Raw genomic sequence first — 54078 nt, 5'->3', positions numbered from 1 at the left:
CCGTCTTGGCGGCAGCTTTTTTCGGATCGTCGATGACAGTCGATTTCGTGGGCACGGTTTTCACTTTCGTTGCGGCTGCCGATTTGGACGCGGCGGCACCCGACTTAGTTGCCGGCATAGCGCCAGCTTTCAACGGTTTTTCTGAGACAGACTTTGGGGCGGCGCCTTTGGCGAGGGAAGGAGCAGGCTTCTTTGAACTGGGCATACGACCTCGTTACAGCAAGATGGACCAAGCGAAATCACAGGCGCACCGCCACATAGGCAGCGCCACCACAGCCCGCGCACAGGCACGGGCAATACTCAAAGCCCGCGCACAGGCACGGACAAAACAATTGGGAAAGAGGAAGAAAATTCCTCGTCAGGCAAGATGTCGGGCGAACATTTGGTGTGCAGTCCTTGCGGTAAGTGACCCTTTCCGTCGGATGTTTTCCGTTGGAGTGCGTTGCGCTAGGGGTCGGCCCGGAGGTGCTGCTGTCGCTCTTGCCTAATTTCGCCAGTTGCGAAGCCTTACATTATAGCCTACTGCGCAAATTTCAAGCAGTTTTATGACCCTGACGACTTGAGGCGGGCGCGCAATTCGAGTCTTCGCGCCTCCAGCGCCTTGTAGCGCTCCAGGGCCTTGGGGTCCGAGCCCACGGCGGCTATGGCCTCGCTCTGCTGAGCCTTGAGGAGGTCATCGAGCATGAAGTCGAGCACGCTCGAAAGCTCCTTGGCGGCGTCGCTCAGATGCTGCGCTTCCTCGCCTTCGGCGGGCGGGGCGCTCTCCGAGACAGCCATGAGGCGCTCCGCCAGCGGTTCGAAATCGAGCCCGCGCATGCCTTCGCGCAGCGCCGCCCAGGGCTGCACGCCATGCTCGTGCAGTTGGCTGTCGAGCCAGGTAAAAAGCGCCCCGTGCGCACCGGGCAGGTCGCATAACATGACGTGAAGCTCGTGCGACAGGGCGTCCCACTGCGCCATGTTGGACAGCAGGAGCCGCACCGCCACGTCGGGCCGGCTCGGCGGCTTGCCACGACCGCGCAGCGGCTCGATGGGCGCCTCGAACTTGCCGCCCCAGCGCTTGCCTTTGGTGAACTTGCCCCGTGGCTTGCTATCGTTTTCGTAGCGCGGCTGTTCGTATTCCGACGGCGGCGGCATGTCGGAGTAGTCGAACGGGTCGCCCGGCTCATTGCCATGGCGCGGCGAAGGCGCCGCTGCGGCCTTGCGCGGGCCGGGCGTGGCGGCCCAGAGCTCCGACAAGGCGGCCGCGTCGAGCTGCACCAGCGTGGCGATCTCGCTCAGCATCTGCCGCTTGAGCGCGCCGTCGGGCATGGCGCTCCAGAGCGGCCGGGCATTGCTGCTCATGTGGGCGCGGCCTTCGGCGGCGGTGAGGTCGCAGCCTTCGCGCGCGGCCTCGATCATGAAGCGCGAGAGCGGGGTGGCTTCCTGCACGAAGCGGGCGAAAGCGTCGGCGCCGAATTCGCGGATGAAGCTGTCGGGGTCGTGCTCGGCCGGCAGGAACAAGAACTTGATGCTGCGCACGTCGGTGGCATAGGGCAGGGCGCCATCGAGAGCCTTGCGCGCGGCGCGCCGGCCGGCCGCATCGCCGTCAAAGCTGAACACCACCGACTCGGTGAAGCGGAAGAGCTTTTGCACGTGCTCGGTGGTACAGGCCGTGCCTAAGGTGGCCACCGCGTTCGGGAACCCGAGCTGGGCCAGCGCCACCACGTCCATGTAGCCCTCGGTCACCAGCGCATAGCCGCGCTCGCGGAAGGCGGCGCGCGCCTCGTACAGGCCGTAGAGTTCCCGGCCCTTGCTGAACACCGGGGTTTCGGGCGAATTGAGGTATTTGGGCTTTTCGTCGCCGAGCACCCGGCCGCCGAAGCCGATGCATTCGCCCTTCACGTTGCGGATCGGGAACATCACGCGGTCGCGGAAGCGGTCGTAACGCTTGGCGTCTTCGGCGCCGTCCTCGGTGTTGACGATCACCAGCCCGCTTTCGGCGAGCAAGGGGTCGTCGTAGTCGGGAAACACGCTGGCCAGGGTGCGCCAGCCCGCGGGCGCATAGCCGATGCCGAACTGTTTGGCCACTTCGCCGGAGACACCCCGGCCCTTCAGGTATTCGATGGCGCCTGGCGCCTGCCGCAAGGCCTTGCGGTAGGCCTCGCCGGCTTTTTCGAGCACGTCGGTCAGCGTGGCCTGCTTCTGGCGCTGGTTCGCTGCGCGCGCACGTTCGGCGGGGGAGGCATCGTCTTCGGGCACCTGCAGGCCGTATTGGCCGGCGAGGTCGTGCACCGCCTCGACAAAACCCATGCCGGCGTGCTCCATGAGAAAGCCGATGGCGTTGCCATGCACACCGCAGCCGAAGCAGTGATAGAACTGCTTGGTCGGGCTGACCGAGAAAGAGGGCGATTTTTCGCCATGGAACGGGCACAGCCCCATGAAATTGGCGCCGGCCTTCTTGAGCTGCACGTAACGCCCGACGATTTCCACCACATCGGCGCGGGCGATGAGTTCCTGGATGAAAGAGGCGGGGATGGTCATGTAGGCGAAGAGCGGCAAATCATACGCAAGCGGCCGAACGCCCGCGCGCGGGCGCCATACTCGGAGTGACCCGGAGTCCACGGATGACGACGCCCAAACCATTGCACCACGCCGCACCGCTGTTGCTGCGCCATCCCTTGAATTTTGTCTGGGATGCACTCAAGGCCTTCCGCGCCAACCAGGGCCTGCTGCTCGCGGGCGCGGTGGCCTACTACGCGCTGCTGTCCATCGTGCCGCTTTTGATCGTGAGCGTCATTGCGATGTCGCACCTGATCGAGCAGGCCGAACTGCTGCGCACCATCGGCAGGTATCTGGAATGGCTGCTGCCGGGCCAGTCGAAGGCGATTGTCACGGAGCTGTCGAACTTTCTCGACCATCGCGACGTGATGGGCCCCGTACTGCTGGTGACAATGATTTTCTTCAGCTCGCTGGCCTTCAGCGTGCTCGAAAGCGCCATGGCGGTGATCTTTCACCACCGCAAGGCCGACCACCGGCGGCATTTTCTGGTTTCCGCCGTCATGCCGTACCTGTACATCCTGTTCCTGTGCGTGGGCCTGGTGCTGATGACGCTGGTGTCGGGCGCACTGCAGCTGGTCGGGCAGGAAAGCGTCGACCTGTTCGGGCGCGACTGGTCGCTGTCGGGTGTGTCGGGGATGCTGCTCTACCTGCTGGGGCTCGGCGGCGAGATTTTCATGCTGACCTCGCTCTACCTCGTGATGCCGGCGGGCCGCATGTCGCTGCGCCACGCGCTGCTCGGCGGCGCGACGGCCGCGCTCCTATGGGAGGGCACGCGGCATGTGCTGATCTGGTACTTCTCGACGCTTTCGCAGGTCAACGTGGTCTACGGCTCGCTCACAACGGCCATCGTGGTGCTGCTGAGTCTGGAGATTGCCGCCACGCTCGTGCTGCTGGGCGCCCAGGTCATCGCCCAGTACGAGCGCCTGGACCGCACCGGCAGCACGGCGGTTCCGCCGATTACCGGGGCGGAAGTCGAATCGCTCCGTCGAGACGAATCACCTCCCCGTTGAGCATGTCGTTCTCGATGATGTGCTTCGCGAGCTTGGCATAGTCCTCGGGCGTGCCCAGGCGGGAGGGGAAGGGCACGCTGGCGGCCAATGCGTCCTGCACTTCCTGCGGCATGCCAAAGAGCATGGGCGTGCCGAAGATGCCGGGGGCGATGGTCATGTTGCGTATGCCGTTGCGGGCCAGGTCGCGCGCGATGGGCAGCGTCATGCCGACCACGCCGCCCTTGGAAGCGCTGTAGGCCGCCTGACCCATCTGGCCGTCGTAGGCCGCCACCGAGGCGGTCGAGATCAGCACGCCGCGCTCGCCGGTGGCTTCGGGCTCGTTCTTGCTCATGGCCTCGGCCGCGAGGCGGATCATGTTGAAGCTGCCGATCAGGTTGACCGTAACGGTCTTGCTGAACACCGCCAGCGCGTGCGCGCCGTTCTTGCCGACGGTTTTCTCGGCCGGGGCGATGCCCGCGCAATTGACCAGGCCCACCAGCTTGCCGAGCTTCTGCGCCGCGGCAACCGCCGTCTGGCCATCGGCCTCCTGGCTCACGTCGCACTTGACGAACACGCCGCCGATGCCCTGGGCGACGGCTTCGCCCTTTTCAGCCTGCATGTCGGCCACGACCACCTTGCCGCCATTCGCCGCCAACATGCGCGCCGTGCCTTCGCCAAGGCCCGAAGCGCCACCGGTCACGATAAAAACCTTGCCGTCGATCTGCATTGAGAGTCTCCTGAAATGAGACTTGCATTATCCAAGCCAGAAACACCGAGGAACCGGCTTTGCCGGGCCTCTGTGTTGCCCCCGGTAGGGGGAGGGAGAAGCGACACGAAGTGCGCGCAGCCTGGGGGGCGAGCAAAAGTGCTCAAAAAAAAGGCCTCATCCGAGGATGAGGCCTGAATTGGATCCGTGAGGACCCAAGGAGACAACTTGTGTAGCGGGCGGCTTAGCGCTTGCGCGTGGTGGTCGCGGTCTTGGCGGCGGCAACAGCTTGCGACGACACGGCGTTGAAGTTGGCTTCAGCGACGTCGGAAGCTTGCTTGACAGCCTTCTGGACCGATTCGAAAGCGTTGTTGGCGGCAGCCACGGCGCTCTTCAGCACGGCGACGGCGGTTTCCGAGCCGGCGGGTGCGTTCTTGGAAGCGCTGTCGACCAGGCCGACGAAGGTTTGCTGGGCTTCAGCAGCCTTGGTTTCGAAAGCCTTGGTGAATTCGGCGCCGGTGCCTTGGGCGATGTCATACAGATGACGGCTGTAGGCGGCGGTCTTTTCGGCCAGGGGCTGGAACAGGCTGGCTTGCAGCGTCAGCAGTTCTTGCGCGTCCTTGACGTTCAGGGCGGCTTGAGCGGTGCCAGCGGCCTCGACCAGCGCAGCCTTGGAAGCCGTCACGTTCAGTTCGACGAGCTTCTCCACGCCTTCGAAAGCCTTGGTGGTCAGGCCGAACAGGGTTTCGAGGTTTGCTTTTTGGGCGGCGAGGATTTGGTCAGCGGTCAGGGCCATTTGAAAACTCCAGAAAGATGGGTGGTCGGTTCACGATTGCGCTGCCCCTCGTCGTCTATGTTGCGGTGCAGCATGGCCTCAAGTATAGGCAGCACAGATTTCCAATCAAGGGGGTTTTGCTGCTTTGCAGCAATTTAGAACACACTTTCTAAATTCGCGCGGCGCCCCAGAATGCAGGCCATGCGCGCCTTCTATTCCGGCCAGTTCGTGCTGCCCCTGCCCCCCGGCCACCGGTTCCCCATGTCCCGTTATGCCTTGCTGCGCGACCGATTGCTGGAGCACCTGCCGGCTGTGGAGATGGAACAGGCGCCCCGCGCCAGCGATGGCGAGCTGGCGCTGGCCCACACGCCGCAGTGGATCGCCGCCATCAGCGACGGCAGCGTGAGCCCGCAGGCCATGCGGGAGATCGGCTTTCCCTGGAGCGAGGCGATGGTCGAGCGTTCGCGCCGTTCCACCGGGGCGACCATTGCCGCCTGCCGCGCCGCGTTTGCCGGCGGGGTGGCGGCCAACATGGCGGGCGGCACGCACCATGCCTACGCCGACAAGGGAGGGGGATTCTGCGTTTTCAACGATGCCGCCGTGGCCGCGCGGCTGATGCAGGCGGAGCATGGCCGCAGCGGCCGACAGCTGCGCATTGCGGTGATCGACCTGGACGTGCACCAGGGCAATGGCACGGCCAGCATCTTCCGCAATGACCCGAGCGTCTTCACGCTCTCCCTGCACGGGCAGAAGAACTTCCCCTTTCGCAAGGAGGCGAGCGACCTGGACGTGGAGTTGCCCGACGGCTGCGGCGATGCCGAATACCTCACCGCGCTCGAGCATGCGCTGGACGAGCTCGACCGGCGCTTTTCGCCCGGACTGGTGATCTACCTGGCGGGCGCCGACCCCTTCGAGCGCGACCGGCTCGGCCGGCTCAAGCTGAGCTTCGACGGCCTGGAGGCGCGCGACCGGCGCGTGTTCGACTGGGCCTGGCAGCGCCGCATTCCGCTGGCCTTTGCGATGGCCGGCGGCTACGCGACCGATATTGCCGAAACGGTGCAGGTGCAGCTCGGCACCTTCAGGGTGGCCTTCGACTATTGGCGCCGCTGGCAAAATGCCGCGTGATGAGCTCCGCCAACAAACCCACGCCGAACGCCAGAAGCAGCTACCGCGCATTTCGCAGCATCCCCACGCGGTGGGCCGACAACGACATGTACGGCCACGTCAACAACGTCGTCTACTACAGCTGGTTCGACACGGCGGTGAACGCGCTGCTGATCGAGCGCGGCGCGCTCGACATCCACCAGGGGCAGATCATTGGCTTCGTGGTCGAAACGCAGTGCAACTATTTCGCTCCCATCGCGTTTCCACAGACGGTCGAAGCAGGGATCAGGGTGGCCCAGGCGGGCCGCTCGAGCGTGCGTTACGAGATCGCTCTCTTTGCGGAGGGCGCCGACACGGCGGCCGCACAGGGCCATTTCGTGCACGTGTACGTGGACCGTGCCACGCAGCGGCCAGTGCCTTTGCCCGAGGCGCTGCAGCGGGTGGTCGACTCGCTAAAGGCCTGATTTAAAGACAAACGGCGCCCTCGGGCGCCGTTGTCTCTTGCCACGCAGCCGCTCGGGCCACGGGGGTTCTTACATGGACTTCTTCATGGCCTTGATGTCGGCCTTGCCTTGCGATTCGTCGGCCTTGGCCTGCTTCACGCAGGCTGCCTTGGCATCGCCGGCCTGGTCGTCGCACTTTTCCTTGGCGACTTCGTAATTGGCCTTCACCTTCTCTTCAGCCACCTTGCGGGCATGGGCGTCGCTCGGCTTGTATTGCTGTTCGAGTTCGGCCTTCGCCACGTTTTCCTTGCCCTTGGCTTCCTTCTGGCAGACGTCCTTCGCGTTGTCCTTCAGCGCGTCGCACTGGGCCTTGGCGGCCTTGTAGTCGGCCTCGATCTTTTCCTTGCCGGCCTTGTACTCGTCCTTGGTCATCGCTCCGGCCTGGGTGGCCATGAAGCAGGTCGAGGCAAGCGCGAGCATGAGCAGATGTTTTTTCATTGGTTTTTCCTTGTGGTTGAGTGGATCAATACTTTTCGTACCAGAGGGTTTCCGGCGTGCGGCCGTCTCGCGTTTCCCAGTCCTTGACCTGTTTTTCGGCCTCGTCGCGGCTGATGCCGTGGCGTTCCTGAATGCGGCCGAGCAGCTGGTCGCGCTTGCCCGCAATCACGTCGAAGTCATCGTCGGTCAACTTGCCCCATTGCTCCTTGACCTTGCCCTTGAGCTGTTTCCAGTTGCCTTCGATGGTGTCCTTGTTCATGCGAATCTCCTTGTAAGGTTGATTCGGCGAGCCCATGGCCGCCGTGAACACACTGTCGCGGGGCCTATTCACCCTGACGGTAGGACGCCCAGTGCTGGCTCCGTAGGCACAAGCCGACGCTGCCCGTGATAATCGGACGCACGCCGAAAAAGCCCGGGACAACGCGCGCCGCAACAGCACCATGATCATTCACAGCCTGCTCGACACTGACCTCTACAAGTTCACCATGATGCAGGTCGTCCTGCATCACTTCCCCGGGGCCCAGGTCGAGTACCGGTTCAAGTGCCGCAACCCGGGCATCGACCTGGCCCAGTTCGCAGGCCAGATCCGCGAAGAGGTGCGAAGCCTTTGCTCACTGCAGTTTCGCGACGCCGAACTCACCTACTTGCGCTCGATGCGCTTCATCAAGAGCGACTTCGTCGACTTCCTGGGCCTGTTCCGGCTCAATGAGAAATACATCAGCATCACGCCCCAGCCCTCGGGCGAGCTCGAGATCCGCATCAAGGGACCGTGGCTGCACACCATCCTTTTCGAGATCCCGGTGCTCGCGATCGTGAACGAGGTCTACTTTCGCAATACGCAGAAGAAGCCCGATTTCGCAGAAGGCCGCCGGCGCCTTGAAACCAAGATCGGGGAACTGCAGGATGCAGGCCTGGCCGATCTCAAGATTGCCGACTACGGCACACGCCGCCGCTTCTCCAAGGACTGGCACGAAGAGGTTCTGCGGACGCTGAACAACAGGCTCGGCGCCGTCACCTCGCCGCCGGTGCTGGCCCAGCCCGGCGCGCGGCTGCCCCAGCTTGCGGGCACCAGCAACGTGCTCTATGCCATGAAGCTCGGGCTCATTCCGCTCGGCACCATGGCGCACGAATATTTGCAAGCCTGCCAGGGCCTCGGCCCGCGGCTGCGCGACAGCCAGATCTTCGGCTTCGAGAGCTGGGCTCGCGAATACCGCGGCGACCTGGGCATTGCGCTGTCCGACGTCTACGGCATGAGCGCCTTCCTGCGCGACTTTGATCTTTACTTCTGCAAGCTGTTCGATGGCGCGCGCCACGACAGCGGGGATCCGTTCCAGTGGGGCGAGCGCATGCTGGCCCACTACATCGCGAACCGGGTCGATCCGCGCACCAAGACGCTGATCTTCAGCGACAGCCTCACCGTGCCGCGCACCATCGAGCTCTACCAGCAGTTCCGCGGCCGCTGCCAACTGGCGTTCGGCATCGGCACCAACCTCACCAACGACCTTGGCTACGAGCCGCTGCAGATCGTCATCAAGATGATCACCTGCAACGGCCAGCCGGTGGCCAAGCTGTCGGACACTCCGTCCAAGAACATGTGCGAGGACGAGAAATACCTGGCCTACCTGCGCCAGGTGTTCGAGATCGAACAGCCGCCCGCCTGATGCCCGTCTGGTACGGCACGGCTCCAATGAAAAAAACAGTTCGCCTGGCGGCAGCCGCGGTGCTGCCGATGATGTTTCCGGCGCTTGCCATGGCCGCCGACCTCGACGGCAGCAAGCTGTCGGCGATCTGGGGCATTCCGTTCGCAGGCCTGCTGCTGTCCATTGCGCTGATGCCGCTGCTCGCCCCTTCGGTCTGGCATCACCACTACGGCAAGATCTCGGCCGCCTGGGCGCTGGCGTTCCTGCTTCCCTTTGCCGCAATCCACGGCGCGCCGCTGGCTGGTTCCCAGCTGGTGCACGCGCTGGTCGAGGAATACATCCCCTTCATCATCTTGCTCACCGCGCTGTTCACGGTGGCAGGTGGCATCCACATCCGGGGCAACCTGCACGGCGCGCCCGGGCTCAACACGGCCATCCTCGCCATTGGCGCGGTGCTCGCGAGCCTGATGGGGACGACGGGCGCCTCGATGCTGCTGATCCGGCCGCTGATCCGCGCCAACGACAACCGCTTGAGCAAGGCGCACGTGGTGGTGTTCTTCATCTTCATCGTGTCGAATGCGGGCGGCTCGCTCACGCCACTGGGCGATCCGCCGCTGTTCCTCGGCTTTCTGAAGGGCGTCGACTTTTTCTGGACGGCGCAAAACATCCTGCCTGAAACGCTGTTTCTCGTCGGCCTGCTGCTCGCGCTGTTCTACGTGATCGACCGCCACTACTACCGCAAGCAGGGCGTGCTGCCGATCGACCCGACGCCGGACACCCGCCGCATCGGCTTCGACGGCGCCGCCAATTTCTGGCTGCTGGGCGGAGTGGTCTTCCTGGTGTTGCTCTCCGGCATCTGGAAATCACCCGTCGGCTTCGACGTGTTCGGCACGCACGTCGGCCTACCGGGGCTGGTGCGCGACGTCGGGCTCATCGCCATCACGCTGCTCTCGTTCAAGACCACTTCGGCCAAGGTGCATGCCGACAACCAGTTCGAATGGGGCCCGATGGCCGAGGTGGCCAAACTGTTCGCGGGCATCTTCCTCACCATCGTCCCGGTGATCGCAATGCTCAAGGCCGGCGCGAACGGGCCGTTCGCAGCGGTGATTGCGGCCGTGACAAAGCCCGACGGCCAGCCTGATCCGGCCATGTATTTCTGGGCTTCAGGCATCCTGAGCTCGTTTCTCGACAACGCGCCCACCTACCTGGTGTTCTTCAACACCGCGGGCGGCGATGCGGCCACGCTCATGACCACCTACGCCACCACGCTGGCCGCCATTTCTGCCGGCTCGGTATTCATGGGCGCCAACAGCTACATCGGCAACGCACCCAACCTCATGGTCAAGGCCATTGCCGAGAGCCGCGGCGTGCGCATGCCGAGCTTCTTCGGCTACATGGGCTGGTCCGTGGCCGTCCTCATTCCGTTGTTCGTTCTTTCCACCTTCATCTTCTTCCGTTGAGTGCAAACATCATGAGCAAGCCCAAGATCCTGGTCGCCCGCGCGATCTTTCCGGAAACCATCGAGCGCCTCTCGCAGCATTTCGAAGTCGAGTCGAACCAGGCCGACGAGAGCTGGAGCAAAGAGCAACTGATCGCCAAGCTCAAAGGCAAGCAGGGCGCCTTCACCACCGGCAGCGAGCGCATCGACGCCGCGGTGCTCGACGCCTGTCCTGACCTGAAGATCTGCGCCAACATGGCCGTGGGCTACAACAACTTCGACGTCGACGCGATGGCCGCGCACGGCGTGCTCGGCACTAATGCGCCCGACGTGCTCACCGAAACGACGGCCGACTTCGGCTTTGCACTGCTGATGGCCACGGCCCGGCGCATCACCGAAAGCGAACACTTCCTGCGCGCGGGCAAGTGGCAAAAGTGGAGCTTCGACATGTTCGCCGGCTCCGACATCCACGGCTCGACGCTCGGCATCATCGGCATGGGCCGCATCGGGCAGGGCATTGCCAAGCGCGGCGCGCACGGCTTCGGCATGAAGGTGGTCTATCACAACCGCTCGCGCCTAGACGTCGCGCTGGAGGCCGAATGCAAGGCCAGCTACGTGAGCAAGGAAGAGCTCCTTAAGACCGCCGACCACGTGGTGTTGGTGGTCCCCTATTCGCCGGCGTCGCACCACACCATCGGCGCGGCCGAGCTCGCGCTGATGAAGCCGACTGCCACGCTGGTGAACATTGCGCGCGGCGGCATCGTCGACGACGCGGCGCTGGCCGTGGCCTTGCGCGAGAAGCGCATTTCGGCGGCGGGTCTCGACGTATTCGAAGGCGAGCCCAAGGTCCACCCCGACCTGCTGACCGTGCCCAACGTGGTGCTGACGCCGCACATCGCGAGTGCCACCGTGCCCACGCGCCGCGCCATGGCCGATCTTGCGGCGGACAATCTCATCGCCTGGTTCAGCGGCAAGGGAGCGCTGACGCCCGTCACGCCCGTTCCGCCGGCCGGCAAATAAACAAGCGGCGAGCAGCGACGCAATTCGACCTTGGAACTTCCTGACTTGATTCTTCTTCTGCTGGCGGCGCTCGCCGTCGTGCAGCTCGCGCTGCTGGTCTGGCTGCTCGCGCGGCGGCCGCCCAGGCCCGACCACAGCGAGATGCTGACGGTGCTGGCCGCCATGGGCGCAGCCAACGAACGCACCGAGCGCGAACTGCGCCATGAGATTGGCGAAAGCTCGCGTGGCGCGCGGCAGGAAACCGCGCAGGCCTTCGCCACTTTTCAGCAAGCGCTGGTGCAGCAGGGCGCGGAGGCCACGCGCACGCAGAACGCGCAGCTGGACGCTTTTTCGCTGCAGCTCGCGGCCTTGCAGAAGATCCTCGCCGACACGCTCAATACCCAGCTGCAAGGCCTGAGCGAGTCGAACGCACGCCGCCTGGCCGAAGTGCGCACGACCATGGAAACGCAGCTCGCGCAGCTGCAGCAGAGCAACACCGCCAAGCTCGACGAAATGCGCAAGACGGTCGACGAGAAGCTGCAGAGCACGCTCGAAGCCCGCCTGGGCGAAAGCTTCAAGCAGGTGGCCGACCGGCTCGAACAGGTGCACAAGGGCTTGGGCGAAATGCAGACCCTGGCGGTGGGCGTCGGCAGCCTGCAGCGCGTGCTGACCAACGTGAAGACGCGCGGCGTGTTCGGCGAGGTTCAGCTCGAGGCGCTGCTCGAGCAGGTGCTCACGCCCGACCAGTACGCCAAGCAGGTCGAGACCAAGCCGCGCAGCGGCCAGCGCGTCGACTTTGCCATCCGGTTCCCGGGCCGGGGCGGCGACGGTGCCCCGGTGTGGCTGCCCATCGATGCCAAGTTTCCGCGCGACGACTATGAACGCCTGATCGATGCGCACGAGCGCGCCGACGCCGTCGCTGCCGAGCTTGCGGCCAAGGCGCTCGAAGCGCGCATACGCAGCGAGGCCAGGTCGATTGCCGAGAACTACCTTGCCGCGCCGCACACCACGGATTTCGCCATCCTGTTCCTGCCCGTCGAAAGCCTCTACGCCGAAGTGCTGCGCCGGCCGGGCCTGATGGACGCCATCCAGCGCCAGCACCGCGTGACACTGGCAGGACCGACCACCTTGCTCGCCATGCTCAACAGCCTGCACATGGGCTTTCGCACGCTGGCGCTGGAGCATCAGGCCTCCGAAGTCTGGAAGGTGCTGGGCGCGGTCAAAACCGAGTTCGAGCGCTATGGCGAATGGGTGTCGCGCATCAAGGAGCAGGTGGCCAAGGCGTCCGACACGCTCGACAAGGCGGATACGCGCGCCAAGCAGATGCGACTTGCGCTGCGCAAGGTCGAGGCGCTGCCCGAGGCGCAGTCGCAGGCGCTGTTGCCTTCCACGGCTGAAGCAACCGACAGCGAGGGCGACGACACCCCGTGAAAGGCTCCGAACTGCTGCGCGTCATCGGCGCCCAGGTCTGCCTGCACGCCACCATGGCCGGCATGCGGCTCGCAACTCCGCTGCTGGCGCTGCAACAGGGATACAGCGCGGCAGCGGTCGGCGTGCTGATTGCACTGTTCGCGCTCACGCAGGTTTTCCTTGCCCTTCCGGCGGGACGCTTTGCCGACCGTTATGGCTTCAAGCGGCCGCTGTGGCTTTCGGTCATCGCGGCTTCGGCCGGCGCGGGCCTCGCGCTCGTCTTTCCAACCTTCCCGGTCATGTGCGTTGCAGCGCTGCTCACGGGCGGGGCCACGGGCGCGACCGTGATCGCGCTGCAGCGCCACGTGGGCCGCTCCGCCACCAATGCCAATCAGCTCAAGCGGGTGTTCAGCTGGCTGGCGATTGCGCCCGCCGCTGCCAACTTTGTCGGTCCGTTCCTCGCCGGCCTCTTGATCGACCATGCCGGGCGCGCGCCGGCGGACATGCTGGCCTTCCGGGTCTGCTTCGCGGTCATGGCGGCACTGCCGATCGCCTGCTGGCTGCTTGCGCGCGGCGCGCACGAGCCGCCGCGCATTGCGCCCGTCGCAGGGGCTGCGCCCACGCGGGCCTGGGACCTGCTGCGCGAGCCGATGTTCCGCCGCCTGCTGTTCGTGAACTGGCTGCAATCGTCGAGCTGGGACGTGCACGCCTTCGTGCTGCCGGTGCTGGGGCATGACCGCGGCATCAGCGCTTCGGTGATTGGCTCGATCCTCGGGGCTTTCGCCATCGCCGCGGCCGTGATCCGGGTGGTGCTGCCCCTGATTGCGTCTCGCGCCTCGGAGCGCAGCGTGATCCTGAGCTCCACCATCGTCACGGCCGCGGTGTTTGCGGTCTATCCGCTGCTCGACTCGGCCTTGACCATGGGGCTGTGCTCGGTGATCCTGGGCTTTGCGCTTGGCGCGGTCCAGCCGATGGTGATGAGCATGCTGCACCAGATCACGCCGCACGCACGCCACGGCGAAGCGCTGGGCCTGCGCCTCATGACCATCAATGCCTCCAGCGTGGCGATGCCGATGTTGTTCGGATCGATTGGTGCGCTGATCGGGATCGCGGGCGTTTTCTGGGTAGTGGGCGGTGTCATCGCGCTGGGAGCGCGCGCCACCTGGGGTTTGAAGGCGCCCTTATAGTTTGTAGAAGCGCTTGATCGCGTCCCAGGCGTCATCCGCCGCGTCGACGTACTCGAACAGATTCACGTCGGTCGGCGAGATCACGCCTTCTTCGATCAAGAAATCGAAGTCGATCAGCTTCTTCCAGTAGGCCGAGCCGAACAGCACGATCGGCACCGGCTTGGACTTCTTGGTCTGTACCAGCGTGATCACCTCGAACAGCTCATCGAGCGTGCCGAAGCCGCCTGGAAACGCCACCAGCGCCTTCGCACGCATCATGAAGTGCATCTTGCGGATGGCGAAGTAATGGAACTTGAAGCTCAGCGCCGGCGTGACGTAGGGGTTGGCTTCTTCCTCCATGGGGAGCGCGATGGCCAGGCCAACCGAAATTCCGCCGCCTTCGTGCGCGCCGCGGTTGGCAGCCTGCATGATGCCGGGGCCGCCGCCGGTGCAGACGAAAAGCTTGTCCTCGGGCTCCTTGTCGCTGCTGTACTGCGCAACCAGCTTGCCGAAGGCGCGCGCCTTCTCGTAGTAGTGCGAGCTGCGCGCGAGGCGCCGCCAGCGCTCGGCTGCCACGGCGTCTCCGGCGGCATCGGCCTGCGCGACCAGCGCGGCTGCCTCTTCCTCGCTGCGGAAGCGCGCACTGCCGAAGACCACCACGGTGTTCTCGATGCCGTGGGCGCGCTGCTCCAGGTCGGGCTTCATCAGCTCCAGCTGCATGCGGATGCCGCGGGTTTCACGGCGCAGCAGGAATTCCGGATCGGCGAAGGCGAGGCGCGAAGGATCGAGATCGAGCGGGAGGCCTTTTTCCGAGTGCGCCTTGAGGGTGGCCCAGGCGTCCGCGAGGCGCTTGTCGTGAAGGTCGTGCGTGTTGTTCATGAAGAAATCAGACAGGAAGATTCGCTGCATTGTGCAGCGTTGCGGCCGCCATGCCCCGCGGATCAGGCTCAGCAAGTGCCATGCCGGCCCGCGCCGCGAATGAAGCGCTCGGCGCCCGCCGCGCCTTCGGCCGCCACCATGGGGACGCCGAGCCGGCCTTCCTGCCGCAGCGCATCGGCCAACGGCAAATTCCACTGGGCGTAGGCTGAATGGCGGTCCGCGCGCATGCACTGCTGGGGGAACGACGCGATCTCACGCGCGAGCGCTTCGGCCGCGTGGCGGGATTGGCCGCGGGGCACCACGCGGTTGACCAGGCCCATGGCGCTCGCCTCTGCGGCATCAACGGGCCGGCCGGTCAGGATGAGGTCGAGCGCGCGGCCCATGCCGACGATGCGCGGCAGCCGCACCGTGCCGCCGTCGATCAGCGGCACGCCCCAGCGCCGGCAGAACACGCCGAGCACGGCGTCTTCCTCGGTCACGCGCAGATCGGCCAGCAGCGCGAGTTCCAGCCCGCCGGCCACGGCATGGCCGCTGATGGCGGCGATCAGTGGTTTTGAAAGCGCCATGCGCGTGGGGCCCATCGGGCCCGAGCCGCCGCCTTCCGGATCGAGTTCGTTGCGCCGTGCCGGATCGCTCACGGCACCCAGGTCGGCACCCGCGCAGAAGGTACCGTGCTCGCCCCAAAGCACGGCGACAAGCTGGCTTTCGTCGGCCTCGAAGCGTTCGAAGGCATCGCGCAGCGCATCGGCCATGGGCCGATCGACGGCATTGCGCTGCCTGGGGCGGTTCATGACGATGGTGCTGACCGGCCCATCGATCTCGGTGCGGACGCTGGCGGACGTGTTCATGGGCACAAGGGTAAGCCCATCAACGAAAAAAGGCTCCTTGCGGAGCCTTTTGTCATGCGCCGGCCAGGCGGCCGGAAGCGTTCAGACGCGCTTGCGGTATTCGCCGGTGCGGGTGTCGATTTCGATCTTGTCGCCTTGCGCAACGAAGAGCGGCACCGGCACTTCAAAGCCGGTGGCGATCTTGGCGGGCTTCATGACCTTGCCCGAAGTGTCGCCCTTGACGGCCGGCTCGGTCCAGGTGATTTCGCGTTCGACGCTGGTCGGCAGTTCGACCGAGATGGCCTTGCCGTCGTAGAACACCACTTCGACAGCCATGCCGTCCTCGAGGTAGTTGAGGGCGTCGCCCATGTTCTCGGCTTCGACTTCGTACTGGTTGTACTCGGTGTCCATGCAGACGTACATTGGGTCGGCGAAGTAGGAGTAGGTGCACTCCTTCTTGTCGAGCACGATCTGGTCGATCTTGTCGTCCGCCTTGAAGACCACTTCGGTGTTGAAGTTGGCGATCAGGCTCTTGAGCTTCATGCGCACGGTAGCGGAGTTGCGGCCGCCGCGGCTGTATTCGGTCTTGAGGACGACCATCGGGTCCTTGCCGTGCATGATGACGTTGCCGGCGCGGATTTCTTGAGCGATTTTCATATCAGGTTCTCTGGATGTTGGCCGCTCGGTGCGCGGGGCCGTCGGCGACGTTTGCAATGTTGCGATGCAACGTCTTGCCGGCGTCATTGGCCCCGCGGTACATGTCCCGCGGCAGGTTTGGCGGAGTGCATCTCGGATCCTGTTAGATCCGGGCCGAAATCCGCAAAGCCCGCTATTTTAGCTTTTTCCGGCGACCAGATGCCGCAGCTGCGAGACCAAGTCCTCCTGGCGGCCCAGCTTTTCGCGCGCGGCCTGCACGGTTTCGCGCCAAGGGCCTTCGGTTTCCAGTGGGGGGAGGGTGCTGTCCGCGAAGCCGTTCCAGGCGTGGTGAAACTGCCGGACGGACGGCGGGGCGCCGAGCCAGTCCAGCCAGGCGCCAAGCTTGACGTGGTGCGCGTCGTCGTCCTGCGGGTAGATCTGCCAGACCAGTGGGGCGCCGGCCCAGAGGGCGCGCACGAGCGAATCTTCGCCGCGCACGAAATTCAGGTCGCAGGCCCACAGGAGATGGTCGAAATCCGGCTGCGTCAGGTAGGGAAGGTAGGAAATCGACAGCGCACCGAAGCCTTGCGAAGACCTGCCGGGCGGATGCTTAGGGCTGGAGAAAAAGGCCGTGACCGCGTGCGCCGCACGGCCGGAAGTCACCAGAAGCCGCGTGGGTTCGATGTCGGCGGCCAGCTGTTCGAGCAATTGGGCCAGCGCGGGAGGCTCATAGCAGAAGAGCGAGACGAGGCGCTCGTCCTCCCGCCAAGGAATCTCATGCGCCGCCAGCCATTGCGCGCGGTCGAAATGCGCTCGCCGCTCCGGCAGGCCGGGCTCCCGCAGCAGCCCTCCCGTGCCGGGCGTGAAGCCCGGATAGAAAAAGCGTTTCGTCAGCCCCGCGCCCGGTCCTTTGAACACCGGCGAAGGCAGGCCGTGCAGCCGCTCGACATAAGGTTCCGCCGACAGGTATTCGAGATTGATCCAGGCCCGGGCGGGCGCTCCGGCATTGGGCGGCTCGGCAAAGCGCGCGATCAGCTCGGGTGCCGGGTCGCATCCGAAGGCTTCGATCAGCACGTCGGGCGTCGGGGCCGCCGCGGCCTTGTGCACAGCGGCAGGGTCGAGCCAGTCGACCACCTCCACGCCGTCGCAGCCCGCGGGCGCCATCCAGTGCAGCGCCGTGGCGTCGTCGATCCACAGGCGTACGCGCTCGCCGAGCGCCGCCAGCTGGCAGGCCAGACGCCAGCACACGCCCAGGTCGCCGTGGTTGTCGATGACTCTGCAGAAGATGTCCCATTGCATGGGGCAAGTGTGCCCGTCTTCGGCGGATCGGGGCAGCGTGGCTGCTTGGTATGCTGGCCGCCACCACAACATTCCGGAGCGAGAAACCATGCGCATGAAGACCCGTCGTTCGCCGCTTTCCCTTGGTTCCCCTGGTTTTGCGAAAAGCGTGCTCGCGCTGTCTCTCGCCCTGTGCGGCCTGGCCGCATCGGCGCAGACAACGCCATCGCTGACCCCGCAGCAGCAGCGCTTCCACGACATCTACAAGGAGTTGATCGAGATCAACACCAGCCATTCGGTGGGCGACAACACACTGGCGGCGCGCGCCATGGAAAAGCGCCTGATCGAATCGGGCTTTGCGCCCGGCGACATCCAGGTCTTCGAGCCGTTTCCCAAGAAGGGCAACCTGGTGCTGCGCTTCAAGGGCAACGGCAGCAAGAAGCCGCTGCTCCTCTTGGCCCACATCGACGTGGTCGAGGCCCGGCGCGAAGACTGGAAGACCGACCCGTTCAAGCTGCAGGAAACGGGCGGCTATTTCACGGCGCGCGGTTCCATCGACGACAAGGCCATGGCCTCTGCCCTGGTGTCGGTGCTGGGGCAGCTCAAGCAGGAAGGCTTCAAGCCGAGCCGCGACATCATCCTGGCCCTGACCGCCGACGAGGAGCGGGGCGACGCCCTCAGCAACGGCGCCTTCTGGCTGATCAACAACAAGCCAGAACTGCTGCAGGCGGAATTCGGCATCAACGAAGGCGGCGGCGGCGAACTGCGCGGCGGCAAGCCCAACCTGCACCGCATGCAGGTGGCCGAGAAGATGTACACCACCTACATGCTAGAGGCGCGCGACGTGGGCGGCCACAGCTCGGTGCCAACCAAGAGCAACCCTATCTACGCGCTGGCGGCCGGGATGGAGCGGCTGGGAAATTACGCGTTCCCCGTCAAGCTGGCAGACGTCACCAAGACCTACTTCGCGCGCAGCGCCCCGTTTGCCACAGGGCAGCTGGCCGACGACATGCGCGCCATCGGCGCCGGCAACCCTGACGCCGCAGTGATAGAGCGACTCTCGGCCAACCCGGCCTACAACGCGCAGCTGCGCACCACCTGCGTGACGACGATGGTCCAGGCGGGCCACGCCGAGAATGCGCTGCCGCAATCGGCCAAAGCCACGGTCAACTGCCGCATCCTGCCGCACGACGACCCGGAGGAAGTCGAGCGCCTGCTGACCCAGGCCGTCGGCAACGACAAGATCGTGGTGCGCAATCTCGGCAAGCCCTTGCGCAGCCCGGCCTCGCCGCTGAACGGCGATCTGGTGAAGACGGTGGAGTTGGTGACGCAGGCCATGTGGCCGGGCGTGCCGGTGATCCCCGCGATGAGCACCGGCGCCACCGACAGCCGTTTCATGCGCAATGCCGGCATTCCGATGTACGGCGTGACCGGCATGTTCCTCGACCCCGCGGACGCGCGCGCCCACGGGCTGGACGAGCGCATCGAGATCCAGCGGCTCTACGACGGCCGCGAATTCCTGTACCGGCTGGTGAGCGAACTCGCGAAGTAACCCGGGGATCTCAGAAGGGAGAAGGGCGGTGGCCGTGCCGGCCGCCGCCTCGATAGCGCGCCACAATAGCCGCCATGTCAGACGTGCATTCCGATCAATTGCTCAGCGAAGTCGCGGCCTTGCCGCAGCTGCCGGGCGTCTACCGCTATTTCGACGCGGCCGGCGCGGTGCTCTACGTGGGCAAGGCGCGCAACCTCAAAAAGCGGGTTGCCAACTATTTTCAGAAGAGCCATGGCGGCACGCGCATCGGCCACATGATCTCGAAGATCGTGCGCATGGAGACCACGGTGGTGCGCTCCGAGGCCGAGGCGCTGCTGCTCGAGAACAATCTCATCAAGACGCTCAAGCCGCGCTACAACATCCTGTTCCGCGACGACAAGAGCTACCCCTACCTGAAGATTGCCTCGCACGAGTTTCCGCGGCTGGCCTACTACCGCGGCGCGGTCGACAAGAAGCACCGCTACTTCGGGCCTTACCCGAGCGCCTGGGCAGTGAAGGAATCGATCCAGCTGCTGCAGAAGGTGTTCAAGCTGCGCACTTGCGAAGACACCGTGTACGCCAATCGCACCCGGCCCTGCCTGCTGTACCAGATCAAGCGCTGCACCGGGCCGTGTGTCGGCTACATCACGCCCGAGTCCTATGCGCAGGACGTGGCCAGCGCCGAGGCCTTCCTGATGGGCGACACCCAGCTGGTGCTGTCGAAGCTGGAGGCGCGCATGACCGAGCACGCCGAGAAGCTCGAGTTCGAACAGGCCGCCGAACTGCGCAACCAGATGTCGGCGATCTCGCGTGTGTTGCACCAGCAGTCGATCGAAATAGCCTCGGACAAGGACGTGGACATCCTGGCCGTGAAAGTGCAGGGCGGCAAGGCCTGCGTCAACCTGGCGATGGTGCGCGGCGGCCGGCATCTTGGCGACCGCGCCTACTTTCCCGTGCACGTGGAAGACGCCGCCCAAATCCACCATGGCGAGCTCGATGCCGAGGAAGGCGTGGCGCCCGCGCCGGCCGACCCGATCGAGGTGCAGGTGCTCGAAGCCTTCATCGCCCAGCATTACATCGACGTGCCGGTGCCCGCCACGCTGGTGCTGAGCCATCTCGTGAGCCGCGAACTGATCGAGGCGATTTCGCAGCAGGCCGGCGCGCGCGTGACGGCCGTGTTCCAGCCGCGCGAGCAGCGCCGGCACTGGCTGGAAATGGCCGAAACCAACGCCGGCCTGCAACTGGCGCGGCTGTTGGCCGAGGAGGGTTCGCAGCAGGCGCGCACCCGCGCGCTGGCCGATGCGCTGGAGCTCGCGCCCGACGACCTGGACAACTTCCGCATCGAATGCTTCGACATCTCGCACACCGCGGGCGAGGCCACGCAGGCCTCCTGCGTGGTGTTCGAGCGCCACACGATGCAGAACCGCGAGTACCGGCGCTACAACATCGAAGGCATCACCCCCGGCGACGACTACGCCGCCATGCGCCAGGTGCTGCACCGCCGCTACGGCAAGCTGGCCGAGGCGATGGCAGCCGAAACCGACGCGCCGCCGATGGGCGATGCCGGCGGTGTGGGCAGCGATGCGCCACCCAAGACAAGGGCGGCGCGCATGCCCGACCTGGTGCTGGTCGACGGCGGCAAGGGGCAGGTGTCGATGGCGCGCGAAGTGTTCGGCGAACTGGGCTTGGCGCTGTCCCTCATCGTGGGTGTCGAAAAGGGTGAAGGCCGCAAAGTCGGACTCGAGGAACTGGTCTTCGCGGACGGGCGCGAGAAGGTCTACCTGGGCAAGGATTCCGCGGCGCTGATGCTTGTGGCGCAGATTCGCGACGAGGCGCACCGCTTCGCCATCACCGGCATGCGCGCCAAGCGCGCCAAGGTGCGTGTGGGCGGCAGCCAACTCGAAGACATTCCGGGCATTGGGCCGAAGCGCCGCGCGCGCCTGCTGCAGCGTTTTGGCGGAATTCGCGGCGTGGCGGCAGCCAGCGTCGAGGACATCGCATCGGTCGAAGGCATTGCCACCGACCTGGCCGAGGAAATCTATCGCGCGCTGCATTGAGGCCGATTGCCCCTGGCTTTCGGCACGCCACGTGTGCATGACACAATCGCCCGCATGTTCTGGACCCTTCCCACCATCATGACCTGGACGCGCATCGTCGCGATTCCATTGATCGTTGGTGTGTTCTACCTGCCGATGGCCGAGCCGATGCGCAATCTGATTGCCACGGTGATGTTCATCGTCTTTGCCGCCACCGACTGGCTCGACGGCTTCCTGGCGCGCAAGCTCAACCAGACCTCGGCCTTTGGCGCTTTTCTCGATCCGGTGGCCGACAAATTCCTGGTATGCGCCTCGCTCTTGGTGCTGGTTCACCTGCAGCGCGCCGACGTGTTCGTGGCCTTGATCATCATCGGCCGCGAGATCGCGATCTCGGCCCTGCGCGAATGGATGGCGCAGATCGGTGCCAGCAAGAGCGTGGCGGTTCACATGATCGGCAAGGTGAAGACCACAGTGCAGATGGTCGCGATTCCGTTCCTGCTCTACGACGGACAGCTTTTCAAGGTCATCGACACTGGTTTGTGGGGGCGGTGGCTGATCTGGATCTCGGCCGTGCTCACCATCTGGTCGATGGTCTATTACCTCCAGAAAGCGATCCCCGAAATCCGGGCCCGCGCGAAATGAGTGCGGCGGTTGCGGCCCGCAACGCGGGCTGGCTGCGGGCCATGCCCGCGGTCTTCGTGCTGATATGGAGCACGGGCTTCATCGTGGCGCGCTACGGCATGCCCTATGCGCCGCCGCTCAAGTTCCTGGCCGTGCGCTATGCGCTCTGTCTCGTGTGCTTTGGCGTCTGGGTCGCGCTCGCGCGGGTCGCCTGGCCCAAGGAGCGCAAGCAGTGGGGGCACCTTGCGGTCACGGGCGTGCTGATGCAGGCGGGTTACCTGGGCGGCGTGTGGGCCGCCGTGCACGCGGGCATGGGCGCTGGGCTGGTGGCGCTGCTGGTCGGCATCCAACCGGTGCTGACCGCCGTCTGGCTGTCGTTCAATGGTGGGCGCATTTCGTGGCGCCAATGGACCGGGCTTGTCCTGGGTTTCGCTGGCCTGGTTCTCGTGGTGTCGCGCAAGTTCGGGCAGGGTTCCGAAGTCAGCGCATTGACGATGGGGCTTGCCATCATGGCGCTTCTTTCGATCACGGCGGGCACGCTGTATCAGAAGCGCTTCGTCGCGCCTTGTGACGTTCGAAGCGCCAGTGCCGTGCAAATGGCGGCGGCGTTGCTCGTGACCTTGCCCTTTGCGTTGATGGAGACGCAAGGCATCGAATGGAACGCGCACTCGATGGGCGCCATGGCGTGGTCGGTGCTTGCGCTGTCGCTCGGCGGCAGCTCGCTGCTTTACATGCTGATCCAGCGCGGAACGGCCACCGCCGTCACGAGCCTGCTCTACCTGGTGCCGCCGTGCACGGCCGTCATGGCCTGGCTCCTGTTTGGCGAACCGATCACCGTGGTGACGCTGCTCGGCATCGGGCTTACCGCGGCCGGCGTGAGCCTGGTGGTGCGCAGCGAGCGCTGACCCACACGCTTTTTTAGCGCGGCGAGCCCGCCTTGCCCGGCTTCCACGGCTCGCCGCGAAACTGTTCCGCCAGGTGATCGAGCAGCAGCCGCACGCGGCGCGGCGTCTTGGGTCGCCAGGGCGCAATCCAGTGGATGTCGGCATCGGGCATGGCGTAGTGGGACAGCACGCGCACCAATTCGCCGGAAGCCAGTTGCGGCGCAATGTCCCACAGACTGCGCAGCATGATGCCGTGGCCGGCCAGGCACCAGTCGCGCACCATTTCGCCCGAATTGCTGGCCAGCGGTCCCTGGACGCGAACGCGGGCCGTGCTGCCGTCGCGCGCGTGCCGCAGCGTCCATAGTGAGGACTGGCGCTGGTTGGGCTCGCCGTTTTCGCGCGCCACCAGGCAGTCGTGCGCGCTCAGCGCATCGACCGTGGCCGGCGTGCCGCGCCGCTCTATATATGCAGGCGAAGCGGCAAGCACGCGCTGGTTGCGCGCAATGCGTCGCGTGACCCAGTCGGCCTCGCGGCGCTGCTGCACGGCCCAGAGCCATAGCGCGCCGTCGTAGCCTTCGGCGCCAAGATCGGGGAGCCGCTCGGTCAGCAGCAATTCGATCTGCAGCCCGGGGTGGCGCGCCTGGAACGTGGCCAGCGCAGGGCCGAGCCAGCGCCGACCGAAGCCAAAGGTGGCCGCCAGCCGGATGGTGCCGACCAGGTCGTTCTGCCGCTCGCCCAGTTCGCTTTCGAGTGCTGCAAAGCCTTCGAGCAGCGTCTTGGCGTGCAGACAGACGGCTTCGCCCTCGGCCGTCACGCTGAGGCGGCGCGTGGTGCGTTCGAACAAGCGCTGGCCCAGCCTGGCCTCCAGCGCGCCCAGTCGCTTGGTGATGACGGAGGGCACCACATCGAGCGTGGCGGATGCGCCTGCCAGGCTTCCCTGGTCGCGTATGGCCAGCACGAGCTCCAGATCGCCGCGGTCCATGGACAATGAATTCATGCCAGATCGGAAAGTATGAATTGGCTGATTGTTGCTTGATGGCCGATCGGGTGCAACGCACAATTGCCCGCGTGACTGCTTCATTCTTCGACTTTCCGCAATTCGACATCGAGCGCAACGGCGTGCGCGTGCATGGCCGCATCGGCGGGCGCGGCGCCCCTTTGCTGCTCTTGCACGGCCATCCGCAGACACATCTCATCTGGCATCGGGTGGCACCGGCGCTGGCCGAGCAATTCACGGTGGTGGCACTCGACCTTCGAGGCTATGGCGACTCCGGCCGCCCGGCGGACGATGAGGGTCACATGGCCTACAGCAAGCGCGAGATGGCGCTCGATGCGCTCGCCGCCATGCGGCACCACGGCTTCGAGCGCTTCGGCGTGCTGGCCCACGACCGCGGTGCCCGGGTTGCGCACAGACTGGCCGTGGATCACCCTGCGGCCGTTGACCGCATGATGCTGCTGGACATCGCACCCACGCTCTCGATGTACGAGAACACCACCGAAGCGTTTGCGCGCGCCTACTGGCACTGGTTCTTTTTGATTCAACCTCCGCCGCTGCCGGAGGCGCTGATCGCCTCGGACCCCGTGCGCTACGTGCGCAGCGTAATGGGCGGGCGCCACGCAGGCCTTGCGCCTTTCGCGCCCGAAGTGCTGGCCGAATATGAGCGCTGTGCCGGCATTCCGGGCACGGCCGAATCCATATGCGCCGACTACCGCGCCTCAGCCACCATCGACTTGGTGCACGATCGCGCCGAGATGGCCGCCGGCCAGCGGCTCGCGCAACCGCTTCGCGTGCTCTGGGGCGAGCACGGCGCGGTGGGCAAATGCTTCGACGTGCTGGCGCTCTGGCGCGAGCGCGCACTTCAGGTTTCGGGCCGCGCACTGCCGTGCGGCCACTACGTTCCGGAAGAAGCGCCGGGCGAGCTGCTCGCCGAGGCACTCCAGTTTTTCACACCGCTCCAGCAAGAAGGAATCCGATCATGACCACCCACAGAATCGCAGTCATCGCCGGCGACGGCATCGGCAAGGAAACCATGCCCGAAGGGCTGCGCGTGATGGATGCCGCGGCGCGCAAGTTCGGCATCGACCTGAAGTTCGACCACTTCGATTTTTCGAGCTGGGATTACTGCGAGAAGCACGGCAAGATGCTGCCCGACAACTGGAAGGACCAGATCGGCGGGCACGACGCGATTTATTTCGGCGCGGTCGGCTGGCCCGAGAAAATTGCCGACCACGTGTCGCTCTGGGGCTCACTGCTCCTGTTCCGCCGCGAATTCGACCAGTACATCAACCTGCGCCCCGCGCGGCTGATGCCCGGCATCACGGCCCCCGTGGTGCGGCGCGACGGCTCGCCACGCCAGCCCGGCGAGATCGACATGTACATCGTGCGGGAAAACACCGAAGGCGAATATTCGAGCATCGGCGGGCGCATGTACGAAGGCACGCCGCGCGAAATCGTGGTGCAGGAAACGGTGATGTCGCGCGTGGGTGTTGACCGCGTGCTCAAGTTCGCTTTCGAGCTTGCACAATCGCGCCCCAAGAAGCACCTGACCAGCGCCACCAAGTCGAACGGCATCTCGATCACCATGCCCTATTGGGACGAGCGCGTGGCCGAGATGGCAAAGAATTACTCGGGCGTGAAGCTGGACAAGTTCCACATCGACATCCTCACCGCGCACTTCGTGCAGCGGCCCGACTTCTTCGACGTGGTGGTGGCGAGCAACCTGTTCGGCGACATCCTGTCCGACCTGGGCCCGGCGTGCACCGGCACCATCGGCATTGCGCCCAGCGCCAATCTCAACCCCGAGCGCACGACGCCCTCGCTGTTCGAGCCCGTGCACGGTTCGGCGCCCGACATCGCTGGCAAGGGCATCGCCAACCCCATCGGACAGATCTGGTGTGGCGCCATGATGCTCGAGTTTCTGGGCCACAAGAATGCGCACGACGCGATCCTATCCACAATCGAAAAGGTGCTGGCGCCCCAAAGCGGAGCACCGCGCACGCCCGACATCGGCGGGACCGCGAGCACCAGCGACCTCGGCAAGGCCATTGCCGAAGCCCTTTGAAATTCGGCTTCATGAAACGCCCCTAAAATCGCGCGCTCCGTTGATCTGCATGGCCTCGTGTCGTATTGACACCCTGCAGACCAGTGGTTGTAATCCTCGCTGGCAGCGCGCTGCCGAGGCGTCAGTCCTGCCAGGCTTTGCGCGTCGCGTCGTTTCGCGGCCAGCTCGCAGCTGACGAAAGCCGAAAAACTTTATTTCTTCGACAAGGGGCCCTTGTGAACAAGACCGAACTGATTGAGCACATCGCAAAAAACGCCGATATTTCCAAGGCAGCCGCTACGCGCGCGCTTGAATCCACCATCGGCGCGATTCGCACCACGCTCAAGAAAGGCGGCTCTGTGTCGCTCGTCGGTTTCGGCACTTTTGCAGTCGGTAAACGCGCCGCTCGCACCGGCCGCAATCCACGCACCGGCGACGCGATTAAAATCAAGGCCGCCAAGATTCCGAAGTTCCGTCCGGGCAAGGCGTTGAAAGACGCGCTGAACTAAGACGTAGACTCGGAGAGTATTCCCGGTGGGGTGCTTAGCTCAGTTGGTAGAGCGGCGCCCTTACAAGGCGTAGGTCGGGGGTTCGAGCCCCTCAGCACCCACCACCCACCCGATGCAAAGGCGAACACAGGTTCGCCTTTTTTATTGCCGCCCCCGACATCCGTCGCCAAAAGAGTGTTCAAGCATGTTTGATTTCTTCCGCAAGTACAACAAGATCGTCATGATTTTCTTGTTCTTGCTGATCATTCCCTCGTTCGTCCTTTTTGGCGTGGAGCGCTACCAGGGCTCCGGCGACGAGAAGGTTGCACGCGTCGACGGCAACAACATCACGCGGCCCGAGTGGGATGCGCAGCATCGCATCGAAACCGACCGCATCCGGCAGCAGTCGCCGAACGTCGATGCGGCGCTGCTTGAGTCCGATGTAATGCGCTACGGCACGCTGGAGCGCATGGTGCGCGATCGCGTGCTGGCTGCGGCAGCGGCCAAGTCGAACGTCACGGTTTCCGAAGAGCGCCTGTCGCGAATCTTTGCGCAGGACGCAGGGCTTGCCGCGTTCCGTACGCCGGACGGCAAGTTCGACCGCGAAACCTTCCAGCGCGTGACGGGCCGCACCCCCGAGCAGTACGAAGCTGCAATGCGTGCCGACCTGGCCACGCAGCAGGTGCTGCTGGGTATCTCGGGTACGGCATTCACGCCGCCCGCATTGGCCGCGGCCACGATCAACGCCTTCTACGACCGCCGCGAGATCCAGATTGCCCGCTTCACGCCTGAAAGCTTCGCATCGAAGGTGACGGTCAGCGATGCGGATGTGGAGGCTTACTACAAGGCCCACACGGCACAGTTCCAGTCGCCCGAGCAGGCCAGCATCGAATACCTGGTGCTCGACATCGAGGCGGCCAAGAAGAACATATCGGTCAACGAGGCCGATCTCAAGACCTACTACGAACAGAACACGGCGCGCTTCGGCACCAAGGAAGAGCGCCGCGCCAGCCACATCCTGATCACCGCTCCGGCGAGCGCGTCGGCGGCCGATCGCGCCAAGGCGAAGGCCAAGGCTGAACAGCTGCTGGCCGAAGTCAAGAAGGCGCCCGCCACCTTTGCCGACGTTGCCCGCAAGAATTCGCAAGACCCGGGGTCGGCGGAGAAGGGCGGCGACCTCGACTTCGTGACGCGCGGCGCAATGGTCAAACCATTCGAAGACGCGATGTTCGCGCTCAAGAAGGGCGACATCAGCGACGTGATCGAAACCGAGTTCGGCTATCACATCATCCGCCTTGCCGACATCAAGCCGGCCGTGGTGCCGCCGTTCGAACAGGTGCGCGCCACCATCGAGAACGAAGTTCGTGCGCAGCAGGCCACGCAGGAGTTCGCCAAGGCCGCGGAGACTTTCACCGATGCGGTCTACCAGCAGCCGGACAGTCTCAAGCCCGCGGCCGAAAAGCTGAAGCTTACGATCCAGACCGCAAGCAATGTCGCGCGCACGCCCGCACCCGGCGTGGCCGGTGTGCTGGCAAACCGCAATTTCCTGAACGCGCTGTTCGCGGCCGACTCGCTGGAGCGCAAGCAGAACACCGAGGCGATCGAGGTCGGTTCCAACCAGCTCGCGTCGGGCCGCGTGACGCAATACACGCCTGCTCGTCCTTTGCCACTGGCAGAGGTCAAGGACAAGATCCGTGCGCAACTCGTGACCGAGCGCGCCGCGGTCATGGCCAAGGCCGAGGGAGAAGCCAAGCTCGCCGCTTGGACCGCGAAGGCCGACGGCGCAACGTTCGGCGCGCCTGTCACGGTGTCGCGCCGAGAGTTGCAGAACCAGCCAATCTCGATCATCGACGCAGCACTGCGCGCCGACACGGCCAAACTGCCCTCACTGGTGGGCGTGGACCTGGGCACCCAGGGTTACGCCGTGGTGCGTGTCACCAAGCTCGTTCCGCGCGCGCCGTCCGCCCCGGAACAGGCGCAGCAGGAGAACGCGCAGGTCGGCCAATCGGTCACCGCAGCGGAAGAGCTCGCTTACTACAACCTGCTGAAGGAACGGTTCAAGGCCGAGATCCTGGTGCCGAAGCCGGCGGACACGCTGCCCGCAGCCGCCCGCTGATGTAGTACGCGATGTCGCGTTCGGGTCGCTGACCCAGCGCGCCCGTCGCACGTGGGACAAGCGCACCATGCGCTTGTTGCCAGAATCGCCTGCATGGGAACCCTCTATCTTGTGCGCCATGGCCAGGCCAGCTTCGGCGCCGTCGACTACGACAACCTGAGCGAGCTCGGACACAAACAGTCGGCGCGCCTGGGCGAATACTGGCGCGAACGCCGCATGCATTTCGATGCCGTGATCACCGGCACGCTGAAGCGGCATCGCCAGACTTGGGAGGGCATTGCCCAAGGGCTTGGCCTCACGCGCAACGACGTGCTTCCGTGGCCCGGGCTCAACGAGTACGACAGCGAAGCGTTGATTGCCACCATTCACGAAGGCAAGCTCGAGAAGCCCGATACGCCCGAAATGTACCGGCATCACTTCCGCCTCTTGCGTGACGGACTGGGTGCCTGGATGCAAGGCAAGACGCAGCCTGTCGGCATGCCGAGCTACGTTGATTTTCTGGCGGGCGTGACGACGGCTCTCGACCATGTTCGCGACCGGCACCATGGCGCCAAGGTGCTGGTGGTGTCGAGTGGCGGGCCGATCAGCACGGCTGTCGGCCATGTACTGGGTACGAGCCCTGAAACCACGATCGAACTCAATCTGCGCATCCGCAATACGGCGGTGACCGAGTTTGCCTTCACGCCCAAGCGCCACATGCTGGTGACGTACAACACGCTGCCGCACCTGGATGGACCGGCCTATGAAGGCTGGGTGACCTACGCCTGACGAAGCACGGACGCGGGGAGGGCGCCGATGTCAGGCCTGCCAGACGCCGTAGCCGTTCTTGCGCAGCGCGATGCCGAGCTCCACCTCCATCGATCGCGCGTCCTCGTAGCTCAGCGGGTTGTAGCGTTCGTAAAGGGTCGGCAATAGCCGGAGGCCGAATTCCTTCACGAAGCTGTTGGCCTGGATGCCCGCCTTGTGCTTGTCGAAGCGTACGTCCGGGTCGAGCCCGGTCATTCCCACGTACACAAACGGCTTGCCGAGCTGGTAGCCGGGATTGGCGCGCCGGAAGCGGCCGTGGTTCCAGACGCGGTCGTCGAGCTCGACCACGTAGACGTGATGCTTGGCCCTTGGCATGCGCGGCACGGTGCGCACTGCCTCCCTGTGTCAGCTCTTGCGCTTGATCAGGCTGTAGAGAACCAGCAGCACGATCGCGCCCAGCACGGACGCAATGAAGCCCGCACCCTGTCCCGCGGTGTACCAGCCCATGGCCTGGCCGACATAGGTCACGATCAACGATCCCGCAATGCCGATCAGGGTGGTGACGATGAAGCCGGCCGAATCGTCGCCCGGCTTGACGGCGCGCGCCACGAGACCCACGATGAACCCGATCAGAATAGTCCAGACGATGCTCATGAAAAATCCTTTGGCGGTGAATGGGAGCGCATAGAGATCCTGCGCCGTCGGTGCAGGTGGCATCGATGATAGCGGAGCAATACAGGCGCCAAGCCTCGCCAAATTGATGAAACCGCGGTCTGGTAGTTTTGCCGTCGATGGCGATGCCGTGCATGGTGCAGCGTCCTACAGGTCGCGCAGGCGCGCCGCGCTATACCGGCGCCATGCTCGAGAAACTGCCAGAAGTCATCGGTCACGCGTTGCATGGAATGCGCGCGGGCCTGGACAAGATCATTTTCAATACGCTGGGCATGCGCCAGGGTATGGCATCGATCGCGCTCACCAGCGTTGCCTTCGCGGACCATGCACCCTTGCCGCCGCGCTACACCGCCGATGGCGAAGGCGTTTCGCCGCCGCTGCAATGGACCGATCTTCCGGCGGAAACCACCTCATTGGTGCTGGTGGTGGAGGACGCCGATTCGCCGACCCCGAATCCCCTGGTGCACGCGATCGTGGTGGGGCTGCGACCAAGCGAAGGCAAGCTCGACGAGGCGGCCATTCCAAGCCGCGACAACGACGGTGCCGCCGGCTTGCATGTCGGACGCAATTCCGCGCTGCAAGCAGCCTGGCTGCCGCCCGATCCACCGCCGGGGCACGGCGCACACCGATATGCCTTCCAGATCTTTGCTCTTGGCGGAGCGCCGTTGTTTTCTGCCACTCCGGGGCGCGATGAGGTCTTCAACGCCCTGCGCGAGCATGCGCTTGCAAGCGGCCTGTTGATTGGTACCTGGGAGCGGCCGGACGGCTCGATCAAGATCGAGGAGGCCGCGCCAGCGGGCCCGTTGGCAACGGGTTGAGAAGATTTTCAAGTGCATGAACCAGTCGGGGTGGCGAAAACGGCCATTTTTGCCGCTACAATTGCGGGCTCTGCGGTGGCTGTAGCTCAGCTGGTAGAGTCCCAGATTGTGATTCTGGTCGTCGTGGGTTCGAGTCCCATCAGCCACCCCAAAATTTCTTCCTGACTGCTATTGCGCAATAGCGTCCTTGGAAAACCACTACGCCGGGCCAGCCCCGGCGTTGTCATTTCCGGCTACCGCTTTGCGGGCGCTTGGAGTCCTCCTTCTTCCATTTGTTCGATAAAACGCCCGTGGCAACGAGCTTTCGGCTGCGCGCTGTCGAATCCGCGTGCGCCAAGGGTTTTTTCTCACCGTGTCCTGCTTGTTTTAAATTGGAACTGAATTAAAATCCGCCCGTTTCCAATTTTCAGGAGTCCAAAAATGGCTTCGACCCTTGCCGATATCAATTCTCAGATCAAGAAGTACGACGAGCAGATTGCGCAATTGCGCAAGCAGGCCGAAGACCTTCGCAACGAAGAGCGCGCTGGCGTCATTGAGGATGTGCGCAGAAAGATCGCCGAATACGGCTTGACGGCTTCTGACTTGAAACTGAGCGCACGCGGCGCCCCGGTCAAGCGCAGTGCAGGCGTTCCTGCAGCGAAGGCAGCGGCCAAATACCGCGGCCCGACCGGCGAAACCTGGTCCGGTGGCCGTGGCCGCAAGCCGCGCTGGGTTACTGAAGCTTTGGCTGCCGGCAAGTCGCTGTCCGAATTCGAGATCAAGTGAACCTCTGCTGAGGCACTGCCCATAAAAAAGCCCGCATGCGCGGGCTTTTTTATTGCAGGAAGAACTCTGGCGCAGCGGCGCGTCAGTTCACCATCACGAGTTTTCCTTTGACGCCGCGCGAGCCCATGTGGGCGTAGGCCGCCTTCAATTGCGCCATCGGCATGGTGCTGTCGATCACCGGCTTGATCTTTCCCTGGCCGTACCAGTGGGCCAATTCGGCCATCATTTGTGCATTGGCCTTGGGCTCGCGCTTGGCGAAATCGCCCCAGAACACACCGACCAGCGAAGCGCCTTTCAACAGCGTCAGATTCAATGGCAGCGAAGGAATCGGGCCCGAGGCAAAGCCAACGACCAAATAGCGGCCGCGCCAGCCAATCGAGCGAAATGCCGGCTCGGCGAAATCGCCGCCCACGGGATCGTAAATCACATCGGGGCCCTTGCCGTCGGTCGCGGCCTTGATGGCATCGCGAAACCCGTTTGGAAGTGCGTGCGTCGTGTAGTTGATGGTGGCGTCGGCGCCAATGGAGCGGCAGAGCTCGCATTTCTCGTCAGTCGAAGCGGCTGCTATTACTTTGGCGCCCGCCGCTTTTGCGATCTGGATGGCCGCGGTGCCCACGCCCCCGGCAGCGCCGAGCACCAGAACCGTTTCGCCGGCTTTCAATTGAGCGCGATCCATCAATGCGTGCCATGAGGTGGCATAAATCATGATGAATGCCGCCGCATCGACGTGGCCGAAGCCTTCAGGCAGCGGCATGCACAACGCAGCGGGTGCCAATGTATGCGTTGCAAATCCGCCGGTGCCCGAGAGGCACGCAACGTTTTGTCCGACCTTGAGATGCGTCACACCTTCGCCCACCGCCTGAACGACGCCAGCGTATTCGGAGCCCGGCACGAAAGGCAGTGGCGGCTTCATCTGGTATTTGTTCTGAACGATCAGCAGATCGGGAAAATTGAGGCTCGCGGCTCTTATTTCGATCAGCACCTGGCCCGGACCCGGCGTTGGTGTGGGCAGTTCTTTCCAGGTCAGCGCGTCGACGCCAGTGGGGTTTTCGCAAAGCCATGCGTGCATGCTCGGGTCTCCTTTGAATCGGTCGGGGGTGGGCAATGATTGCGAGGCGATGATAGGGGGCGCGGCAGAGCGCCCTTGTCCCTGCTGCGACCCACCCGGCGCCTACAATCCGGGCACCGAAAAGCACCATGAAGATACTCATTTCCAACGACGATGGCTTTCAGGCACCTGGCATCGTCGCATTGCACGACGCTCTGAAAGACATCGCCGATGTCGAGGTGGTTGCACCCGAGCACAACAACAGCGCCAAATCGAATGCACTCACCCTCGCGGCGCCCCTGTACGTGCACAAGGCACACAACGGTTTTCGCTATGTGACAGGCACGCCGGCCGACTGCGTGCACATCGCGCTCAAGGGGCTGCTCGACTACCGGCCCGATCTGGTGGTGTCCGGCATCAACAACGGCGCCAACATGGGCGACGACACCATTTATTCGGGCACCGTGGGCGCGGCAATGGAGGCGTATCTGTTCGGCATTCCGGCCATCGCCTTCTCGCAAATCGAAAAAGGTTGGGCGCACGTCGCTGCGGCTGCGCAGGTGGCGCGGCGGCTGGTGCAGCAGATCGAGCGCGAGCGCATGCTGGATGGCGGCGCCTTCCTGCTCAACGTGAACGTGCCGAACCGGCCATTCGACGAACTCAAACCGATAAAGGTGTGCCGCCTGGGCCGCCGCCATGCGGCGGAAAAAGTCATTACGCAGGAAAGCCCGCGCGGCGAGACCATGTACTGGATTGCAGGCGCCGGCAGCGCCAAGGACAGCGGCGAAGGCACCGACTTTCACGCCACCGCGGCTGGCCACATCGCATTGACGCCGCTGCAGATCGACCTGACAGACCATGCCAACCTGGGGCAATGGCGCGAGACGGTTGCCCGTCTCGGCAATTGACATGGCCACGCAACGGCCTGGATTCCCGGTTCGCCTGACACCCACTGCTTCAGCCGCCACGCGAGGGCGGTTGCCCGCTGTGCCGGCGAAGCCGATGGTGCCCACCACGCCCTCGATGGCTTCCGATGCCGTGCGCGCGCGCATGGTGCAGAAACTTGCCGCCCAGGGCATCTCCGATCCGCGCGTGCTGCGCGCATTGGGCACGGTGGAGCGGCATCGCTTCGTCGACAGTGCGCTGGTCAACCAGGCGTACGAGGACACGAGCCTGCCCATCGGGCTGGGCCAGACCATCTCCAAGCCTAGCGTGGTGGCTCGAATGATCGAACTGCTGTTGGGTGCGCCCGCGCTGGCCGGCAAACCGCAGGAGCGCCTGGGGCGCGTGCTGGAAATCGGCACCGGCTGCGGCTACCAGGCGGCGGTGCTGAACCACGTGGCCACGGAGGTCTACAGCATCGAGCGCCTGCGCGGCCTGCATGAGCGCGCACGCGCCAATCTGCGTCACTTCCGATTGGCAACCGTGCACCTGATGCTGGGAGACGGCATGGTGGGCTATGCCAAGGGCGCCCCCTATGCCGGCATCATTGCCGCGGCCGGCGGCGAAGCAGTCCCCGAAGCCTGGACCGAACAACTCGCCGTGGGCGGCCGCATCGTCGCTCCCACCCAATCGGCGGGGGGCGGACAGGCCCTCGTCGTCATCGATAAAACCGCCCGCGGACTCGAGCGCCGCATTCTTGAGGCGGTTCACTTTGTCCCCCTAAAATCGGGCATCGCTTGAAGGAACAACAAATGCAGGGTTTTGGCAATCGGAGTTGGTGCGCTGGTATCACGTTGGCCGTTGTGCTCGTGATCGCTGGCTGCGCCGCACCGCGAGGGCCGGCACCGGTCGAAGACCGCGGCACCATGACGCGTGCGCCCAGTGCGGCACCCGGTGGCCCGCTCATCACCACCGATGCTTCGGGCAAGCCGCTGCCGGGCATCGAAAATTACGGCAAGCCGGGCTACTACACCGTGCGGCCCGGTGACACGATTCGCCGCATCGGAAACGAAACGGGTCAAAGCTGGCAGAACATCGTCCGCTGGAACAATCTCGAGAACCCCGACCTGATCGAAGTCGGCCAGGTGCTGCGCGTGATTCCGCCGGTAGGACCGGCGAGCGGGGCCACCTCTCTCGCGGCCGCGCCCGCCCCTGCACCCGCAGATGGCGTGGTGACCAAGCCCGTGGCGCCGCCATCGGTCGTGGTGCCCACGTCACCTGCGAGCGCCGCGGCCGGCAAGCCGCCGGTCACTGCGTCGCCATCGGCGCCCGCCTCGAACTCGGCCGACGAAGACCTCGGCTGGATCTGGCCAGCGCATGGCACGCTCATCGCTGGCTTCGACGATGCCAAGAACAAGGGTTTCGATATCGGCGGCAAGGCCGGCGATGCGGTGCTGGCCGCGGCCGACGGGCGTGTGGTCTACGCCGGCGCTGGCCTGCGCGGCTATGGCAACCTGATCATCCTGAAGCACAACAACACCTATCTCACGGCGTATGCGCACAACCAGACGCTGCTCGTGAAGGAAGACCAGTCAGTGCAAAAGGGCCAGAAGATCGCCGAAATGGGCAACAGCGACGCGGATCGCGTGAAGCTGCATTTCGAAATTCGCCGACAGGGCAAGCCCGTCGATCCGGCGCGCTACCTGCCGAGCCGGTGATGCCATGGCCGCCGCTCGTCTCCGTCGCACGCTTGCTGTGCGTCGGCCGGCGGGCCGGGGCCGGGCTGTAGAGAACAGCCAGCAAGACGCGGCGCCGGCCAGGCCCGCCTTCTCCCCAGAATTCGAAGCGACAACCGAGCCGCCGATTGGCGGCGAAGGCGCGGATGCCCTGACGATCTATCTGCGGCAGGTGCGGAGAACCGAACTCTTCACGCCAGAAGAGGAATACCAGGCGGCGTGCGCCGCGCGCGCTGGCAGCTTCGAAGCGCGGCAATCGATGATCGAACACAACCTGAGGCTGGTTGTGAACATCGCCAAGGCTTATCTCGGCCGCGGCGTTCCGCTTTCCGATCTCATCGAGGAAGGCAATCTGGGCCTGATGCATGCCATCACCAAGTTCGAGCCCGAGCGCGGTTTTCGCTTTTCCACCTACGCCACCTGGTGGATCCGCCAGTCGGTGGAGCGCGCGGTGATGACCCAGGCCCGTGCCATCCGCCTTCCGGTGCATGTGGTGCGCGAACTGCAGCAGGTGCTGCGGGCGCGCCGAACGCTGGAAGGCGACGCGGAATTCTTGGTGCATCGGCCGGACGGCGTGCGGGTGGAAGACATCGCGGCGCTTCTGGGCCGTGACGTGCGGGCAATTACGGAACTACTGGCCCTTTCGGAGGCGCCGCGGTCACTCGATGCGGGCGACGCACGCGGCGAGGAGGCCTTTACGCTGGCCGACACCGTGGCTTCCGACGATGAGCACGGCGATCCGACCGACGTCACGCAGACCCACGAAGTCGCGCGCCTGCTCGACCAATGGGTCCACGCCCTTGATGCGCGCGAGCGCGAAGTGCTGGAAGGCCGCTATGGCCTGCGCGACCGCGAACCCGAAACGCTCGAGGTGCTGAGCGTTCGTCTCGGCCTGACGCGCGAGCGCGTGCGGCAGATCCAGAACGAGGCGCTGGCCAAGATGCGGCGCCAGCTGATCCGCTCCGGCGTGGGGCGGGACGCATTGTTCTAGCCGTGGCCGCCGCCGCGATGGAAGCCACGGCTGGCGCTGAGACAATCGGGGGATGACGGAATCCATTGAAGAAAAGAAAGTCCCCGCGAAAACCCCGGCAACCGCGGCGGACGAATGGCTCAAGGTCGAGTCGCTCGACCTCGACGCGCAAGGCGTGGCGCATAACGCCGAAGGCATGGTCGTGTTCATCGAGGGCGCCCTGCCTTTCGAAGAGGTGCAGTTCAACGTTCACCGCCGCAAGAACAACTGGGAGCAGGGCACGGTCACGGCCATCCGGCGCGAGTCGTCGCAGCGGGTGCACCCCGGCTGCCCGCATTTCGGCTTGCACACCGGTGCCTGCGGCGGCTGCAAGATGCAGCACCTGGACGCCGCGGCGCAGGTGGCGGTGAAGCAGCGCGCGCTCGAAGACAACCTGTGGCACCTTGGCAAGGTGCGGCCCGAGAACGTGTTGCGGCCGATGGAAGGCCCGGCGTGGCATTACCGCTATCGCGCGCGGCTCTCGGTGCGCCACGTGGTCAAGAAAGGCACGGTCCTGATCGGGTTTCACGAACGCAAGAGTCGCTATCTCGCGGACATGCAGGTCTGCCCGGTGCTGCCCAAGCAGGTCAGCGACATGCTGATGCCGCTGCGCGCGCTAATCGGTTCCATGGATGCGCGCGAAACCTGCCCGCAGATCGAACTCGCCTGCGGCGATGCGCCCGGAACGACCGCGCTCGGCACCATTGCGCTGGTACTGCGGCACTTGCAGCCGCTCTCCAACGCAGATATTGGGCGACTGAAGGCCTTTGCGGCGCAGAACGCGGGCGTCCAGTGGTGGCTGCAGGCCAAGGGACCTGAAACCGTGAAGCTGCTGGAGGAGGGCGGAACGCCGCTGTCGTACGAGTTGCCCGAGTTCGGCGTGACCATGCCGTTCAAGCCGACCGACTTCACGCAGGTCAACCCACACATCAACCGTGCGCTGGTGGGCAAGGCGCTGCGCCTGCTCGATGTGCAGCCCGACGAGCGAGTGATCGACTGGTTCTGCGGGCTCGGCAATTTCACCTTGCCGCTGGCGAGCCGTGCCCGCGAAGTGCTGGGTATCGAGGGTAGCGACACCCTCGTGGCGCGTGCGGGCGACAACTTCAAGAAGAACCAGCCGGCCACGCCCGCCCGCAGGGCGCTTTCGCCGACCCGGTTCGTGGCGCGCAACCTCTTCGAAATGACCCCCGCAATGCTGGTGGCAGACGGCAGCGCCGACAAGTGGCTGGTCGACCCGCCGCGCGAGGGTGCCTTCGCGCTCGCCAAGGCCATGGCCGACCTGCATCTGCAGCCCGAGCTGCGAACCGATGGCTGGACGCCGCCGAAGCGCATCGTGTACGTGAGCTGCAATCCGTCCACACTGGCACGTGATGCCGGGCTGCTGGTTCACCAGGCCGGCTACCGCTGCACTTTTGCCGGGGTGATCAACATGTTCCCGCACACGGCGCACGTCGAGTCGATGGCGGTGTTCGACCTGGCATGAAAAAAGGGCCTCGTTGGGCCCTTTTTTCGTTGGCGCACGCGGCGCCTTGCTGCTCGTTCGTTCAGTCGCGTTCGCCGCCGGCAATGCCCAGCAGGGCCAGCAGGCTCTGGAACACGTTGAACAGGTCCAGGTAGAGCGCGAGCGTGGCGCTGATGTAGTTGGTCTCGCCGCCGTCCATGATCTGCTTCAGGTCATACAGCATGAAGGCCGAGAAGATGCCGATGGCCGCTACCGAGATGGCCATCATGCCCGCGCTGGAGCCCACGAAGACGTTGATGATGGCGCCCACCATCAGCACCAGCGCGCCGACGAAGAGCCACTTGCCCATGCCGGACAGGTCGCGCTTGATGACGGTCGCCAGCGAAGCCATCACGAAGAACACGCCAGCGGTGCCGCCGAATGCGGTCATGACGAGCTCGGGGCCGTTCTTGAAGCCCAGCACCATCGCAATCAGGCGCGACAGCATGAGGCCCATGAAGAAGGTGAAGGCCAGCAGCACCGGCACGCCGGCGGCCGAGTTCTTGGTTTTTTCGATGGCGAACATGAAACCGAAGGCGCCGCCGAGGAAGACCATGAGGCCCAGGCCGCCCGTGAGCGAGCGGGTAATGCCGGTGCTGACGCCGATCCAGGCGCCCAGCACGGTGGGGAGCATGCTCAGTGCCAGCAGCCAGTAGGTGTTGCGCAGCACGCGTTGGCGTTCAGCCTGCGGCAGCACCTGGCCGTAGCCGGTGGAAGTGTCGAGGGTGGTAACGCGGTCGTTCATGGCCGTAGCTCCTTTGATTGCTGCAGTGATGCAGTTGGGCGCATTCTAGGGGTCTGCAAGAGGGGCCAGCGAAAAGACCGTATGGGCGATGGTCCTAAGCCGCGCCGGCGTTCTGGGCGCTTTGGCCGTTATGCTGTCGGGTTTTACGAACCCTGCTCCCAACATGAAGACCAAGTCCTTCCTCGAACTCTCCGACGTCAAGGCCATTGCCGCCGCAGCCGAAGCCGAAGCCCTCAAGAACAATTGGGCCGTGACCATTGCCATTTCGGACGATGCCGGCCACCTGCTCTGGCTTCAGCGCCTGGACGGTGCCGCAGCACTGTCGTCGCATATTGCGCCTGCGAAGGCCCATACGGCCGCCATGGGCCGCCGCGAGAGCAAGGTCTACGAAGACATCATCAATGGCGGCCGTACGGCATTTCTCACGGCGCCAGCGGTGCAGGGCCTGCTCGAGGGCGGCGTGCCCATCGTCAAGGACGGCCAGGTGATCGGTGCAGTCGGCGTGAGCGGCGTCAAGTCGAACGAAGACGCCCAGATTGCCAAGGCCGGCATCGCCGCGCTCGGCCTCTGAGAACCTGAGCCCCAAAGCAAGACGCCGACCAAGGGTCGGCGTTTTTGTTTGAGTGCTCAGCGTGGAAAAAAAAGCTTGGCTAGTCGGCGAACCGTTGGCTAGCAAAAAACGACCCTCGGAGATGAAATCTCCTCAAGTCGCCCCACGATGAAACTTGCGCGAAGGGCGGGCTGATTGCTTACTTGGTAAGGATCAGCTTGCCGAGTTTGGTGGCCTGCAGCCGGTAGAGGGAGCCGTTGTGCATGATGCCCACTGTCTTGCTGCCTTTGAGAAGCTCGGCGCTTTCGACCAGGGGTGCCGGACGGGCGGCCTGGATGGTTGCATGTCCGCCCCCCGATTGGTCGAGCGAGGGATGGCTCAGAACAGAAAAGGCGTTGGGCTTGGCTTGCATTTGTGATTCCCTTATCGAAGCGATGAGTGAATGATAATGATTCGCAATAAAAAGTCAATCGCGGCGATCAACTTTTTTTAGTGCAGTAGCGGCCTATTTCACGTCGGGTTCTGTAATAAAGCCAATCTTGCGCACGCCCGCTTCTCGCGCCTGCGACATGGCCTTGGCCACGCGCTCGTAGCGCACGGCTTTGTCGCCTCGGATGTGCAGCTCGGGCTGGGGATCCTTGGCGGCCTCGGCCGCCAGGCGGGCCGGCAACTCGCTGTCTTCGACCTTCTGTTCGTTCCAGTAGTAGCTCCCGTCGGCCGTGATGCTGAACAAGATGTTCTGCGGCTTGGGCTGCTCGGGCTCGCTGGTGGCGCGGGGAAGGTCGATGTTGACTGCGTGCTTCATCACCGGCACGGTGATGATGAAGATGATCAGGAGCACCAGCATGACGTCGACCAGCGGCGTCATGTTGATCTCGTTCATTACCTCATCGGGTTCGTCCTGGGTACCAAAAGCCATGATGCTCAGCCCTTCTTGAGCGGAACCACGATCGCGTCGCCGGTGCCGCTTTGGACGCGTGCGCCGGTCACGAAGTAGGCGTGCAGGTCATGCGCAAAGCTGTTGAGCTTGGTCAGCACGAACTTGTTGCCACGCACCAGCGCGTTGTAGCCCAGCACCGCGGGAATGGCCACCGCGAGGCCCAGCGCCGTCATGATCAGTGCTTCGCCGATCGGGCCCGCCACCTTGTCGATGGTGGCCTGGCCAGCCGTGCTGATGCTCATGAGCGCGTGATAGATACCCCAAACGGTGCCGAACAGGCCGATGAAGGGTGCGGTCGAGCCGACCGATGCCAGGATGGCCAAGCCAGTCTGCAGGCGGGCGGTGAATGCGTCGATGCCGTTGCGCAGTGCGCGCGTGATCCAGTCGCTCACGTCCAGCGCGTCATGCAGGTGGGCCTTGGTGTTGCGATGGTGCGCAGCCGCTTCGCGGCCTTCGAGCGCGAGCGCGCGAAACGGGTTGCTGTCGTCCTTGCCGAGCTTGTTCAGCGCGGTTGCAAAGTCTTCGCTGTGCCAGAAATCCTGCGAGTGCTTGGCAAGGCGCTTGTATTTGATGACGTCGAGGGCCTTGATGATGATCACGATCCACGACACAAGCGACATGCCGATCAACAGCACCGCGACGGCCTTGGTGACGAAGTCGCCCTGGTTCCAGACGTTCATCAAGCCGAATTGGGAATCCATACGAAGTTGCTCCAGAGAAAAATTAGTTCAGTTTGAATGAGAAGGGCGCACGCAGAAGGTATGTGGTCTGCGCATTGCCTCCCGTTTGTCTGAAAGGGGTGACCTGGGCGGTCCGTGCGGCGCTCAGCGCCGCTTCGTCGAGCCGTTCGAATCCGCTGGACTTGAAGAGTTCGACCCGCTTGGCAAAGCCTTCGCTGTCGAAATAGATCGAAACGACCGTGGTGCCGGATTCGCCCAGCCGCTTGCTCATGCTGGGATACACGAGCCTCGGTTCCCTGACGTAGCGCGTCTGGCCTTCCGTGATCTCGATCGTCCGCGGTGCGGGCGGCGCGGGCGGAGCTGGCGGCGGCGCCGGGGGAGCAGGCGGCGCCGGGGCTTCTGCCACGGGTGCGGGTGCCGGGGGAGGGGGTTCGGGCACGCCCACGGGCGCAGCGGGCGCGGGTGTCGGCTTGGGCTCCCGAACAGCCACCGGCCGCGGCGGAGGCTTGACGGCCTCGGGCTTGCGCTGCGGAGGCGGCGGGGGCGGAGGAGGCGGTTCGGCCGGCTTGGGCGGCTCGACGAACTGGCTGAGTATTTCGACGGGGATCACCACTTCGGCGGCGCGGCGCAAGAGGCCGCTTTGCAGCGCCCACAGCGCAGCCGCATGAAACAGGATCACGCCCCCGGCAATGAGTGCATTGCGCGAGAGGCCCAGAACGGAGGGGGGAGGGGCAAAGCGGTCAGACACGATCAACCATTCGAATGCGGGCACGCCGAAACGTGCCCCGATTGCAGCAAAACCGCTACGACTACTGTTTACTTACGAAAGATCCACCAGACCGAACCTGCAACGAATATCAGGCTGCCGCCGAGTGCCGAGAAGAGTTCCATGCCTTGCTTTCCGAAATGGATGTGGCAAGCTGGATCGCACTCGTTCCGGATTCGCGGTTCAACGCGGCGACCGGATGGGAGGCGCTGCACTGCGCGACGATATCGCGCGCACAACCTTCACATTGGCCACACTGGGTGGCCACGCCCAACTCGAATTGGACTTCGTCGAAAGTCATGCCCGCCCGCACGTGACGTGCGATTTCACGGTCGGAGACTCGGCGGCAGACGCAAACGATCATGGCGGTGAAAGCGGCAGTTGGCTGGCTGGTTTGGATTCGAGCCGATTATAAATACGAATCTCTCGCATTTTCAATAACTATCCCGAAGATAGGTCTTCGGTACTGGTTTGGGGGAATGTTGCTCTCTTGCAACGGCGAATCTCAATGCGAATGATTAAGAACTACGTTCGCACTACACTTCAGCCCGATTTCGGCAAGCCACGCCGGTGCAAGCACCGATCCTAGCCAGCCATTCCATTCAAAAATCCAGCCGTTTGGCTTTTTCGGGAGGTTATCTTGGCCAATGTCGTCCGTCGGCGCGCGCGTCTGTCGCGCCCCGTGTCTTCTTCTGCTCCTGCCGCGGGCGCCCCGAATGCCGTAGCGCGAGAAGCGGCAATGCTTCCTTTCGGGGCGCTGATGCTGGCTGCCTCGGTCAGCAGCTGGGCGCAGACGCCGCCGGCCACGGTGCAGGGCGGAACGCTAGGCACCGTCACGGTGACGGAACAGGCCGAGACGCAGGGCAAGGACCAGGTCCAGACCAAGAAGACCAACATCGGCAAGGGAACGCAAGAAATTCGCGACATTCCCCAGTCGATCAACGTCATCACCGAAAAGCTCATCGACGACGTCAAGCTCGACACGCTCCGTGACGCCTTGCACTATTCGGCCGGCATCACTTTCGCCGCGACCGAGAACGGCACTGACCAGGACATCCGGCTGCGCGGTTTCCCGGTGGCGACCGTCGGCGACTTGCTCATCGACGGCATGCGGGACCCTTCGCAGTACGACCGCGACACCTTCAACCTGGAGCGCATCGAGGTGCTGCGCGGTTCGGCATCGATGATCTTCGGACGGGGCTCCACCGGCGGCGTCATCAACCAGGTGACCAAGAAGCCCTTGCTTGCCGACCAGACCGACGTGGAAGCCACCGTTGGCTCGCGCGGCTACTACCGCACGACCGCCGACTTCAATGTGCGCACTGGCGAGACTTCGGCGCTGCGCATCAACGGCATGTGGAACAAGGCCGACAACGGGGGCGCCAAGGTAGACAAGTACGGCATTGCGCCTTCGTACAGCTGGGGCGTGGGCACGGCCAATGAATTTACCGTGGGCCTGTTCCATCTGAACGTAGACAACGTTCCGCTGTCGGCGGTTCGCTGGGTGGCGACCGGCCGCCAAGGCATTACCGGCTACAACGCAAGCGGTGTGCCCACCATTGGCAGCCTGGGAACAATCGCTCCCATCAAGCCGGGCAGCTTCTACGGCACCACGGCAGATAAGCTCCTTGGCCAAGCCACCTACGGCACGGCTTCCTGGCTCCATCGCTTCGATGATGGCGGCGAACTGCGCACGCAGGTGCGCTCCGGCACCTTCGACCGCAACCAGTGGTCGACCGCCGCCGGTGCCAGCACCACTTTCGGTGCGCCGACCACGCTGGCCAACTTCGGCGACTACACGGTGCTCACGCGCAGCGGCCTCACGCCGCGCAAGGACGAATACAAGGGCACCTACCTGCAAAGCGACTACAGCAAGGAGCTGAACCTGGGCGGCATGAAGCACCAGTTGCTGGCCGGTATCGATGCTTCCAAGGAGGAAGCGAGCCGCTACCAGAACGACGCGTTCTTCAACAACAGCTTCCGCGGCCGCGCGCTGGGCTCGCGGGCCAACACCTTCGTCGGCACGCCGAACGATGGTGCCGGCCTGAGCGGCACGTTCGTGGAGCCGGTGTACCGCGACTCGAGTTCGTATTCCGCCAAGTCGATCGGCCTCTACCTGCAGGACCTGGTCCAGGTTGCGCCCGACTGGAAGATTCTGGGCGGCGTTCGCTACGACAGGCTCAGCGGCGACTTCAACCAGTACAACTACACGAACCCAGCCTGCGTGAGGCCCACTCCGGCCCCGCGCGGCTATACGCAAACGGCAAACTGCACCGATCCGCGCGAGCGCTACTCCGCCGGCAGCCCGCTGCCGACGGTCGCGACCACCCATTTGTCGCAGGGCGCCTGGAGCTACCGCGCCGGCGTGCTCTATCAGCCTTCGACCACGCAGTCGTATCACCTGTCTTACAGCACGTCGTTCAATTCTTCGGCTGACACCTACCAGTACGTGACCCCCCAGACCGCTGGCACGCCACCGGAGAAGAGCCGCAACATCGAACTCGGCACCAAGCTCGACTGGCTCGATGGCAAGCTGTCGACGCGCGCGGCCCTCTTCCGTACCGAGAAGACCAACGAGCGCACCACCGATTCGGACTTTGCAAGCACTTCCTACCTGCTGTCGGGCAAGCGCCATTCCCAGGGTCTCGAACTCGACGTGGTCGGCCGCCTGACCTCGCAGTGGGAAGTCTATTTCTCGTACTCTTACATCCCGAAGGCAACGATCGACCAGGTCGGCAGCACCGCAACGCCGGGCACCGTCGGCTCGCGCGTCGGCCTGACGCCCAAGCACAGCGGCGCCGCATGGATCAGCTACCAGGCCACGCCCAAGTTGCGCATCGCGGGCGGTGTGCGCGGCGCGTCCGAGAACCGGCCGCTGCAGGGCGCCAGCGGCGCCGCCAGCCTGGCCAACAGCACGCCGGGCTACGTGGTGGGCGACATGATGGTCGAGTACAAGTTCACGCCTGATCTGTACGCGCAGCTCAACGTCAACAACGTGACGAACAAGCTCTACGGCGATCAGCTCTATCCGGGCTTCGCGATTGCCGGTGCCAAGCGCACGGTGCTCTTCACGGTGGGAGCACGTTTCTAGAATAGACCGGCACAACCGATCTTTCGCTCTTCATGCTCTTGCACATTCGCGAAGTCCTCACGCCTGACGAAGTTCGCCAGGCCAGGGAAATCCTGGGCCAAGCGCCCTGGGAAGATGGCCGCCTGACCGCCGGCGAGCAGTCGGCCAAGGCGAAGAACAACGAGCAGTTGAGGGAAGATTGCGAAGAAACCCGCGCGGTCCAGCAACTGCTGCTGCGCGGGCTCGAGCGGCATCAGCTTTTCTTCTCGGCCGCGCTTCCTAAGCAGATTTCGCCGCCGCTGTTCAACCGCTACGGCGGTACGGCGAACAGCTTCGGCAATCATGTGGACAGCGCGGTCCGTTTTCTGCGCGATGGCACGGGGCGGGTGCGCACAGACATTTCGTGCACCCTGTTCCTGGCCGAGCCCGACGAATACGACGGCGGCGAACTCGTGATCGAGGACACCTTCGGCACCCAGCGCGTCAAGCTCGCGGCCGGCGACATGGTGCTTTATCCGGGCACCAGCGTTCACCGGGTGCAGCCCGTCACTCGTGGCCTTCGTATCGCGAGCTATTTCTGGATCCAGAGCATGGTGCGCAGCGACGAGCAGCGCAGGCTGCTGTTCGATATGGACAACCACCTGCGCCATCTGCGCAGCCAATACGGCGAGACCGATCCGGGCGTGATCGGGCTTACCAGCACTTATCACAACCTGCTGCGCATGTGGCTCGACGTCTGAGCCGCGGCGTGGCACCTGCAATGCCAGGAGATCATTCATGAACAAGTCACTTCTTTGTCTTGCGGCCGCATCCGCTGTCCTCTGGTCCGCATCTGCCTCCGCACAATTCGTCGAGCACGACGCGGTCAAGTGCGCACCGGTAGCCAAGGAGGAAATGCGCCCGCAAATGGAGCTGCAGCGCAAGCTGACCTCCGAAGGCTGGAAGGTCCGCCAGATCAAGAACTTCAATGGCTGCTATGAGGTCTATGGCTTCGACGAGAAGGGCCAGCGCGCCGAGGCGTTCTTCGATCCCAAGACCTTCGAGAAGGTCGGACAGGTGAAGCAGCCATCCTGAGGAGCCGCGCGGTGCGTGCGGCTGTCGCGCGTCCGTCGACGCGGGTCTGGGCGTTCTGGCTGCGTGCCACGCACTGGGCGCTGGTGGTCGCCATTGCCGTGGCATGGTTCAGCGGCGAGGCGCTGCTGCGGCAGCATGAATGGGCGGGCTACGTGGCACTCGCCCTGGTCGCGGGTCGCTGTATCGGAGGCGGGCTAGGTGGGCGCTATGCCAGGTTCCGGCAGTTCGTCCGATCTCCGTCGGAAGTGCGGCGCTATGCGGCCCAGGTGCTTGCCCAGCGCGAAAAGCGCTACCTGGGCCACAACCCGCTGGGCGGCTGGATGGTGCTTGCGCTGCTGGCCGTGGTGGCCGCCGTCGGCGTCACGGGCTGGATGTACTCGCTCGACATGTTCTGGGGGTTGGCGTGGGTGGAATGGCTCCACCGCACATTGGCCTGGGTGCTGGTGGCTTTGATTGCCCTGCACCTGGCCGGCGTAGCTTTCACGAGCTGGCGGCACAGGGAAAACCTGGTGGCCGCCATGCTCAGCGGGCGCAAGCGCCCCAAGGCGCCGGGCGACGTCGACTGACGAAGGCGCCGGGCCTTGAGATCAGCTGAGCTCGCCCATTTGCGATTGCAGGTAGTTCTGCAGTCCGACCTTGTCGATCAGATCGATCTGGGTTTCCAGGAAGTCGATGTGCTCTTCGGTGTCGTCCAGAATTTCTTGCAGCAGGTCGCGTGAGACGTAGTCGCGCACGGTTTCGCAATAGGCGATGCCGTCCTTGATGGTGGCTTGCGCGCCGGTCTCGGCGCCGAGGTCGCAGCCCAGCAACTCGGGCACGTCCTCGCCGATGTTCAGCTTGCCCAGGTCCTGCAGGTTGGGCAGGCCGTCGAGCATGAAGATGCGGTCCATCAGTTTGTCGGCGTGCTTCATTTCGCCGATCGATTCCTCGTATTCCTTCTTGGCCAGCTTGTCCAGGCCCCAGTGCTTGAGCATCCGGTAGTGCAGGAAGTACTGGTTGATTGCGGTGAGCTCGTTCTTGAGCTGCGCCTGCAGATGTTCGATGACCTTGGGGTCGCCCTTCATGATTGTTTTCCTTGTTCTGAAAGTAGGGATTGTGAGAGGGGCGAGCGAGCTCTTGCAAGCAATCCCATGCTGCACTGGTCTGCATGCGTTTGATGGTGATACACGTTCGTATTCGAGCAGGAGGCGAGGGCGAAGGTGCCTTTGTCTTTCATAGGCCGCAGCGATGCAATCGATAGCTCATAGCTATGGCTTTCTATCATTTGGTAGTTATACTCATGGCTCGCACTTATTTTTGTCCACCCGCAGCATCCAAGGAATCACCATGTCCCTGATCAACACTCAAGTCCAACCCTTCAAGACCCAGGCCTACCTCAACGGCAAGTTCATCGATGTGTCCGACGAGACGCTCAAGGGCAAATGGTCCGTGCTGATCTTCATGCCGGCGGCCTTCACCTTCAACTGCCCGACCGAAGTCGAAGACGCGGCCGACAACTACCCCGAGTTCCAGAAGCTGGGTGCCGAGGTCTACATCGTGACGACCGACACGCACTTCTCGCACAAGGTCTGGCACGACACGTCGCCCGCCGTGGGCAAGGCCAAGTTCCCGCTGGTGGGCGACCCGACCCACACGCTGACCAACGCTTTCGGCGTGCACATCCCTGAAGAAGGCCTGGCACTGCGCGGCACCTTCGTGATCAACCCGGAAGGCATCATCAAGACCGCTGAAGTGCACTCCAACGAAATCGCCCGTGACGTCAAGGAAACCCTGCGCAAGCTGAAGGCAGCGGTCTACACCGCCGCCCACCCGAACGAAGTTTGCCCGGCCAAGTGGAATGAGGGCGACAAGACCATTGCACCGTCGTTCGACCTCGTCGGCAAGATCTAAGCGTCCCGCGCGAAAGCCCGGGCGCTCACAAGGCCCCGGGCTTTTTCGGCCCAAGTTGATAGTTTTAAGTTATCGAAAGTGAGTCCGTCATGCTCGACGCAAGCACCAAAGCCCAATTGAAGAGTTACCTCGAACGCGCCACGCAGCCGATCGAGATCGTCGCTTCGCTCGACGACAGCAAGGCCTCGGGCGAAATGCTGTCGCTGCTGAAGGACGTCGCAGAAGTGTCGCCGCTGGTCAAGTTGACCGAAAGCCGCGACGACAACCATCGCAAGCCTTCTTTCTCGGTCAACCGTCCGAGCGAGAACCATGGCCCGCGCTTTGCCGGCCTGCCGATGGGCCATGAATTTACGTCCCTGATCCTTGCGCTGCTGCAGATCGGCGGCTACCCACCCAAAGTCGAGCAAGCCGTGCTCGACCAGATCCGCGCACTCGACGGCGACTTCGAGTTCGAGATCTACGTTTCGCTCACCTGCCACAACTGCCCCGACGTGGTCCAGGCGCTGAACCTGATGGCGATCCAGAACCCGCGCATCCGCACCACGATGATCGAGGGCGGGACCTTCCAGGAAGAAGTCAAGGAACGCCAGGTCATGGCCGTGCCGACCGTGTTTCTGAACGGCACCGAATTCGGCCAGGGCCGCATGAGCCTGGAAGAAATCCTCGCCAAGATCGACACCAGCGGCGTCGAGCGCGAGGCAAAGAAGATCGCCGCCAAGGACCCGTTCGACGTGCTGATCGTCGGTGGCGGCCCGGCCGGTGCCGCGGCTGCCGTGTATGCGGCGCGCAAGGGCATTCGCACTGGCGTGGCATCGGAGCGCTTTGGCGGCCAGGTGCTCGACACGCTCGGCATCGAGAACTTCATTTCCATCAAGGAAACCGAGGGGCCCAAGTTCGCCCATGCGCTCGAGGAGCACGTGCGCGACTACGACGTCGACATCATGAACCTGCAGCGCGCCAAGGCGCTGGTACCGGGCAAGGACCTGATCGAGGTGCAGCTCGAAAGCGGCGCCTCCTTGAAGAGCAAGTCGATCATCATCTCGACCGGTGCACGCTGGCGCAACATCAACGTGCCCGGCGAGCACGAGTTCAAGAACAAGGGCGTGGCTTACTGCCCGCACTGCGACGGCCCGCTGTTCAAAGGCAAGCGCGTTGCGGTCATCGGCGGCGGCAACTCGGGTGTCGAAGCGGCAATCGATTTGGCCGGCATCGTGGGCCATGTCACGCTGATCGAGTTCGACACGGCGCTGCGTGCCGACGCCGTGCTGCAGCGCAAGCTCAAGAGCCTGAGCAACGTCGACGTGTTCACGAACGCACAGACCACCGAGATCACCGGCGACCAGAAGGTCAACGGCCTGGTCTACAAGGACCGCGCGACGGGCGAGCTGAAGAAGGTCGAGCTCGAAGGCGTGTTCATCCAGATCGGCCTGGTGCCCAACACCGATTGGCTCAAGGGCGTGGTCGAACTGACGAAGCACGGCGAGATCGTGGTCGACGCCAGGGGGCAAACCTCGGTGCCGGGCGTGTTCGCGGCAGGGGACGTGACCACGGTGCCGTTCAAGCAGATCATCATCGCGGCCGGCGACGGCGCGAAGGCGGCACTGGGCGCTTTCGATCACCTGATCCGAACTTCGGCCCCGGCCTGAAACGCGGCTGCGGCGGGCCGACCGGGCGGCAGGTTCAGTACACCAGCCGCTCCGGTTTCAGTTCCTGCAGGATGGTGGTGGCAATTTCCTCGATCGATTTGGTCGTCGTCGAGAGCCACCGGATGCCGGCTCGACGCATCATGGCCTCGGCTTCGGCCACCTCGTGGCGGCAATTCTCAAGGCTCGCGTAGCGCGAATCGGGGCGGCGCTCGTTGCGGATCTGGCTCAGCCGCTCGGGCTGGATCGTGAGCCCGAAGATCTTCTTACGATAGGGCATCAAGGCCGGAGGAAGCTGGCGGCGCTCGAAATCTTCCGGAATCAGGGGGTAGTTGGCCGCCTTCAGACCGTGCTGCATTGCCAGATAGAGAGACGTGGGCGTCTTGCCGCTGCGGCTCACCCCCACCAGGATCACGTCGGCGCCTTCGAGGTCTCGGTTGCTTTGGCCGTCGTCGTGCGCCAAGCTGAAATCGATGGCCGCAATGCGGGCGTCGTATTCCTTGCTCTTGCTGACGTCGCTGAAACGGCCGATGCGGTGGTTCGACTTGACCGCCAATTCGATCTCCAGCGGACGCACGAAGGTGCCGAACATGTCCAGCAGCATGCCTTTGCAGCCGGTTTCGATGACTTCGAGCACCTCCATGTTGGCCAGGGTCGTGAAGACGATGGGGCGAACGCCCTCCAGTTCAGCCGTGTGATTGATCTGCCGCACCGCCTGATGGGCCTTGTCGACCGTGTCCGTGAACGGCAGGCGCACATGGCGCGGCTTCATCTCGAACTGGGCGAGCACGGCGTTACCGAAAGTTTCGGCTGTGATGCCGGTGCCGTCGGAAATGAAGAAAACAGTGCGTGTGTGCATGATGTAGCTCTTGCGGCCTTGTCCTGCGGCGCATGCAATCTCGCCGCGCCTACAATCCGGGCCATTATCGGGAATCCGCTTTCCCTTGCCCCAATTCTTTCCATGCACCCCGCGCCCGCACCCAAAGCAACGACAACGATCGTGCCGCGCCGCCTGCATGCAGCACCGGTTTCAACTTCTGGAGCTTTCCCATGTCTGCACTTTTCGACGCGACCGCCCTGGTCGTACCGTTTGAAAACCTGAGGATGACCGACGTCGAGTCGGTCGGCGGCAAGAACGCCAGCCTCGGCGAAATGATCTCGCAGCTGCCGCAGGGCGTGCGGGTGCCCACGGGTTTCGCGACCACGGCGCACGCGTTCCGCCAGTTTCTGGCCCATGACGGACTGGCCGACAAGATCAGCAAGCGGCTTGCCGCGCTGGACACCGAAGACGTGCGAGCGCTGGCCGCGGCCGGCGCCGAGATCCGCGCCATGGTCGAGGCCCAGCCTTTTCCGGCCGATCTTCAGACAGCCATTGCGGACGCTTTCGCCAAGCTGAGCGCTGGCAACCCCGCCGCCTCTTTCGCCGTGCGCTCCTCGGCTACCGCCGAAGACCTGCCGGACGCTTCCTTTGCCGGCCAGCAGGAAACCTTCCTCAACGTGGTCGGCATCGACGACGTGCTGCACAAGATGAAGGAGGTCTTCGCCTCCCTCTATAACGACCGCGCCATCAGCTATCGCGTGCACAAGGGCTTTGCCCACGACGTGGTCGCGCTCTCGGCCGGCGTTCAGCGCATGGTCCGCTCCGACCTTGGCGCGGCCGGCGTGATGTTCACCATCGACACCGAGTCGGGCTTCGAAGACGTGGTGTTCATCACCTCCAGCTATGGATTGGGCGAAACGGTGGTGCAGGGCGCCGTGAATCCCGACGAGTTCTATGTGCACAAGCCGACGCTGCGCGCCGGCAAGAAGGCCGTGATTCGCCGCAACCTGGGCTCCAAGCTGATCCAGATGGAGTTTGCGACGCCCGAAGAGAAGAAGGCCACCGGCAAGCTGGTCAAGACCACCGACGTCAAGGCCGAGCAGCGCAACCGTTATTCGCTGAGCGATGCCGACGTCGAGCAGCTCGCCAAATACGCGCTGGTGATCGAGGAGCACTACGGCCGCCCGATGGACATCGAATGGGGCAAGGACGGCACCGACGGCCAGCTCTACATCCTGCAGGCGCGGCCCGAAACCGTGAAGAGCCAGCAGCAGGGCAAGGCCGAGCAGCGCTACAAGCTGCTGGGCAAGGGTGCCGTGCTGGCCGAAGGCCGTGCCATCGGCCAGAAGATCGGCACCGGCCCCGTGCGGCTCGTGCACAACATCAGCGAGATGGACAAGGTGCAGGCCGGCGACGTGCTCGTCACCGACATGACCGATCCCAACTGGGAACCGGTGATGAAGCGCGCCGCCGCCATCGTCACCAACCGTGGCGGGCGCACCTGCCACGCGGCCATCATTGCGCGCGAGCTCGGCATTCCGGCCGTGGTGGGCTGCGGCGATGCCACCGACCTTCTGAAGGAAGGGACCCTGGTGACCGTGAGCTGCGCCGAAGGCGACACCGGCTTCATCTACGACGGCCTGCTTGAGACTGAGGTCACCGAAGTGCAGCGCGGCGTGATGCCCGAGATCGACATCCAGTTGATGATGAACGTGGGCAACCCGCAGCTCGCCTTCGACTTCGCTCAGCTGCCGAACCATGGCGTTGGCCTGGCGCGGCTCGAGTTCATCATCAACAACAACATCGGCGTGCACCCGAAGGCGATTCTCGACTACCCGAACGTCGACAACGACCTGAAGAAAGCCGTCGAGTCGGTGGCCCGCGGCCACGCTTCCCCGCGTGCCTTCTATGTCGACAAGGTGGCCGAAGGCATCGCAACCATCGCGGCAGCCTTCTGGCCCAAGAAGGTCATCGTGCGCCTGTCCGACTTCAAGTCGAACGAGTACCGCAAGCTGATCGGCGGCAGCCGCTACGAGCCGGAAGAAGAAAACCCGATGCTCGGCTTCCGCGGCGCCGCGCGTTACCTGAGCAAGGATTTCGGCGAGGCCTTCGCCATGGAATGCGAGGCGCTGAAACGCGTGCGCAACGACATGGGCCTCGTCAACGTGCAGATCATGGTGCCCTTCGTGCGCACGCTGGGCCAGGCCGAGCGCGTGACCACGTTGCTCGGCGAGCATGGCCTGAAGCGCGGCGAGAACGAGCTCAAGCTCATCATGATGTGCGAGGTGCCGAGCAACGCGATCCTGCCCGAGGAGTTCCTGAAGTACTTCGACGGTTTCTCGATCGGCTCGAACGACCTGACCCAGCTCACGCTCGGCCTGGACCGCGACTCGGGGCTCGAGCTTCTGGCCGCCGACTTCGACGAGCGCGACCCGGCCATCAAAGCACTGCTGAGCCGCGTCATCAAGGCTTGCAAGGCCGAAGGCAAGTACGTCGGCATCTGCGGCCAGGGTCCCAGCGACCATCCGGACTTCGCGCTCTGGCTGGCGGAGCAGGGAATCGAGTCGATTTCCCTCAATCCGGACAGCGTGATCGACACCTGGCAGCAACTCGCCAAGCGTTGAAGGCGCGGCGGCGCGTATTGCGCCGCCTGTCGCGTTGCAGCCACTGCGGGAATTCCCATGGGAATTCCGCGCCAATGCCTGCAGAATTGAATCAGAATGTGTTACTAGGTGTCAGTTCCGTGACTTCACGGGGCCGACCAGCCGCTCGCGGACTGCGTATGGCGAAACCGCTCGTCGCCGCGCCCGCCGGCATTACGCGGAAGAAACCATCATGATTCTTGTCAAGACAGAAGCCGGACAGCAGGTTCTCAAAGATCGTTCGGTGCCCCTTTCGCCGCGCCAGCGTACTGCGTTCATCCTGTTCGACGGCAAGCGTTCGATCGACGAAGTGCTTGCGGGAACGGGCATTGCGCGCGAAGAAATCGACCAGCTGGTCACGCTGGGCCTCCTCGGGCCGGCCGCTGGCAGCAGCAAGCCGGCCGTTCCGGCCAAGGCACCTGAACCTCCGGCCGCGAGCAGGGCGCCAGCAGCTGCAACGCCGTCAGCAACGCCATCAGCAGCGCCCACGCCAAAGCCGGCCGAATCCGCGCCGTCTGCCGGGCGCAGCAGGCAGCAGCGCTACAAGGATGCTTATCCCATCGCCACCCAGCTGACGGGTGCTCTCGGGCTGAAGGGCTTCCGCCTCAACCTGCAGGTTGAGGGCACCACCAGCTTCGAAGATCTGGCGGCGCTGGCGCCCAAGATACGCGCCGCCGTCGGCCCAGAGAAGGCCGCCGCGCTCGACAAGGCCTTGAACGACTGAGGCTGGACGAGCACCGCGTAAGCAGTGCTACAATAGCCGGCTTTGCCTTGCCACACTGCGCCCGACGCTGCAGGTGGCTTTTCCTCTTCCTCGGAAGAATCCACAAGGAGTGCCATGCGTCACTACGAAATCATTTTGCTGATCCACCCGGATCAGAGCGAACAAGTTCCGGCCATGCTGGAGCGCTACAAGGGCCTCATCACGGCCGGCGGTGGCAAGATCCACCGCGTTGAAGACTGGGGCCGCCGCCAGCTGGCATACCAGATCAACAAGCTCAACAAGGCGCATTACCTGTGCGTCAACATTGAAGCCGAGCAAACCGTGATGGGCGAACTCGAACACGCGTTCAAGTTCAACGATGCCGTGCTGCGCCACCTCACCGTTCAGAAGAAGAAGGCCGAAACCGGTCCTTCGTCCATGATGAAGACGGTCGAGCGCGAAGAAGCCCGCAAGGCCCAGCAGGCCGAATACGCCGCCAACAACAGCTGATGGCGTGACCGCTGCCGCTGCTGCGGCAACCGGGGTCAATCAGCTTCTGCTGACAGCCTCCGTTGCCGAACTCGGAGCCTTGCGATACACGCCGGCCGGCCTTCCCGCCATCGACTTGAAGCTCGAACACGAATCGACGCTCCAGGAGGCAGGAAAAGCCAGGCAGGTGAAAACGGCCCTCAAGGCCGTTGCCTTCGGCGGCATCGCCGAACGGCTCGCAACGCAGTCGATGGGAAGCCTCTGGCGTTTTCAGGGTTTTCTCGCGACACCGGGCAACGGCAAGCATCCGGTCCTGCACATCCAGGATTTTCAGCAAGATTAATTTTCGACAAGAGGTCCCCAAATGGCCACGTTCAAGAAATTCAACAAAGACAAGCGCCCGAAGCGCAACACCCAGTCGCTGCTGTTCAAGCGCAAGCGCTTCTGCCGTTTCACCGTCGCTGGCGTCGAGGAAATCGACTACAAGGACATCGACACGCTGCGTGACTTCATCAGCGAAAACGGCAAGATCATCCCCGCACGCCTGACCGGCACGCGCGCGATCTACCAGCGCCAGCTCAACACCGCGATCAAGCGCGCGCGCTTCCTCGCGATGGTGCCGTACAGCGACCAGCACCGCGTCTAAGGAGCCGTACCATGCAAATCATTCTTCTGGACAAGGTTCTGAACGTTGGCGGCCTGGGCGATATCGTCAAGGTCAAGGACGGCTACGCCCGCAACTTCCTGATCCCGACGGGCCGCGCCCGCCGCGCCACCGCTGCCAACAAGGCCGAATTCGAAGCCAAGCGCGTCGAACTCGAAAAGGCTGCGGCCGCCAAGCTGGC

Annotated in this window: 59 protein-coding genes and 2 tRNA genes (2 of these 61 running past the window's edge); 39 read left to right on the top strand and 22 right to left on the bottom strand. The window is 64.2% G+C overall.

Features of this window, described 5'->3' with window-relative positions; genetic code table 11:
• Both rpoD and dnaG read right to left on the bottom strand, forming a co-directional pair.
• A protein-coding gene (gene rpoD, locus J2X92_RS07735) for an RNA polymerase sigma factor RpoD (protein WP_307574673.1) crosses the window boundary here: on the bottom strand, positions 1-205 show its beginning. The gene continues 2150 nt to the left of window position 1, outside the view; only the first 205 of its 2355 coding nucleotides appear in the window; it begins with the start codon at positions 203-205; the stop codon falls past the left edge of the window.
• 338 nt (positions 206-543) lie between these two features.
• Positions 544-2520, bottom strand: coding sequence for a DNA primase (gene dnaG, locus J2X92_RS07730; RefSeq protein ID WP_307574670.1), 1977 nt, complete (start codon positions 2518-2520; stop codon positions 544-546).
• An 83-nt stretch (positions 2521-2603) separates the two neighbouring features.
• Between dnaG and J2X92_RS07725 the strand changes: the two genes are divergently transcribed.
• A complete protein-coding gene (locus J2X92_RS07725) occupies positions 2604-3548 on the top strand; it encodes a YihY/virulence factor BrkB family protein (protein WP_307574668.1) in 945 nt (314 codons plus the stop codon).
• Here J2X92_RS07725 and J2X92_RS07720 read toward each other — a convergent pair.
• Both J2X92_RS07720 and J2X92_RS07715 read right to left on the bottom strand, forming a co-directional pair.
• A complete protein-coding gene (locus J2X92_RS07720) occupies positions 3496-4254 on the bottom strand; it encodes a 3-hydroxyacyl-CoA dehydrogenase (protein WP_307574667.1) in 759 nt (252 codons plus the stop codon). The genes J2X92_RS07725 and J2X92_RS07720 overlap by 53 nt on opposite strands.
• Before the next feature lie 223 nt (positions 4255-4477).
• Positions 4478-5029: a phasin family protein gene (locus J2X92_RS07715; protein ID WP_028258895.1), complete on the bottom strand. Its 552-nt coding sequence runs from the start codon at positions 5027-5029 to the stop codon at positions 4478-4480.
• Between the two features lie 171 nt (positions 5030-5200).
• Between J2X92_RS07715 and J2X92_RS07710 the strand changes: the two genes are divergently transcribed.
• Together J2X92_RS07710 and J2X92_RS07705 are read left to right on the top strand one after the other, a co-directional pair.
• A complete protein-coding gene (locus tag J2X92_RS07710) occupies positions 5201-6133 on the top strand; it encodes a histone deacetylase family protein (protein ID WP_307574664.1) in 933 nt (310 codons plus the stop codon).
• Complete coding sequence (locus J2X92_RS07705; protein ID WP_307574662.1) at positions 6133-6576, top strand: acyl-CoA thioesterase; 444 nt, start codon at positions 6133-6135, stop codon at positions 6574-6576. Before J2X92_RS07710 ends, J2X92_RS07705 begins: the two co-directional genes overlap by 1 nt.
• Positions 6577-6645: 69 nt before the next feature.
• Here the strand turns inward: J2X92_RS07705 and J2X92_RS07700 are convergent, their stop codons facing one another.
• Both J2X92_RS07700 and J2X92_RS07695 read right to left on the bottom strand, forming a co-directional pair.
• Positions 6646-7053: a hypothetical protein gene (locus J2X92_RS07700; protein WP_307574660.1), complete on the bottom strand. Its 408-nt coding sequence runs from the start codon at positions 7051-7053 to the stop codon at positions 6646-6648.
• Positions 7054-7078: 25 nt separating this feature from the next.
• A complete protein-coding gene (locus J2X92_RS07695; RefSeq protein ID WP_055805098.1) occupies positions 7079-7312 on the bottom strand; it encodes a CsbD family protein in 234 nt (77 codons plus the stop codon).
• Positions 7313-7493: 181 nt separating this feature from the next.
• On the opposite strand from J2X92_RS07695, the gene pncB reads away from it, so the two are divergent.
• Genes pncB through J2X92_RS07670 form a run of 5 tightly spaced genes read left to right on the top strand, consistent with a single transcriptional unit; the run spans position 7494 to position 13727 of the window.
• A complete protein-coding gene (gene pncB / locus J2X92_RS07690) occupies positions 7494-8714 on the top strand; it encodes a nicotinate phosphoribosyltransferase (protein WP_307574658.1) in 1221 nt (406 codons plus the stop codon).
• Positions 8715-8740: 26 nt separating this feature from the next.
• A complete protein-coding gene (locus J2X92_RS07685; protein WP_307574656.1) occupies positions 8741-10153 on the top strand; it encodes a sodium:proton antiporter in 1413 nt (470 codons plus the stop codon).
• 11 nt (positions 10154-10164) lie between these two features.
• Positions 10165-11151 (top strand): 2-hydroxyacid dehydrogenase, encoded by a 987-nt coding sequence (locus J2X92_RS07680; protein ID WP_307574654.1) that lies wholly within the window; start codon positions 10165-10167, stop codon positions 11149-11151.
• Positions 11152-11181: 30 nt separating this feature from the next.
• Positions 11182-12561 carry a DNA recombination protein RmuC gene (locus tag J2X92_RS07675; protein WP_307574652.1) on the top strand — a complete coding sequence of 460 codons (1380 nt, stop codon included), beginning with the start codon at positions 11182-11184 and terminating at the stop codon, positions 12559-12561.
• Positions 12558-13727: an MFS transporter gene (locus J2X92_RS07670; protein WP_307574650.1), complete on the top strand. Its 1170-nt coding sequence runs from the start codon at positions 12558-12560 to the stop codon at positions 13725-13727. The genes J2X92_RS07675 and J2X92_RS07670 overlap by 4 nt, the downstream gene beginning before the upstream one ends.
• Here J2X92_RS07670 and J2X92_RS07665 read toward each other — a convergent pair.
• The 4 genes from J2X92_RS07665 to earP all read right to left on the bottom strand — a co-directional run bounded on the left by J2X92_RS07665 (position 13722) and on the right by earP (position 17347).
• Positions 13722-14585: an LOG family protein gene (locus tag J2X92_RS07665; RefSeq protein WP_307574752.1), complete on the bottom strand. Its 864-nt coding sequence runs from the start codon at positions 14583-14585 to the stop codon at positions 13722-13724. The two genes, J2X92_RS07670 and J2X92_RS07665, sit on opposite strands and share 6 nt — an antisense overlap.
• A 68-nt stretch (positions 14586-14653) precedes the next feature.
• Positions 14654-15433 (bottom strand): crotonase/enoyl-CoA hydratase family protein, encoded by a 780-nt coding sequence (locus tag J2X92_RS07660; RefSeq protein WP_307574649.1) that lies wholly within the window; start codon positions 15431-15433, stop codon positions 14654-14656.
• An 81-nt stretch (positions 15434-15514) separates the two neighbouring features.
• Entirely contained in the window at positions 15515-16069 is a 555-nt protein-coding gene (efp, locus tag J2X92_RS07655; protein ID WP_028258883.1) for an elongation factor P, read from the bottom strand.
• A gap of 177 nt (positions 16070-16246) precedes the next feature.
• Positions 16247-17347, bottom strand: coding sequence for an elongation factor P maturation arginine rhamnosyltransferase EarP (gene earP, locus J2X92_RS07650; protein WP_307574647.1), 1101 nt, complete (start codon positions 17345-17347; stop codon positions 16247-16249).
• Positions 17348-17435: 88 nt separating this feature from the next.
• On the opposite strand from earP, the gene J2X92_RS07645 reads away from it, so the two are divergent.
• From J2X92_RS07645 to J2X92_RS07630, 4 genes are all read left to right on the top strand, one after another.
• Positions 17436-18878, top strand: coding sequence for a M20/M25/M40 family metallo-hydrolase (locus J2X92_RS07645; protein ID WP_307574644.1), 1443 nt, complete (start codon positions 17436-17438; stop codon positions 18876-18878).
• Between the two features lie 74 nt (positions 18879-18952).
• On the top strand, positions 18953-20914 hold the full coding sequence (uvrC, locus tag J2X92_RS07640) for an excinuclease ABC subunit UvrC (RefSeq protein ID WP_307574642.1): 1962 nt from the start codon (positions 18953-18955) through the stop codon (positions 20912-20914).
• A gap of 54 nt (positions 20915-20968) precedes the next feature.
• Positions 20969-21535 (top strand): CDP-diacylglycerol--glycerol-3-phosphate 3-phosphatidyltransferase, encoded by a 567-nt coding sequence (pgsA, locus tag J2X92_RS07635; protein ID WP_307574641.1) that lies wholly within the window; start codon positions 20969-20971, stop codon positions 21533-21535.
• Positions 21532-22419 (top strand): DMT family transporter, encoded by an 888-nt coding sequence (locus J2X92_RS07630; protein WP_307574639.1) that lies wholly within the window; start codon positions 21532-21534, stop codon positions 22417-22419. Before pgsA ends, J2X92_RS07630 begins: the two co-directional genes overlap by 4 nt.
• 13 nt (positions 22420-22432) lie before the next feature.
• Here the strand turns inward: J2X92_RS07630 and J2X92_RS07625 are convergent, their stop codons facing one another.
• Positions 22433-23395, bottom strand: coding sequence for a LysR family transcriptional regulator (locus J2X92_RS07625; protein ID WP_307574637.1), 963 nt, complete (start codon positions 23393-23395; stop codon positions 22433-22435).
• Positions 23396-23466: 71 nt separating this feature from the next.
• Here J2X92_RS07625 and J2X92_RS07620 point away from each other — a divergent pair, with 71 nt between their 5' ends.
• From J2X92_RS07620 to J2X92_RS07595, 6 genes are all read left to right on the top strand, one after another.
• Positions 23467-24378, top strand: coding sequence for an alpha/beta fold hydrolase (locus tag J2X92_RS07620; RefSeq protein WP_307574635.1), 912 nt, complete (start codon positions 23467-23469; stop codon positions 24376-24378).
• Positions 24375-25460 (top strand): tartrate dehydrogenase, encoded by a 1086-nt coding sequence (locus J2X92_RS07615; protein ID WP_307574634.1) that lies wholly within the window; start codon positions 24375-24377, stop codon positions 25458-25460. Before J2X92_RS07620 ends, J2X92_RS07615 begins: the two co-directional genes overlap by 4 nt.
• A 215-nt stretch (positions 25461-25675) precedes the next feature.
• On the top strand, positions 25676-25948 hold the full coding sequence (locus tag J2X92_RS07610) for an HU family DNA-binding protein (protein ID WP_007830705.1): 273 nt from the start codon (positions 25676-25678) through the stop codon (positions 25946-25948).
• A gap of 28 nt (positions 25949-25976) precedes the next feature.
• A tRNA-Val gene (locus J2X92_RS07605) sits at positions 25977-26052 on the top strand.
• 80 nt (positions 26053-26132) lie between these two features.
• Positions 26133-28043 (top strand): SurA N-terminal domain-containing protein, encoded by a 1911-nt coding sequence (locus tag J2X92_RS07600; protein ID WP_307574633.1) that lies wholly within the window; start codon positions 26133-26135, stop codon positions 28041-28043.
• A gap of 93 nt (positions 28044-28136) precedes the next feature.
• Positions 28137-28811, top strand: a complete 675-nt coding sequence (locus tag J2X92_RS07595; RefSeq protein ID WP_307574631.1) for a histidine phosphatase family protein — start codon at positions 28137-28139, stop codon at positions 28809-28811.
• A 30-nt stretch (positions 28812-28841) separates the two neighbouring features.
• Here J2X92_RS07595 and J2X92_RS07590 read toward each other — a convergent pair whose 3' ends face one another.
• Complete coding sequence (locus tag J2X92_RS07590) at positions 28842-29165, bottom strand: hypothetical protein (protein WP_307574630.1); 324 nt, start codon at positions 29163-29165, stop codon at positions 28842-28844.
• Positions 29166-29195: 30 nt separating this feature from the next.
• On the bottom strand, positions 29196-29444 hold the full coding sequence (locus J2X92_RS07585) for a GlsB/YeaQ/YmgE family stress response membrane protein (protein WP_307574628.1): 249 nt from the start codon (positions 29442-29444) through the stop codon (positions 29196-29198).
• A 203-nt stretch (positions 29445-29647) separates the two neighbouring features.
• On the opposite strand from J2X92_RS07585, the gene J2X92_RS07580 reads away from it, so the two are divergent.
• The 3 genes from J2X92_RS07580 (at position 29648) to J2X92_RS07570 (ending at position 31045) form a co-directional block, all read left to right on the top strand.
• On the top strand, positions 29648-30280 hold the full coding sequence (locus J2X92_RS07580) for a YbhB/YbcL family Raf kinase inhibitor-like protein (protein WP_307574626.1): 633 nt from the start codon (positions 29648-29650) through the stop codon (positions 30278-30280).
• A gap of 75 nt (positions 30281-30355) precedes the next feature.
• Positions 30356-30431: transfer RNA gene (locus J2X92_RS07575), tRNA-His, on the top strand.
• Positions 30432-30700: 269 nt separating this feature from the next.
• On the top strand, positions 30701-31045 hold the full coding sequence (locus J2X92_RS07570) for an H-NS histone family protein (protein ID WP_307574624.1): 345 nt from the start codon (positions 30701-30703) through the stop codon (positions 31043-31045).
• Between the two features lie 82 nt (positions 31046-31127).
• On the opposite strand, the gene J2X92_RS07565 is transcribed toward J2X92_RS07570, so the two are convergent.
• Positions 31128-32114, bottom strand: a complete 987-nt coding sequence (locus J2X92_RS07565) for an NADPH:quinone oxidoreductase family protein (RefSeq protein ID WP_307574622.1) — start codon at positions 32112-32114, stop codon at positions 31128-31130.
• A gap of 128 nt (positions 32115-32242) precedes the next feature.
• On the opposite strand from J2X92_RS07565, the gene surE reads away from it, so the two are divergent.
• The 5 genes from surE to rlmD are packed head-to-tail and all read left to right on the top strand — an operon-like array spanning position 32243 to position 37203.
• A complete protein-coding gene (gene surE, locus J2X92_RS07560) occupies positions 32243-33001 on the top strand; it encodes a 5'/3'-nucleotidase SurE (protein ID WP_307574620.1) in 759 nt (252 codons plus the stop codon).
• A 1-nt stretch (position 33002) separates the two neighbouring features.
• Positions 33003-33776, top strand: a complete 774-nt coding sequence (locus J2X92_RS07555) for a protein-L-isoaspartate(D-aspartate) O-methyltransferase (RefSeq protein WP_307574618.1) — start codon at positions 33003-33005, stop codon at positions 33774-33776.
• An 11-nt stretch (positions 33777-33787) separates the two neighbouring features.
• Entirely contained in the window at positions 33788-34693 is a 906-nt protein-coding gene (locus J2X92_RS07550) for a peptidoglycan DD-metalloendopeptidase family protein (protein ID WP_307574616.1), read from the top strand.
• 4 nt (positions 34694-34697) lie between these two features.
• Complete coding sequence (locus tag J2X92_RS07545; RefSeq protein WP_307574614.1) at positions 34698-35702, top strand: sigma-70 family RNA polymerase sigma factor; 1005 nt, start codon at positions 34698-34700, stop codon at positions 35700-35702.
• Between the two features lie 52 nt (positions 35703-35754).
• A complete protein-coding gene (gene rlmD, locus J2X92_RS07540; RefSeq protein ID WP_307574612.1) occupies positions 35755-37203 on the top strand; it encodes a 23S rRNA (uracil(1939)-C(5))-methyltransferase RlmD in 1449 nt (482 codons plus the stop codon).
• Positions 37204-37264: 61 nt separating this feature from the next.
• Here rlmD and J2X92_RS07535 read toward each other — a convergent pair whose 3' ends face one another.
• Positions 37265-37966, bottom strand: a complete 702-nt coding sequence (locus J2X92_RS07535; RefSeq protein WP_093011905.1) for a Bax inhibitor-1/YccA family protein — start codon at positions 37964-37966, stop codon at positions 37265-37267.
• Positions 37967-38129: 163 nt separating this feature from the next.
• On the opposite strand from J2X92_RS07535, the gene J2X92_RS07530 reads away from it, so the two are divergent.
• Positions 38130-38537 (top strand): GlcG/HbpS family heme-binding protein, encoded by a 408-nt coding sequence (locus J2X92_RS07530; protein WP_307574610.1) that lies wholly within the window; start codon positions 38130-38132, stop codon positions 38535-38537.
• 178 nt (positions 38538-38715) lie between these two features.
• Here the strand turns inward: J2X92_RS07530 and hemP are convergent, their stop codons facing one another.
• The 5 genes from hemP to J2X92_RS07505 form a co-directional block, all read right to left on the bottom strand.
• Positions 38716-38928: a hemin uptake protein HemP gene (gene hemP, locus J2X92_RS07525; RefSeq protein WP_307574608.1), complete on the bottom strand. Its 213-nt coding sequence runs from the start codon at positions 38926-38928 to the stop codon at positions 38716-38718.
• Between the two features lie 93 nt (positions 38929-39021).
• Positions 39022-39435 (bottom strand): ExbD/TolR family protein, encoded by a 414-nt coding sequence (locus J2X92_RS07520; protein ID WP_307574606.1) that lies wholly within the window; start codon positions 39433-39435, stop codon positions 39022-39024.
• Between the two features lie 5 nt (positions 39436-39440).
• On the bottom strand, positions 39441-40157 hold the full coding sequence (locus J2X92_RS07515) for a MotA/TolQ/ExbB proton channel family protein (RefSeq protein WP_307574605.1): 717 nt from the start codon (positions 40155-40157) through the stop codon (positions 39441-39443).
• A gap of 22 nt (positions 40158-40179) precedes the next feature.
• A complete protein-coding gene (locus tag J2X92_RS07510) occupies positions 40180-40887 on the bottom strand; it encodes a TonB family protein (protein ID WP_028258857.1) in 708 nt (235 codons plus the stop codon).
• Between the two features lie 106 nt (positions 40888-40993).
• On the bottom strand, positions 40994-41266 hold the full coding sequence (locus tag J2X92_RS07505; RefSeq protein ID WP_018903007.1) for a (2Fe-2S)-binding protein: 273 nt from the start codon (positions 41264-41266) through the stop codon (positions 40994-40996).
• Between the two features lie 375 nt (positions 41267-41641).
• On the opposite strand from J2X92_RS07505, the gene J2X92_RS07500 reads away from it, so the two are divergent.
• From J2X92_RS07500 to J2X92_RS07485, 4 genes are read left to right on the top strand one after another with little or no spacing between them, the layout of a single operon-like run.
• Complete coding sequence (locus J2X92_RS07500; protein ID WP_307574601.1) at positions 41642-43993, top strand: TonB-dependent receptor; 2352 nt, start codon at positions 41642-41644, stop codon at positions 43991-43993.
• 32 nt (positions 43994-44025) lie between these two features.
• Positions 44026-44712: a Fe2+-dependent dioxygenase gene (locus J2X92_RS07495; RefSeq protein ID WP_307574600.1), complete on the top strand. Its 687-nt coding sequence runs from the start codon at positions 44026-44028 to the stop codon at positions 44710-44712.
• 37 nt (positions 44713-44749) lie between these two features.
• Positions 44750-45046, top strand: coding sequence for a PepSY domain-containing protein (locus tag J2X92_RS07490; RefSeq protein ID WP_307574599.1), 297 nt, complete (start codon positions 44750-44752; stop codon positions 45044-45046).
• A gap of 11 nt (positions 45047-45057) precedes the next feature.
• Entirely contained in the window at positions 45058-45612 is a 555-nt protein-coding gene (locus tag J2X92_RS07485) for a cytochrome b/b6 domain-containing protein (protein WP_307574597.1), read from the top strand.
• A 21-nt stretch (positions 45613-45633) separates the two neighbouring features.
• Here the strand turns inward: J2X92_RS07485 and bfr are convergent, their stop codons facing one another.
• Positions 45634-46110 (bottom strand): bacterioferritin, encoded by a 477-nt coding sequence (gene bfr, locus J2X92_RS07480; RefSeq protein WP_307574596.1) that lies wholly within the window; start codon positions 46108-46110, stop codon positions 45634-45636.
• 262 nt (positions 46111-46372) lie between these two features.
• Between bfr and ahpC the strand changes: the two genes are divergently transcribed.
• Positions 46373-46936: an alkyl hydroperoxide reductase subunit C gene (gene ahpC, locus J2X92_RS07475; RefSeq protein WP_007830764.1), complete on the top strand. Its 564-nt coding sequence runs from the start codon at positions 46373-46375 to the stop codon at positions 46934-46936.
• Between the two features lie 89 nt (positions 46937-47025).
• On the top strand, positions 47026-48582 hold the full coding sequence (ahpF, locus tag J2X92_RS07470; protein WP_307574594.1) for an alkyl hydroperoxide reductase subunit F: 1557 nt from the start codon (positions 47026-47028) through the stop codon (positions 48580-48582).
• A 34-nt stretch (positions 48583-48616) separates the two neighbouring features.
• On the opposite strand, the gene ppsR is transcribed toward ahpF, so the two are convergent.
• Complete coding sequence (ppsR, locus tag J2X92_RS07465) at positions 48617-49438, bottom strand: posphoenolpyruvate synthetase regulatory kinase/phosphorylase PpsR (protein WP_028258849.1); 822 nt, start codon at positions 49436-49438, stop codon at positions 48617-48619.
• 191 nt (positions 49439-49629) lie between these two features.
• On the opposite strand from ppsR, the gene ppsA reads away from it, so the two are divergent.
• From ppsA to rplI, 6 genes are all read left to right on the top strand, one after another.
• Complete coding sequence (gene ppsA, locus J2X92_RS07460) at positions 49630-52023, top strand: phosphoenolpyruvate synthase (protein WP_307574593.1); 2394 nt, start codon at positions 49630-49632, stop codon at positions 52021-52023.
• A 211-nt stretch (positions 52024-52234) separates the two neighbouring features.
• The gene (locus J2X92_RS07455; protein WP_307574592.1) at positions 52235-52765 is read left to right on the top strand and encodes a hypothetical protein; all 531 of its coding nucleotides are present in this window, start codon (positions 52235-52237) and stop codon (positions 52763-52765) included.
• A 114-nt stretch (positions 52766-52879) separates the two neighbouring features.
• Positions 52880-53254: a 30S ribosomal protein S6 gene (gene rpsF / locus J2X92_RS07450; protein WP_028258846.1), complete on the top strand. Its 375-nt coding sequence runs from the start codon at positions 52880-52882 to the stop codon at positions 53252-53254.
• A 4-nt stretch (positions 53255-53258) separates the two neighbouring features.
• On the top strand, positions 53259-53576 hold the full coding sequence (priB, locus tag J2X92_RS07445; protein WP_307574590.1) for a primosomal replication protein N: 318 nt from the start codon (positions 53259-53261) through the stop codon (positions 53574-53576).
• A gap of 21 nt (positions 53577-53597) precedes the next feature.
• Complete coding sequence (gene rpsR / locus J2X92_RS07440) at positions 53598-53879, top strand: 30S ribosomal protein S18 (RefSeq protein WP_007830781.1); 282 nt, start codon at positions 53598-53600, stop codon at positions 53877-53879.
• 11 nt (positions 53880-53890) lie between these two features.
• Positions 53891-54078, top strand: partial view of a 50S ribosomal protein L9 gene (gene rplI, locus J2X92_RS07435; protein WP_307574589.1) — the 5' end (the start) only. It continues 265 nt past the right edge of the window; 188 of the gene's 453 nt are visible here — the first part of the coding sequence; the start codon lies at positions 53891-53893; the stop codon falls past the right edge of the window.

The sequence above is a fragment of the Variovorax paradoxus genome (assembly GCF_030811855.1).
Taxonomy (GTDB): domain Bacteria; phylum Pseudomonadota; class Gammaproteobacteria; order Burkholderiales; family Burkholderiaceae_C; genus Variovorax; species Variovorax paradoxus_L.
Note: the sequence above shows the minus strand (reverse complement) of the source record. Positions and strands in the feature narration are given on the sequence as shown.

What these genes read in the sequence shown, in the direction of transcription:
- dnaG (WP_307574670.1), bottom strand. Translation starts at nt 2,520, where the DNA reads ATGACCATCCCCGCCTCTTTCATCCAGGAACTCATCGCCCGCGCCGAT.
- J2X92_RS07725 (WP_307574668.1), top strand. Translation starts at nt 2,604, where the DNA reads ATGACGACGCCCAAACCATTGCACCACGCCGCACCGCTGTTGCTGCGC.
- J2X92_RS07720 (WP_307574667.1), bottom strand. Translation starts at nt 4,254, where the DNA reads ATGCAGATCGACGGCAAGGTTTTTATCGTGACCGGTGGCGCTTCGGGC.
- J2X92_RS07715 (WP_028258895.1), bottom strand. Translation starts at nt 5,029, where the DNA reads ATGGCCCTGACCGCTGACCAAATCCTCGCCGCCCAAAAAGCAAACCTC.
- J2X92_RS07710 (WP_307574664.1), top strand. Translation starts at nt 5,201, where the DNA reads ATGCAGGCCATGCGCGCCTTCTATTCCGGCCAGTTCGTGCTGCCCCTG.
- J2X92_RS07705 (WP_307574662.1), top strand. Translation starts at nt 6,133, where the DNA reads ATGAGCTCCGCCAACAAACCCACGCCGAACGCCAGAAGCAGCTACCGC.
- J2X92_RS07700 (WP_307574660.1), bottom strand. Translation starts at nt 7,053, where the DNA reads ATGAAAAAACATCTGCTCATGCTCGCGCTTGCCTCGACCTGCTTCATG.
- J2X92_RS07695 (WP_055805098.1), bottom strand. Translation starts at nt 7,312, where the DNA reads ATGAACAAGGACACCATCGAAGGCAACTGGAAACAGCTCAAGGGCAAG.
- pncB (WP_307574658.1), top strand. Translation starts at nt 7,494, where the DNA reads ATGATCATTCACAGCCTGCTCGACACTGACCTCTACAAGTTCACCATG.
- J2X92_RS07685 (WP_307574656.1), top strand. Translation starts at nt 8,741, where the DNA reads ATGAAAAAAACAGTTCGCCTGGCGGCAGCCGCGGTGCTGCCGATGATG.
- J2X92_RS07680 (WP_307574654.1), top strand. Translation starts at nt 10,165, where the DNA reads ATGAGCAAGCCCAAGATCCTGGTCGCCCGCGCGATCTTTCCGGAAACC.
- J2X92_RS07665 (WP_307574752.1), bottom strand. Translation starts at nt 14,585, where the DNA reads ATGAACAACACGCACGACCTTCACGACAAGCGCCTCGCGGACGCCTGG.
- J2X92_RS07660 (WP_307574649.1), bottom strand. Translation starts at nt 15,433, where the DNA reads ATGAACACGTCCGCCAGCGTCCGCACCGAGATCGATGGGCCGGTCAGC.
- efp (WP_028258883.1), bottom strand. Translation starts at nt 16,069, where the DNA reads ATGAAAATCGCTCAAGAAATCCGCGCCGGCAACGTCATCATGCACGGC.
- earP (WP_307574647.1), bottom strand. Translation starts at nt 17,347, where the DNA reads ATGCAATGGGACATCTTCTGCAGAGTCATCGACAACCACGGCGACCTG.
- J2X92_RS07645 (WP_307574644.1), top strand. Translation starts at nt 17,436, where the DNA reads ATGCGCATGAAGACCCGTCGTTCGCCGCTTTCCCTTGGTTCCCCTGGT.
- uvrC (WP_307574642.1), top strand. Translation starts at nt 18,953, where the DNA reads ATGTCAGACGTGCATTCCGATCAATTGCTCAGCGAAGTCGCGGCCTTG.
- pgsA (WP_307574641.1), top strand. Translation starts at nt 20,969, where the DNA reads ATGTTCTGGACCCTTCCCACCATCATGACCTGGACGCGCATCGTCGCG.
- J2X92_RS07630 (WP_307574639.1), top strand. Translation starts at nt 21,532, where the DNA reads ATGAGTGCGGCGGTTGCGGCCCGCAACGCGGGCTGGCTGCGGGCCATG.
- J2X92_RS07625 (WP_307574637.1), bottom strand. Translation starts at nt 23,395, where the DNA reads ATGAATTCATTGTCCATGGACCGCGGCGATCTGGAGCTCGTGCTGGCC.
- J2X92_RS07615 (WP_307574634.1), top strand. Translation starts at nt 24,375, where the DNA reads ATGACCACCCACAGAATCGCAGTCATCGCCGGCGACGGCATCGGCAAG.
- J2X92_RS07600 (WP_307574633.1), top strand. Translation starts at nt 26,133, where the DNA reads ATGTTTGATTTCTTCCGCAAGTACAACAAGATCGTCATGATTTTCTTG.
- J2X92_RS07595 (WP_307574631.1), top strand. Translation starts at nt 28,137, where the DNA reads ATGGGAACCCTCTATCTTGTGCGCCATGGCCAGGCCAGCTTCGGCGCC.
- J2X92_RS07590 (WP_307574630.1), bottom strand. Translation starts at nt 29,165, where the DNA reads ATGCCAAGGGCCAAGCATCACGTCTACGTGGTCGAGCTCGACGACCGC.
- J2X92_RS07585 (WP_307574628.1), bottom strand. Translation starts at nt 29,444, where the DNA reads ATGAGCATCGTCTGGACTATTCTGATCGGGTTCATCGTGGGTCTCGTG.
- J2X92_RS07580 (WP_307574626.1), top strand. Translation starts at nt 29,648, where the DNA reads ATGCTCGAGAAACTGCCAGAAGTCATCGGTCACGCGTTGCATGGAATG.
- J2X92_RS07570 (WP_307574624.1), top strand. Translation starts at nt 30,701, where the DNA reads ATGGCTTCGACCCTTGCCGATATCAATTCTCAGATCAAGAAGTACGAC.
- J2X92_RS07565 (WP_307574622.1), bottom strand. Translation starts at nt 32,114, where the DNA reads ATGCACGCATGGCTTTGCGAAAACCCCACTGGCGTCGACGCGCTGACC.
- surE (WP_307574620.1), top strand. Translation starts at nt 32,243, where the DNA reads ATGAAGATACTCATTTCCAACGACGATGGCTTTCAGGCACCTGGCATC.
- J2X92_RS07555 (WP_307574618.1), top strand. Translation starts at nt 33,003, where the DNA reads ATGGCCACGCAACGGCCTGGATTCCCGGTTCGCCTGACACCCACTGCT.
- J2X92_RS07550 (WP_307574616.1), top strand. Translation starts at nt 33,788, where the DNA reads ATGCAGGGTTTTGGCAATCGGAGTTGGTGCGCTGGTATCACGTTGGCC.
- J2X92_RS07545 (WP_307574614.1), top strand. Translation starts at nt 34,698, where the DNA reads ATGGCCGCCGCTCGTCTCCGTCGCACGCTTGCTGTGCGTCGGCCGGCG.
- rlmD (WP_307574612.1), top strand. Translation starts at nt 35,755, where the DNA reads ATGACGGAATCCATTGAAGAAAAGAAAGTCCCCGCGAAAACCCCGGCA.
- J2X92_RS07535 (WP_093011905.1), bottom strand. Translation starts at nt 37,966, where the DNA reads ATGAACGACCGCGTTACCACCCTCGACACTTCCACCGGCTACGGCCAG.
- J2X92_RS07530 (WP_307574610.1), top strand. Translation starts at nt 38,130, where the DNA reads ATGAAGACCAAGTCCTTCCTCGAACTCTCCGACGTCAAGGCCATTGCC.
- hemP (WP_307574608.1), bottom strand. Translation starts at nt 38,928, where the DNA reads ATGCAAGCCAAGCCCAACGCCTTTTCTGTTCTGAGCCATCCCTCGCTC.
- J2X92_RS07520 (WP_307574606.1), bottom strand. Translation starts at nt 39,435, where the DNA reads ATGGCTTTTGGTACCCAGGACGAACCCGATGAGGTAATGAACGAGATC.
- J2X92_RS07515 (WP_307574605.1), bottom strand. Translation starts at nt 40,157, where the DNA reads ATGGATTCCCAATTCGGCTTGATGAACGTCTGGAACCAGGGCGACTTC.
- J2X92_RS07505 (WP_018903007.1), bottom strand. Translation starts at nt 41,266, where the DNA reads ATGATCGTTTGCGTCTGCCGCCGAGTCTCCGACCGTGAAATCGCACGT.
- J2X92_RS07500 (WP_307574601.1), top strand. Translation starts at nt 41,642, where the DNA reads ATGCTTCCTTTCGGGGCGCTGATGCTGGCTGCCTCGGTCAGCAGCTGG.
- J2X92_RS07495 (WP_307574600.1), top strand. Translation starts at nt 44,026, where the DNA reads ATGCTCTTGCACATTCGCGAAGTCCTCACGCCTGACGAAGTTCGCCAG.
- J2X92_RS07490 (WP_307574599.1), top strand. Translation starts at nt 44,750, where the DNA reads ATGAACAAGTCACTTCTTTGTCTTGCGGCCGCATCCGCTGTCCTCTGG.
- bfr (WP_307574596.1), bottom strand. Translation starts at nt 46,110, where the DNA reads ATGAAGGGCGACCCCAAGGTCATCGAACATCTGCAGGCGCAGCTCAAG.
- ahpC (WP_007830764.1), top strand. Translation starts at nt 46,373, where the DNA reads ATGTCCCTGATCAACACTCAAGTCCAACCCTTCAAGACCCAGGCCTAC.
- ahpF (WP_307574594.1), top strand. Translation starts at nt 47,026, where the DNA reads ATGCTCGACGCAAGCACCAAAGCCCAATTGAAGAGTTACCTCGAACGC.
- ppsR (WP_028258849.1), bottom strand. Translation starts at nt 49,438, where the DNA reads ATGCACACACGCACTGTTTTCTTCATTTCCGACGGCACCGGCATCACA.
- ppsA (WP_307574593.1), top strand. Translation starts at nt 49,630, where the DNA reads ATGTCTGCACTTTTCGACGCGACCGCCCTGGTCGTACCGTTTGAAAAC.
- J2X92_RS07455 (WP_307574592.1), top strand. Translation starts at nt 52,235, where the DNA reads ATGATTCTTGTCAAGACAGAAGCCGGACAGCAGGTTCTCAAAGATCGT.
- rpsF (WP_028258846.1), top strand. Translation starts at nt 52,880, where the DNA reads ATGCGTCACTACGAAATCATTTTGCTGATCCACCCGGATCAGAGCGAA.
- rpsR (WP_007830781.1), top strand. Translation starts at nt 53,598, where the DNA reads ATGGCCACGTTCAAGAAATTCAACAAAGACAAGCGCCCGAAGCGCAAC.